Consider the following 56,235-nt stretch of genomic DNA (forward strand, 5'->3'; position numbering starts at 1 on the left):
GTGTACCTGACGCTGTTCTTCCACCCGTCGATGAACGAGGTGGAATACCACGGCAGTTACGTCCCGCTCCAGGGGCAGCTGATGTCGGAGGCGTTCGCCTCCACGCTGGACATCAGCTTCGACGTCCGCGGCGGTCTGCTCATCCGGCAGATCCACCACTGGGCGGCGATCATCTTCCTCGCCGGCATGTTCGTGCACATGATGCGCGTCTTCTTCACCGGCGCGTTCCGCAAGCCGCGCGAGATCAACTGGCTGTTCGGCTTCCTGCTGTTCGTCCTGGGCATGTTCACCGGCTTCACCGGCTACTCGCTCCCGGACGACCTGCTCTCCGGCACCGGTGTCCGCTTCACGCAGGGCGCCATCCTGTCCGTGCCGATCGTGGGCACGTACATCTCGATGTTCCTGTTCGGCGGGGAGTTCCCGGGCACCGACTTCGTCGCCCGGTTCTACTCGATCCACATCCTGCTGCTGCCGGGCATCATGCTCGGGCTCGTGGTCGGCCACCTGATCCTGGTCTTCTACCACAAGCACACCCAGTTCGCGGGTCCCGGCCGGACCAACAAGAACGTCGTCGGCATGCCGCTGCTGCCGGTCTACATGGCCAAGGCCGGAGGCTTCTTCTTCCTGGTCTTCGGTGTCATCTCGGCCCTCGCCGCGATCGCGACGATCAACCCGATCTGGGTCCTCGGCCCGTACCGGCCCGACCAGGTGTCGACCGGTGCCCAGCCCGACTGGTACATGGGCTTCGCCGAAGGCCTGATCCGCGCGATGCCGGGCTGGGAGATCGACTTCTGGGGCCACACCCTGGTCCTGGGCGTGTTCATCCCGCTGGTGCTCTTCGGTGTGTTCCTCGCGATCATCGCCCTCTACCCGTTCATCGAGTCGTGGGTCACCGGGGACAAGCGCGAGCACCACATCCTCGACCGGCCGCGCAACGCCCCGACCCGCACCGGTGTCGGTGTCGCGTGGGTCACCGGCTACATCATCATGCTGATCGGCGGTGGCAACGACATCGTCGCCACGCACTTCCACCTGTCGATCAACGCGGTGACGTGGTTCGTCCGGATCGGGTTCTTCCTCGGACCGGTCCTCGCCTTCATCGTCACCAAGCGCATCTGCCTCGGCCTGCAGCGCCGGGACAAGGAGAAGGTGCTGCACGGCCGCGAGACCGGCATCATCAAGCGCCTGCCGCACGGTGAGTTCATCGAGGTGCACGAGCCGCTCAGCCAGGAGCAGATGTACACGCTCACGGCGCACGAGCAGTACCAGCCGGCCGAGATCGGCCCGACGGTCGACGAGAACGGCGTCGAGCGCAAGGTGAAGGGTTCCGAGAAGCTGCGCGCCAAGCTCAGCGACGCCTACTTCGGCGAGGGTGCCCAGATCCCGAAGCCCACCGCCGAGGAACACCGGGAGATCACGAGCGGCCACGGCCACCACTGATCACTGCTTCGCCACGCCACAGAAGGGCCCCGTCCGAACGCCGGACGGGGCCCTTCTGCGGCCCCCGGGCTGGATAGGGTGGACCTCGTTGAGACTCTCGTCCCGTAGTGCGGGACGCCTGACCCTGGAGCGGCTTATGAGCGCTGTGACCCCCGCTGGAGGCGACACCGCGGCGGGCCGCTCCTGGCCCCGGCTGCTGAACGGCCTGCTGGACGGCAGGCACCTGAGCGCGGACGACACCGCCTGGGCGATGGACCGGATCATGAGCGGCGAGGCGACCGATGCGCAGATCGCCGGGTTCGTCGTGGCGCTGCGCGCCAAGGGCGAGACCGTCGAGGAGATCAACGGCCTGGTCCGCACGATGTACGCGCACGCCAACGTGATCGAGGTGCCCGGGGCGACGGTCGACATCGTCGGCACCGGCGGTGACGGCGCGAAGACGGTCAACATCTCCACGATGTCCTCGATCGTCGTCGCCGGCACCGGCGCGAAGGTCGTCAAGCACGGCAACCGGGCCGCGTCCTCGGCCTCCGGCGCCTCCGACGTGCTGGAGAAGCTCGGGGTCAATCTGGAGCTGCCGCTGAACCGCGTCGCGGAGGTCGCCGACGAGGCCGGGATCACCTTCTGCTTCGCGGTGAAGTTCCACCCGGCGTTGCGGCACGCGGGTGCCGCCCGCGGCCAGTTGGGCATCCGCACGGTGTTCAACGCCCTCGGCCCCCTCACCAACCCGGCCCGGGTCCGTGCCCAGGCGGTCGGTGTGGCGGACCCGCGCATGGCGCCGATCGTCGCGGGGGTCTTCGCCGAGCGCGGCAACTCGTCCCTGGTCTTCCGGGGCGACGACGGCCTCGACGAGCTCACGACCACGGCCACGTCCCGGGTGTGGACCGTCCGGGACGGCAAGGTCACCGAGGAGGCCTTCGACCCGCGTGACGTGGGCCTCGAACTCGTCCCGGTGGAGGCGCTGCGCGGCGCCGACGCCTCCTACAACGCCGAGGTCGCCCGCCGCCTGCTGGACGGCGAGACCGGCCCGGTCCGCGAGGCGGTCCTGCTGAACTCGGCGGCGGCACTGGTGGCCCTGGAGCCCACCGGCGCGCCGCTGGCCGAGCAGATCCGCGCCGGGATGGCGAAGGCGGCCGAGTCGATCGACTCGGGGGCGGCCAAGCGCACGCTGGAGCGCTGGGTGGCCGCCAGCAACCGGTAGGCGACCACGGTCGGCGTCCCGCGATCCGGACTCGGGTTGCGGGACGCCGATCTCTTCGCGTACGTTCCTGATCAGGTCATGAGTGACAGTCATGAGGCCCCGGCCGACTGTCCGGCAACCCTCCGTCCGTGGCGGGGTGCCCCGGGTGAGGACCGGGTCGTAGGCAGCGAGGTCTACGGCAAGCGCGTGACGAGGAGTCTTCCGTGAACCGGCGAATGCGATAGGGCCGCAGAGCCCCGCCTCCGCATCCCCCTTTTCCTTTCCCCCGCTTGAGCCGTACGCGCTCGCGGGCGGATGTCACCTGCCTTCACGGGAGTTCCGCCATGTCCGTCTCCACCCTTGCCTCCGTCCCGTCCGTTTGTGCCCCGCTGCCCGTTCTGGGGCGGGATGTCACCGTGCCGCTCGTGACCGGGGGCGAGGTCGCCTACGCCGCCCTCGACTACGCCGCCAGCGCCCCGGCCCTCCAGCGGGTCTGGGACGACGTCGCCGCCTACGCGCCCTACTACGGCAGCGTCCACCGCGGTGCCGGATACCTCTCCCAGCTCTCCACCGACCTGTTCGAGAACGCCCGCCGGACCGTCGCCGAGTTCCTCGGCTGCCGTGAGGACGACCAGGTCGTGTTCACCCGGTCGACCACCGACTCCCTCAACCTCCTCGCCGCCGCCCTCCCCGCCGACTGCCAGGTGTTCGTCTTCGAGACCGAGCACCACGCCTCCCTGCTGCCCTGGCGCAACGCCCACGTCACCTGCCTCGACGCCCCGCGCAGCCCCCGCGAGGCCGTCGAGACCCTGGAGCGCGCCCTCGCCGGCCGCGACCCCTACGGGCCGGCCCTGGTGTGTGTCACCGGCGCCTCGAACGTCACCGGCGAGCTGTGGCCCGTACGGGAGCTCGCGGCGGCCGCGCACGCCCACGGCGCGCGGATCGTCCTGGACGCCGCCCAGCTGGCCCCGCACCACCCGGTGTCCGTCGCGGACCTCGACGTCGACTGGGTCGCCTTCTCCGGGCACAAGCTGTACGCGCCCTTCGGCTCGGGCGTCCTGGCCGGGCGGTCCGACTGGCTGCGCGCGGCCGAGCCGTACCTGGCGGGCGGCGGCGCCAGCCGCAAGGTCAGCCGGCGCCAGGACGGGGGAGTGGACGTGGAGTGGCACGACAGCGCCGCCCGCCACGAGGCCGGGTCGCCCAACGTCATCGGCGCCTACGCCGTCGCCTCGGCCTGCAAGGCGCTGACCGAGGCCGGTTTCGACACCCTCGTCGCCCGTGAGCAGCACCTGGTCCGCGTCGTGCGGGAAGGACTCGCCGACGTCCCGCAGGTGCGGTTCCTCTCCCTCTTCGGGGACGACGCGCCGCGCGTCGGCGTGCTCTCCTTCGTCGTCGAGGGCTGGAACAGCTCGCACTTCGCCGCCGCCCTGTCCGCCGAGTACGGCATCGGCGTACGGGACGGGCTGTTCTGCGCCCACCCGCTGGTGCGCACGCTGCTCGGCAGCGCCCCGCAGGCGCAGGGTGAGTGCGGCTCACCGGAGGCCGCGCCCGGGGAGAAGTCGCTCAACGCCATCCGGGTCAGCTTCGGCGCGGGCACGCCGGACGAGCACGTCGAGCGGTTCGTACGGGCGGTGCGGGAACTCGTGACGGACGGGGCGAAGTGGAACTACCGCACCGAGGACGGGCGCTGCGTGCCGGACACCTCCGCCTGAACCGGCAGCCGGGTGCCCAGGACGATCATCCGCAGGGCGCGTTCGGTGGCGTCCGTGAGGAGTTCGCTCGCGCGCAGCAGTGCCTCGGCCAGCTCCATCGGGGCGGGGAGGATGCCGTGACAGGCGTCCACGCCCGGTACGTCGCCCGCACCTTCGCCGAGCGTGCCGGCCAGGGCCAGGACGGGCCGGCCGTGGAGCTTGGCGCGGCGGGCCACCTCGGCGGGTACCTTGCCGCGCGGCGTCTGGTGGTCCAGGGCGCCCTCGGCGGTGACGACCAGGTCGGCACGGGCCAGCCGGGCGTCCAGGTCGAGGTGGTCCAGCAGCACGTCGAAGCGGGGGAGCAGCCGGGCGCCCAGGGCGGCCAGACCCGCCCCCAGGCCGCCGGAGGCGCCCGTGCCGGGTCCGGAGCGCAGGTCGCTGTCCGGTACGGCGGCATCGCGGGTGAGGACGAACGCCCAGTTCTCCAGGGCCGCCGACAGCTCCTCCACCTGTGCGGGCGTCGCGCCCTTCTGCGGGCCGAAGACCCGGGCCACGCCCCGCTCGCCGCAGAGCACGTTGTACGGGTTGCAGGCGACGAGCAGCTCCACCTCCGTGAGCCGGGGGTCCAGGCCGGTGGGGTCGATGCGGTGCAGGCGCGTCAGTTCCCGGCCACCGTGGGGGAGTTCGCGCCCCTCGGTGTCCAGCAGGCGCGCCCCGAGCGCTTGGAGGGCGCCCGCGCCGCCGTCCGAGGTGCCCGAGTCGCCGCAGCCGACGAGGATCCGCCGGACGCCCGTGTCCAGGGCGGCGCGGATCAGCTCGCCGACGCCGTACGTGGTCGTGGCGCCCGGGTCGCGCAGGCCGCGCGGGACGAGCGAGAGGCCCGCGACCGCCGCCATCTCCACGACCGCGGTGTCCCCGCCGCCGAGGAGGGCGAAGTGCGCGGCGATGGTCTCCCCGACCGGGCCGGTCGCCGCGGTGGTGACGATCCGGCCCCCGGTCGCGGCGGCCAGGGCGAGAGCCGTGCCCTCGCCGCCGTCCACCAGGGGCACGAGGTCGAGGTCGGCGCCGGGCAGGACCCGGCGTACGCCGGCCGCGATGGCGTCGGCGGCGGCCTCGGCGGACAGGGACTCCTTGAAGCCGCTGGGGGCTACGACGACACGGTTCAGCACGGAAGGCTCCTCAACGGGTGACGGACACGCCGAGCAGCGGCCACACCGCGACGGCGAAGAACAGGACGAGCGCGGCGGTCAGCGGCGCCAGGACGGCGGACAGCCGCAGCAGGTCGCGCGGTGTGTAGGTCGGGGTGCCGGGGAGCTGCGCGAAGAGCGTGACCGGCTTGGCCGAGGCGGGCAGGGTGTGGCAGAAGCCCGCGGCGGCGGTCGAGGCGAGGGCGGCGGCGACCGGGTTGACCCCGACGCCGACGGAGGCGGCCACGACCAGCGGCACCAGCACCGACGAGCGGGCCGAGCGGGACTGAAGGACCAGGTGGGCCGCGGTGCTGACGGTGATCACGATCGCCAGGAACACCAGCGGGGACGCGCCGGCCGGGAGCCCGGAGACCAGCCACTTCGCCGCTCCCGAGTCGGCGAGCGCGACCCCCATCGCCATCGTCGCGGCCATGAACAGCAGCAGCGACCAGGGGACGGTCTTCAGCGCGTCCTTCAGGCGCACGGTGCCCAGGGCGGGCGAGGCGGCGACGACCGCGCCGATCAGCGCGACCAGGGCGGGCGGCACGCGGTGCAGCGGCTCGCTGCACCACAGGGCGATCACGGTCGCCAGCAGCAGGACGCAGCGCTTCTCGGCCTGGCCCCAGGGGCCGGTGACCGGCTGTTCGCTGTGCCGCTGGATCTGCTCGGGGGTGATGTGGACGGGGCCGGTGCGGTCCGCGCGCCGGGTCGTCGTCAGCAGGACCAGCTCCGCGGCCAGATGGGAGGAGGCCACGGCCAGCGGCAGGCCCAGCAGCAGCCACTGCGTGAAGCCGATGTGCTGTCCGGTCGTCTCCCAGAGCACCGACACCGTGATCAGATGGGCTCCCGCGCCGATCAGCGTCGCCACCGCCGACAGCAGAATCACCGTCGGGAACAGCAGCGCCAGCATCACGACCAGTCGCTTCCGGTCGGTCAGGACCTTGGTGAGGGCGAGGAACACCGGCAGCGCGAGCGCGGCCCGGCCGGAGGTGGCGGGCACCGCGAACGCCGTGACGACCAGGGCGGCGGTCGTCAGATGCACCAGCTGCCGGACGGTGCGCGCCCCGCTCACCAGGAACACCGCCGCCCGCCCCGCGAGCCCGGTCCGGCTCACCGCGGCCGCCAGCACGAACGCGCAGATCAGCAGCCACACCGTGTCGTCACCGAGCGTGCCGAACAGGGTGTCGCTGCTGATCACCCCGGTCACCGTGAGCGCGAGCCCGGCGCCGAGCGCGATGTACGTGTCGTCGATCGACGTCCCGATCCAGGCGCAGGTCGCGAACACGAACACGACGAGCGTGAGCCGCGCGTCGCCGCCGAGCCCCGGGAAGTTCGTGGGGACGGCCAGCAGCGCGCAGAGGGAAAGCGCCACGCACAGCGCGGTGAGAACTCGGGGATTCCATGTCACGTCGTCGAGCATCGGCAAGGGCGGTGAGCCGCCCATGAGCCCTACATGAAGGAGTTCTCACACGCACTCAGGGGCGTGGGGCTGTGCCGATCTGCGGCTCCGCCGCGTGGGCGCGCCAAGCCACGGACGACCCGCACCCGGCAACGACGCTCAAGTGGCACTCACGGCAACCGATACCCCATCCCCCGCACCGTCTCCACCCGCTCCGCCCCCAGCTTCTTCCGCAGCGTCCGCACGTACACGTCCACGATGTTGGATCCCGGATCGAAGTCGTATCCCCACACATGGGACAGGATCTGCTCCCGGGAGAGCACCTGCCCCGGATGCCGCAGGAACAGCTCCAGCAGCACGAACTCACGTGCCGTCAGATCGACCGTCCGCTCCCCGGACCGCGCACGCCTGGTGCGGAGATCGAGGCTCAGCGAGCCCGACCTGAGCACCGTCACCTCCGGCGCCCGCGCCGCAGTCCGCAGCCGCAGCCGCACCCGGGCGAGCAGCTCCTCGAACCGGAACGGCTTGGTCATCCAGTCGTCGGCGCCGCCCTCCAGGCCCGCCACCGTGTCCCGTACGGAGTCCCGAGCGGTCAGCACGATCACCGGTACCGACACCCGCGCCTCGCGCAGCTCCCGCAGGATCGTGAAGCCGTCCCGGCCGGGCAGCCCGATGTCCAGGACGACGAGGTCGAAACCGCCGGTCAGGGCATACTCGTAGCCCGTGTCGCCGTCGGTGACGACGGTCGTGGTGAAGCCGTTGGAGCGCAGGCCCTTCTCCACGAAGGAGGCGATGCGCTCCTCGTCCTCGACGATGAGGATGCGGTTCACGTGGGGTCCCCTTCCGGATCCCGGGGTGTGTGCAGGACGAGGGCGAAGGTGGCGCCGCCCCCGGGTGTGCCGTACAGCCGCACCCGGCCCCGGTGCCCCTCGGCGATGGCCTTGACGATGGACAGCCCGAGTCCGGCACCGGAGCCCCGGGCACCCCGGCGGGCCGTGCCGCGCCGGAAGCGTTCGAAGATCACCTCGGCGTCCTGCGGCTGCACACCGGGCCCCGAATCGGCCACGTACAGCTCCAGGTCCGGGCCGTCGGTCCGCGAGCCGATGCGGATGGTCTGCCCCGGCATCGTGTGCTGCACGGCGTTCTGCGCGAGCTGCACCATGGCCTGGGTGATCCGCTGCGGATCCAGTTCGGCCTCCAGGTCGGCGACCCCGTCGAGCCGCCAGTCGCGGTCGCCCAGGGTGCGGGCCTTGACGTAGACGTCGGCGGTGAGTTCGGCGACCTGGATCGGCTCGGGGGAGACGAAGTCGGGGCGTTCGGCCTTGGCGAGCAGGAGCAGGTCCTCGACGATGCGGCTCATCCGGTCCAACTCGTCGGTGACCAGCCGGACGGTCTCCTCGCGTTCGGCCGGGTCGTCGCCCATGACCTCCAGGTGCCCGCGCACGATGGTGATGGGGGTGCGCAGCTCGTGGCCGGCGTCGTCGACGAACTCGCGCTGGGCGGCGAAGGCCCGCTCCAGCCGGTCGAGCATGCCGTTGAACGTCTCGGCGAGCGCCGCTATGTCGTCGTGGCCGTGCACCGGGATCCGGCGGGTGAGGTCCTGTTCGGTCAGCTGCGCCGCCGCGGCGCGCACCACCCGCACCGGTCTGAGGATCCGCCCGGCGACCGCCCAGGCGATGCCGACGGTCAGCAGCAGGGCCACTGAGGAGATGACGAGCAGCGTGCGGAACACGCTGTTGACCCGGGCCTGCTCCCGTTCCGGGTGGAACGCCACGACGAACGCGGCGTCCGGCGCCCGGCCCGGCTGGGCCACGGTGACCTTCGCCCACCGGATCTCGCCCTGCGGCCGGTCGAGCACGCCGGAGGAGTCGGGCGAGCCGAAGACGCGGGCCCGGGCGGCGGGGTCCTCGTGCAGGGGCAGGGCGACGGGCAGGTCGTGCGGCTGGCGGATCTGCCGGGGGCCGGCGCCCGCCCGGCCGACCAGGCCGATCAGCTCCTCGTCCGCGTCGGGGTACTGCCGCTCCAGGAACACCGTCAGCAGCCGGTCCGCGTCGGTGAACGGGCGGCCGGTGCGCGGATCCCCGCCGCGCTCCTCGAAGTTCGCGAACTCGCCGGTCTCCTGGGTGAGCAGGCGGTTGATGCGGTGGTCGACGTCCCGCAACAGGAAGGAGCGGGTGGTCATGGCCACCGCGGCGAGTGCGAGCGCCATCACGAGCAGCAGCCACAGCAGGATCCGGACCCGGGCCGAGACCCGCCGGCGGCCGGTGTCAGCCGTCGGAGCCGGGGCCGTCGTCGTCGCCCGGTCCGTCGTCTCCGGTGCGCCGGCCGTGGTCGTCGTCGTCATCGTCACCCGCTGAGCTGTCGGTCACCGGAGGCCGCGAGACGACCTCGTCACCCGGCGTGGCGCCGGGCGGTGTGGCCTTCGGGGAGGGCCGGAGGGTGGAGGTGGGCGTGGGCGAGCCGTGGTCCAGCTCGACCTGCTGGGCGGGCACCCTGGGAGACTCGGGGCGGTCCGCGAGCGCGTAGCTGGTCGCGGCGATGCCCAGCGGGATCAGCACGACGGCGGACAGGGCCGCCATCCGGCGAGAGAAGACCATGGCCCGATCCTGCGGACGGAACCGGGGGAGCGGGATGAAGCCCGGATGAAGAACTCCTCATCCGGGACCCGGCGGGCAGGACGCGGTCGCTAGTTGTCCAGCCCGATCGAGAAGGCCGCCTCCAGGTCGTGCTGGGAGTAGGTGCGGAACGCGACGTGCGTGTCGGTCCCCTCCACCCCGGGGATCTTGCTGATCCGGCCCGGGATGACCTCCGCGAGGTCCTCGTGCTCCTTGACCCGGACCATCGCGATCAGGTCGTAGGTGCCCGTGACCGAGAAGACCTCGCTGACGCTGTCCAGCGCCGCGATCGACTCGGCGATCTCGGGGATCCGGTCCACGCTGGTCTTGATGAGGACGATCGCGGTGATCACGGCTGGTTCTCTCCCTCGGGGGCCGGAGCAGGGGCGGCCTTCACTCTAGTAGGGCTGGTGGGACGGCCGTAGCGGACCGAGGCATAGCCGAAGCCCAGCCCGAATCCGATCAGGTGGGCGAGGTAGGCCACCCCCGGCCCGTCCGAGGCCCGCCCCGCCGCCAGCCATTGCAGCGCCGCCCAGAACGGCAGCACCACCCACGCCGGGAAACGCACCGGCAGGAAGAAGAGGAACGGCAGGAGACTGGTCACCCGGGCCCGGGGGAACAGGTACAGGAACGCACCGAGGACCGCGGAGATCGCCCCCGAGGCTCCGACCAGGGACTGCTCGGAGTCCGCGTTGGCGACGGCGTAGCCCAGCAGGGCCAGGTAGCCGCAGCCGACGTAGAACAGGGTGAACTGCACTCGCCCCATCCGCTCCTCGGTCATCGCCCCGAAGACGTAGAGGAAGAGCATGTTGCCGAGCAGGTGCACCCAGCTGCCGTGGACGAAGAGCGCGGTGGCGGGGGTGAGGACCGACCCCGCGGACCCTTCGAACAGGTCTGCGGGAATCACGCCCCAGCGCCGGAAGTAGGCCCGCTGCACGGCGAGCAGTTCGTCACCCGTGCCGTAGGCCGGATTAAGGCCCGAGGCGGGCCCGGCCAGGAAGGCCAGGCAGCACAGGGCGATGAGTGAGTACGTCACCGGCGCCGAGGACCCCCTGGCCGCTCTGCCGGCCCGGACGAGCGACGCACTCCACTTGCGGATCATGAATACAGAGCATGACGTAACCGGACGCAACCACCCAGACCGCCTCGCCGCCGTGGACGCGCGGGCGGCGGGTACCCGCCAGGCCGTAGGGTTACGAGCCACACGCACCGGGGATGCCGGTCGCGTCGCGGACACTAGAAGGAAAGAGAACAGGTCACGATGACGGTTCCCCTGCCGACCGCCGAGACGCGGTGGCGCTGCACCCTCTGCGGCAACCTCACGAGGTTCGACGTGACCCGCTCGGCGAAGGTTGTCGAGTACGTCCACCTCGACCTGGCCGGAGAGCCGAAGGTCGAGGAGCGCGAGGTGCTCAGTGAGACCATCGAGTCGGTGCGCTGCCGTTGGTGCAACGCGGTGGACCAGGTGGAACTCGTGGACAGGCCGGGCGCCGGCTCCTGACGATGGGGGTCCCCCCGCTCGAGCGAAGTCGAGAGTGGGGAGGGCCCCGCAAGAATTGGAGTGTGTGACGGATGGTGGAGACCACGGGCGGGGGGCCGGACGACGGCGCCGCCGAGGTGCTCGACCGTCCGCTGCCCGACGGCGTGCGCCGCAGGGTCGTGCAGATCGTCTCCGACGGCTTCGGCGCGCTGACGGTCGGGGAGCTGCCCGCGCAGCTGAGGCAGTACGCCCGCTTCGCACCGAATCGCCGGGCGAAGTTCGCCGGCAACGCGATGGCGGCCGCGCTGGAGACCGATCCGCTGTTCCGGCAGCGCATCGGGGAGAAGCTCAGAGAGGCCCAGCCGGAACTGACCGGCGCCCTGGACTCCGGCTCCCCGCCCCCGGCCGCGGACCCGCTCGACGTGGCGGCCGCGGCCTACGTACTGCGGCCCCCCGGCTGGGTGAAGCAGGTGACGGCCGCCGGCGAAGAGGCCCAGCGTGCCGACGCCGAGCGCGCCGACGAGGAGGGCCGGGCCGAGCTGGAGCGGCTGCGCGCCGAACTGGACCGCGCCCGCGACCATACCCGGGCCGAGACCGAGCGACTGCGCACGGAGCTGGAATCGGCCAAGAAGGAAACCGAGTCGCTGCACCGCAAGCTGCGCGCCGCCCTCAGTGACGTCAAGCGCGGTGAGGCCGCCCTGCGCAAGGCGCAGGGCGAGATCGAGGCCGTCCGCGCGGAGGGGCACGCCCAGGTGTCCGCCGCCGAGAGCGAGACCCGGCGGCTCAAGTCCCGGCTGGGTGAGACCGAGGCCGCCCTGGAGGCCGCGCGCCGGGCCGCCCGCGAGGGCCGCAGTGTCGAGGACATGCGGGTCCGGCTGCTGCTGGACACCCTGCTGGACGCCACCCAGGGGCTCCGCCGCGAACTGGCCCTGCCCCCGGTGTCGGTGCGCCCGGCCGAGACCGTCGACGCCGTCGAGCCGGGCCGGATGTCCCCGAAGGACATCGCCGCCCGCGCCCTGTCCGAGCACGACCCGCAGGTCCTGGACCAGCTGCTGGAGCTGCCACAGGCCCATCTCGTCGTCGACGGCTACAACGTCACCAAGACCGGCTATCCGCAGATGCCACTGGAGAAGCAGCGTCTGCGGCTGCTCGGGCAGCTCTCCCAGCTGGCCGCGCAGAGCGGCGCCGAGGTGACCTGCGTCTTCGACGGCGCCGAGCTCGCCGCGCCGGTGCTGCTCGCGCCGCCGCGCGGGGTCCGGGTGCTCTTCTCGAAGCCGGGCGTCACCGCCGACGAGCTGATCCGCCAGCTGGTGCGTGCCGAGCCCCCGGGCCGCCCGGTCATCGTGGCCTCCACCGACCGCGAGGTCGCCGACGGTGTCGCCCGCGCCGGCGCCCGCCCGGTGGCCTCGGCGATGCTCCTCAAGCGCCTTTCGCGGTCCTAGGGGACCGTACGCCCCCCTGCGTAACGTCCGGGCGTGATGCCCGAATTGATGGGACCTGTGTGCCACGGTGCGTCAAGTGGGTCTCACCACCCGTGAGTCCAGGGGAAAAGTTGGCCTACCGTGACGCAATTTTTCAGCTGAGGATTTGAACTGATCACAGGAAGGTCACTAGGGTCGGGCCGAACCTCCGCTCGGGTGATCACTCATCGGGAGAGACGGCGGAGGGGCTGAGAAGGAGCTTTTCACCCGTGGCGTCCCACCGTCGTCCCAAGCAGCCGAGCCGCGCACGTGTGACCGTGCTGACCACCGCCGCCGCCGCTGCCGTCGCCTTCAGCTCGCAGGCCGCCAACGCCGCCCCCAGCGAGAAGCCGAGCAAGGACGAGGTCAAGGCCAAGGTCGACAAGCTCTACGAAGAGGCGGAGCAGGCCACCGAGAAGTACAACGGGGCCAAGGAGAAGCAGGAGAAGCTCCAGAAGGAGATCTCCACCATCCAGGACAACGTGGCCCGTGGTCAGGAGGAGCTCAACGAGCTCCGCGACAGCCTGGGCCTCGCCGCCGCGTCGCAGTACCGCACCGGCTCCATCGACCCCTCCGTCCAGCTGTTCCTCTCCGCGAACCCGGAGGACTACCTGGACAAGGCCTCCACCCTTGACCAGTTGAGCAGCCAGCAGGTCGAGGCGCTGAAGAAGGTCCAGGAGAAGCAGCGCGAACTCGCCCAGGAGCGCGCCGAGGCCTCCGAGAAGCTCAAGGACCTCGCCTCCACCCGGACCGAACTCGGCAAGAAGAAGAAGGAAGTCCAGGGCAAGCTCTCCTCCGCGCAGAAGCTGCTCAACAGCCTCACCGCGGCCCAGAAGGCCGAACTGGCCGCCGAGCAGAACCGCGCCAGCCGGACCGCCGAGCGCGACGCCCTCACCGCCGACGTCCCGCCCGGCTCCGGCCGTGCCGCCGCCGCCTTCGCCTTCGCCCAGAGCCAGCTCGGCAAGCCCTACGTCTACGGCGCCACCGGCATGAGCTCCTACGACTGCTCCGGCCTCACCTCCCGGGCGTACGCCGCGGCCGGCGTCCAGATCCCGCGCACCTCCGAGGCCCAGACCGGGGCCGGCACCAAGATCTACTCGGTCAGCCAGCTCAAGGTCGGCGACCTGGTCTTCTTCTTCAACGACCTGCACCACGTGGGCCTTTACGCCGGCAACGGGCAGATCATCCACGCTCCGCGCACCGGTACGGTCGTCCGCTACGAGTCGATGAACACCATCGGTGGCCCGTTCATGTTCGGCGTCCGGGTCTGATCCCGGCCACGTCGCCGCCACCCCGGAGACTTCCGGCGCCCTCAAGATCAGGACACGTGTCCGCCGTTCGGGCGAATCGCACCAGCCCGAGTGAGCCCACGCCCCGCCATTGACCTGCGTCAGCGGCGGGGCGCCGTGCTGGATACCCACGGATGGTCGTTGGCGGCCCCCGGTCGCGGGGCTACTGTCTGCCGCGTTCCAAGTCCGCCAGCGGAAGGAGAGCGGCTTCCCGTGGGGTCTCATCGCCGCCTTGCACCGTCCGGGTTCGACCGGGGCGCCGGTGCCGCGGTCGGCTTCCTGTCCGTCGCGGCCGCCGCCGTGGTCGCGGTACCGGCCGCCGCCACACCGTACGACGACACCCGGGCCTCGGTGGACCGGCTCTACGAGCAGGCCGAGAAGGCGACCGAGGCGTACAACGCGGCCGACGAGCGCGCCGACGAACTGCGCGACGAGGTCGGCATCGCGCGGGACCGCATCGCCCGCGGCCAGCAGCGCGTGAACACCCTGCGGGACTCCCTCGGTTCGCTGGCCGGCGCCCAGTACCGCGAGGGCGGCATCGACCCGTCCCTCGCCCTGCTGTTCTCCGACGATCCGGACGACTACCTCGACCACGCGTCCCGGCTCGACCGCCTCACCGCCCACCAGGCCGGTGAGCTGAAGCAGCTCCGGCACGCCATGCGCGAACTCGCCCAGGACCGCGAGGAGGCCGCCGGGAAGCTCCACGAACTGGACCGGAGCCGCAAGGCCGTCGCCGCGCACAAGAAGACCGTCGAGCGCAAACTCGCCACGGCCCGGCGGCTGCTCAACTCCCTGCCCGCATCCGAGCGCGACGCCTACGGCCGGGCCTCCCGCTCCGGCCGCGGCGACCTGCCCGGCCTCGACGGCGCCACCGCAGCCTCGGGACGAGGGTCGGCCGCCGTCGCCGCCGCCCGCAGCGCGCTCGGCAAGCCCTATGTCTGGGGCGCCAACGGCCCTTCCGGGTTCGACTGTTCAGGTCTGATGCAGTGGTCGTACGCGCAGGCCGGGGTCTCCCTGCCGCGTACCTCGCAGGCCCAGCGGTACGCCGGCCGGCAGGTCCCGCTGTCCGAGGCCCGCCCCGGTGACCTGGTTGTCTACCGGGGCGACGCCAGCCACGTCGGGATGTACATGGGGGGCGGCCAGGTCATCCACGCGCCCTACCCCGGCGCGCCCGTGCGCTACGACCCGGTCGGGATGATGCCCGTCTCGTCGGTCACCAGAGTCTGACCGGGGCGGCCCGGCGCCCGTACGATCGGGAACGTGGCTGGTCGAAGGTCGGGGTCCGTGCTCGTGGCGCTCGTCGTGCTGCTCGTCGCCCTGACCGGGTGCGGCGGGCGGCCCGCCACCGACCGTGCCACGGCCGACGTCCAGCGGCTTCTGGACCGGCGGGCCGCGGCCGTCCTCGACCGCGACGCGCGGGCCTACGAACGCACGGGCGCGGGGACGGATTTCGCCAGACTGCGCGCGGTACCCGTGGCCTCCTGGTCGTACCGGGTGACCGGACTGCGCCGCACCGGCGACACGGCCACCGCCGATGCCGAACTGCGCTACCGCGTCGCCGGGTACGACCGGGCACCGGTGACCGCCGGGCGCACCCTGCGGCTGAGCCGGGACACGGACGGGAAGTGGTCCGTCGACACCGACCGGCCCGCGAAGAAGTCCGCGCAGCAGCTCTGGGACCAGGGGGCGGTGCACCTCGTCCGCGGCCGGTACAGCCTCGTGCTGGGCGTCGGTCAGTCCGGGCGGGCGCTGCGGGACTTCGCGGACCTGGCCGACCGTGCCGTGCCCGCCGTCTCGGACGCCTGGGGGACGCAGTGGAGCCGGCGGGTCGTCGTGCTCGTACCGGGATCGCTGGAGGGCATGGCGGGGCTGCTCGGCTCGCCCGCGTCCTCCTACCGCGGGATCGCGGCGGTCACCACCGGCGAGACGGGTGTGCGGGACCGGGCGTCGGCGGACCGGATCATCGTCAACCCGGACGCGTTCGCGCTCCTCGGCGGTCTCGGCGAACAGGTCGTCCTCACCCACGAGACCACCCATGTCGCCACCCGCGCCCGCACCACGGCCGCCACGCCCCTGTGGCTGTCCGAGGGGTACGCCGACTGGGTCGGCTACCGCGCCACCGGCCGCACCCCTGCCGAGGCCGCGCCCGAACTGTCCCGGGCGGTCGGTGCAGGGCGGGTCCCCACCGCGCTCCCGGACGACGAGGACTTCGGCTTCACCGGCGACGCGAGCCGCCTGGCCCGCTCCTACGAGAGCGGCTGGACGGCGTGCCGGCTGATCGCCGACCACTGGGGCGAGGCCCGGCTGCGCGACTTCTACCGGGCCGTCGGGGAGCACCGGGAGCGCCCCGGGGCGGTGGAGGACGCGATGCGGAAGGTTCTGGGGGCGACGCCGGAGGCCTTCACGGAGCAGTGGCGGGCCTCTCTGCGGGAGCAGCTGGGCTGACCGGGAGCCGGGCCGTCCGCGGTCTCACTCCGGCCGGTCGAGCAGCTCGACGGCCTCTTGCAGCCAGGCCCGTTCGGCCTCGCCCGTCGCCCGGGCCACGCGCAGCATGCCCTGGCGGAACAGGTCGTCCGACTCCTCGGCGCGGACCGGTTTGCCGGAGTCGTAGAAGAAGCTCGACGGCGTCTGGAGGAAGTCCAGCCGGCGGCGCAGCACCGCGGCCTGCTCCTGCCGGTCGGGCAGGTGGCGCAGGAACGCGAGGACCGTGTTGAAGCGGACGTGGTCGGTGATCTCCGTCTGCTTCGGATCGCGCAGGCGCGCCAGCAGTTCCTCCCGGCCCTCGGCGGTGAGGGCGAGGATCCGGCGCGGGGCCGCGCTCGCACCCGGCTCGGTGTGCTGGTCGAGCAGGCCCTTCGCGGTCAGCCGGGTGATCGCCGGGTAGAGCGCGCCGTCGCTGACCGGCCGGACATGCCCGGTCAGCGCTGTGATGCGGTCCTTCAGCTCATAGCCGTGCAGGGGCTCCTCGGCCAGGAAGCCCAGGATCGACAGCTCCAGCATGGTCCTCCTTGCGGGCGGGTCAGAGCGCATGCTACCTCTTACCGAGCTACCTCGAATCGATATAGCTCGGATCGAGGTGTGCCGCAGCGCGGCTCACCAGGACTCAGGGGGACCCTCACCGTGAACGCCCACCGCGAACAGCTCGTGCTGCTCGCCCGGCCCGTCTACTTCTCGCTGCTCGCCTCCGTCGCCGCCGGAATCATCACCACCGTCTGGGTCGCCCGGCTGGGCGGACCGGCCGTGGCGGCCGTCGCCGTGGCGACCACCACGGAGAACGTGCTGCTCGGCATCGCCCTGGTCTTCGGCTCCGGCACGACCGTGCTGGTCGCCCACGCCCGGGGCGCCCGCGATCCCGCCGCCGTACGGGCCGCGGTGCGCGGCGGCTGGGCGCTGTGGGCGCTGGTGACGCCGGTGGTGGTGGTCTGCGGTCTGCTGGGGCGCGAACCACTCGCCCGGCTGGTGCTGGGCGGGGCCGACGGCGCCGCCCTCCCGCTCGCCGTCGCCTACTTCACGCTCTCCATGCCGGGCCTGGCCGTCTTCTTCGCCCAGCAGCTCGTCGACGGCATCCTCAAGGGCGCCGGCGACACCCGCACCCCGATGCGCCTCGCCCTGCTGGCAGGCGGCCTGATCCTGGTTCTCGACCCGCTCTTCATCCACCTCTACGGCGTCCGGGGCGCCGCCGCCGCCACGGTGCTGTCCCGGTGCGCGGCGCTCGGAGCCGGACTCGTCGCGCTGCGGCGCACCCCCCTGCTGCGCTCGGCCCGCCGCGCCGAACCGGGCGAGCCCCTGGAGGCGTCCCTGCGGCGCACGCTGAGGACCGGCCTGCCCATGTCCGCGGACTTCACCGTGCGGCAGACCGGCGCCCTGGCCCTGGTCGCGATCGTGGCGCGGCTCGGGGTGCCGGCGGTGGCGGCGTACGCGATCGCCTACAAGGTCATGTACGTGGCGACCATGGCCTTCTACGCCGTCCGGCAGGCCGCCTCCATCCACACCGCGCACTCGCGGGGCGCCGGTCAGGACGCCCGGCGCGCGATCGGGCGGCAGGCCGTGCTCCTCTCCGGCGCCCTCGGGCTCGCCGCGGCCGTGCTCCTGGCCGTCACCGCCCCCTGGGTCATGGCCGCCTTCGGCGCCGGGCCCCGGGTCGCGGACGAGGGCGTGCTGTTCCTGCGCTGCGTCGGGCCGTACCTGGTCATGCTGGGCTGCCTCATCGCGCTCGGCGGGGTCTTCGAGGGCAGCGGGCGGGCCCCGGTCCTGCTGCGGGTGACCGTGCTCGGGACGGCCGTCCAGCTGGGGCTCGCGTACGCCCTCACGGGGTCCGGGCTGCCCGGGGTGTGCCTCGCGATGGCGCTCGCGGCGGCCGTGCAGTGCGCGGCGGCGGGGCTGCTGTTCCGGCGGGACCCGGCTCAGGAGGAGACGGGGGTCTCGTCGGTCCGGACGGGCTGAGCGGGCACGGGAGCGGGGAGGGTGCGCGGCACCGCCGCACGCCACAGGGCGCGGGCCCCGAGCAGCGCGGCGGCCACCAGAAGGCCGTTGCGCAGGAACAGCAGGGTGAGGCCGAGGCCGTCACTGGCGACGACATTGGCGAAGTAGAACGGGAACTCCAGCACCGTCACGAAGCACGCCACCAGCACCAGGACGACCGGCAGCCGCATCCGGCTTCCGGGGAAGTACAGGCACACCGCCGCCAGCCCCACCAGCCACACCATGTACTGCGGGCTGATCACCCGGCTGGTGGTGGTGAACATCAGCACCGCCACGAAGGCCGCGTCGGCGAGCGTGTGCTCCTCGAAGCGCTTGGCCAGCAGCCGCCACAGCACCAGCCAGCCGAAGGCCGCCCCGGTCAGGAACAGCGCGCCCGTGCTCACCTCGCTCACATACGGCCCGAGGAACTCGATCGAGCCGTAGTTCAGCTTCACCTCGCCCTGCCAGCCGAAGTGCCGCGCGACATGGAAGACCAGTGCGCCCAGCGACTCCACCTCGGTGCCCCGGTCGCGCTGGAAGGTCAGGAACGCGAACGCACCCGGCATGGCCAGCGCGAACGCACCCGTCACCACGATGCCCGTCACCAGAGCCGACACCCAGGCGCTGCGGCGGCGGGCGGCCAGCAGCAGCATCGCCGGCCAGACCTTCAGCAGGGCGCCGAACGCGGCCAGGGCCCCCAGCGCCTTCGGGTGCCGGGCGCCCGCGAGGAGGGCGGCCATGGCCACCGCCGTGACCATCACGTCATAGCGGGCGTAGACCGTCGGGCCGAGCAGCGGTACGCCGATCACCCACACCCAGGCCCCGCGCAGCGAGCGACCCGGGCGGCGTCCGGCGCAGGTCATCAGGACCAGCACGGCCAGGTCGGTGACGCAGACCAGCACGAAGAACGCGGTCCCGTAGTCCAGGAAGGGCAGCAGGCCGGGGGAGAGGATCGCCAGCGCGGCGGCGGGCGGGTACTGCCAGGTGACGTCGCGCAGCGGGAACGTTCCGGTGCTGAGCACCTCGTACCAGCCCCGGTAGATGACGTGCACGTCGCTCGTGACGTCCGGGCCCGGGAAGACGTACACCTTCAGGACGAACAGCAGCAGTACCAGCCTCGTGAGAGACCAGACCACCGGCAGCCATGCCAGGGACCGCCTCGTGCCCGTCGTCTTCACGTGATCCCTGCCCGTTCGCGCGCCGTGTTGATGGGGCCATGATGGGCCCGTCAGCTGTGAGCGTGCCACACCTGCCGGCGCGTACGGCGGCGAGGGGCGTTGGGTAGGGTCGGCGGCGTGCGCAAGACCCTGATCGTGACCAACGACTTCCCGCCGCGGCCCGGGGGCATCCAGGCGTTCCTGCACAACATGGCGCTGCGGCTGGACCCGCAGCGCCTGGTCGTCTACGCCTCGACCTGGAAGCGGACCCGGGAGGGTGTCGAGGCGACCCGCGCGTTCGACGCCGAGCAGCCCTTCACCGTCGTACGGGACCGCACGACCATGCTGCTGCCCACGCCGGGTGTCACCCGGCGGGCCGCCGGTCTGCTGCGGGAACACGGCTGCACCTCGGTGTGGTTCGGGGCGGCGGCCCCGCTCGGTCTGATGGCACCGGCCCTGCGCGCGGCGGGCGCCGAGCGGCTGGTCGCCACCACGCACGGCCATGAGGCCGGCTGGGCGCAGCTGCCCGCCGCCCGCCGGCTGCTGCGACGGATCGGGGACTCCACCGACACGATCACCTACCTCGGCGAGTACACCCGCTCACGCATCGCCCCCGCCCTGACGCCCGGCGCGGCCGCGCGGATGGCGCAGCTGCCGCCCGGGGTCGACGAGAAGACCTTCCACCCCGGCTCGGGCGGCGAGGAGGTGCGGGCCCGGCTGGGCCTGACGGACCGCCCGGTCGTGGTCTGCGTCTCCCGGCTGGTGCGCCGCAAGGGCCAGGACACGCTGATCCGGGCCCTGCCGCGCATCCTGGCGGCCGAGCCGGACACCGTCCTGCTGATCGTCGGCGGCGGCCCCTACGAGCAGGATCTGCGGCGGCTCGCGCACGAGACCGGCGTCGCCTCCGCCGTGCGCTTCACCGGCGCCGTGCCCTGGTCCGAGCTGCCCGCCCACTACGGCGCCGGCGACGTCTTCGCCATGCCCTGCCGCACCCGCCGGGGCGGCCTGGACGTCGAGGGCCTCGGCATCGTCTACCTGGAGGCCTCCGCGACGGGCCTCCCGGTCGTGGCCGGCGACTCCGGCGGCGCCCCGGACGCGGTCCTGGACGGCGAGACGGGCTGGGTCGTGAAGGGCGGCTCCCCCCAGGAGACGGCCGACCGCATCACGATTCTCCTCGGCGACGCGGAGCTGCGCCGCAGGATGGGGGAGCGGGGCAGGGACTGGGTCGAGGAGAAGTGGCGCTGGGATCTGCTCGCGGAGAACCTCAAGAACTTGCTCTAGGGCCGTAGGGGCGCGGGGAACTGCGCGACCAACCACAACGAACCCGCACCCGCCGACGGCGAACACGTGCCAGCCCACTAGGCGGAACCCGAAAATCCGCCGATGCTGCGCGCATGACAGTAAAACTGATGCAGCGTCAGCTGACAAGACGTCACATCCTCGGCATGGCAGCCCTCCAGACTGCCGCCGCCCTCGGCTTCACCCGCATCGGCCTCCAAAGCGCCCGAGCCGCCCAGCCCGACGAGGCCGACACCGCCCCCGCGATCGTCATCGGCTCCGGCTACGGCGGCGCCGTGGCCGCTCTCCGTCTCGGCCAGGCCGGAATCCGCACGATCGTCCTGGAGATGGGCCGCCTCTGGAACACCAACGGCCCCGACGGCAAGGTCTTCTGCACCACCAGTGCACCCGACCACCGCTCCATGTGGTTCCGGGACCGCACCGAGGCCCCCCTCGGCACCTTCCTCTGGCTGGACGTCGTCAACCGGGACATCGGCCGCTACCCGGGCGTCCTGGACCGCGTGCACTTCGACCACATGTCCGTGTACGTCGGCCGGGGTGTCGGCGGCGGCTCCCTGGTCAACGGCAGTATGGCGGTCACCCCGCCCCGGCCGTACTTCGCCGAACAGTTCCCGGCCGTCGACGCCGACGAGATGTACGGCACGTACTTCCCGCGCGCCCGGGCCGCCCTGGGCGTGAACACCGTCGACCCGGCCTGGTTCGAGTCGACGGAGTGGTACCGCTTCACCCGCGTCTCCCGCAAGCACGCCGAGAAGACCGGCCTGCGGACCACCTTCGTGCCCAGCGTCTACGACTTCGGACACATGCAGCGCGAGGCGGCCGGCACCGCCCCGAAGTCGGCGCTCGGCGGCGAGGTCATCTACGGCAACAACCACGGCAAGCGCAGCCTGGACAAGACGTACCTCGCCGGCGCCCTCGGCACCGGCAAGGTCACCGTCCACACCCTGGAGAAGGTGCGCGCGATCAGCCGCGCGCCGGACGGCACCTACGTCCTGACCGCCGACCGCATCGACGAGACCGGCCGCGTCGTCGGGACCAAGGAGTACGGCTGCACGTACCTCTTCCTCGGCGGCGGCAGCCTCGGCACCACCGAACTGCTGCTGCGCGCCCGGGAGACGGGCACCCTGCCCGCGCTCGACGCCAGTGTCGGGGCCGGCTGGGGCACCAACGGCAACGTGATGCTCGGCCGGGCCAACCACCTGTGGGACACGGTCGGCGCGAACCAGTCGACCATGCCGGTCATGGGCATCGACGACTGGGCGAACACCGCCAACCCGGTGTTCGCCGAGATCGCCCCGCTGCCGACGGGCCTGGAGCACTGGGTGAGCCTCTACCTGGCGATCACCAGGAACCGGGAACGGGCGTCCTTCTCCTACGACACCGGCTCGGACCGGCTCCGGCTCGGCTGGACGGCCGCCCACTCGGCGGTCTCCGTCGCCATGGCCAAGAAGCTCTTCGACCGCATCAACGCGGCCAACGCGACGATCTACCGGTACGACCTGTTCGGTTCCGGCAGCAAGGTCTTCGCCGACGACTTCACCTACCACCCGCTGGGCGGCTGCGTGCTGGGCCGGGCGACGGACGCCTACGGGCGGGTCAAGGGATACTCCCGGCTGTACGTCACCGACGGCTCGCTCGTGCCGGGGTCGCTCGGGGTCAATCCCTTCGTGACCATCACCGCCCTCGCCGAACGCACGATGGCGCGGGTCCTCGCCGAGGACACCGCGCCATAGCCGACCCGGCCGAGGGTCACTTCGCGTAGATCGCCTCGACCTCGTGCGCGTAGTCCTTCGCCACCACGTTCCGCTTCAGCTTCAGCGAGGGCGTCAGGTGGCCCGAATCCTCCGTGAACTGGGAGGACAGAATGCGGAACTTCCGCACCGATTCCGCCTTCGACACCGCGGCGTTGCCGTCGTCGATCGCCGCCTGGATCGCGGCCAGCAGGTCCGGGTCATCGCTTAGCGACGCCGCGGTGGAACCCGCCGGCTTGCCGTGGTCGGAGCACCAGCGGCCCAGGAACTCCTCGTCGATGGTGACCAGCGCGCCCACGAACGGCCGCCCGTCGCCCACGACCATGCACTCGGCGACCAGCGCGTGCGCCCGGATGCGGTCCTCGATCACGGCCGGGGCGACGTTCTTGCCGCCCGCGGTGACGATGATCTCCTTCTTGCGGCCGGTGATCCTGAGGTAGCCGTCCTCGTCGAGGGTGCCGATGTCACCGGTGTGGAACCAGCCGTCGGCCAGCGCCTCTGCGGTCGCGCCGGGGTTGTTCCAGTACTCCTTGAACAGGTGCTCGCCGTGCAGCAGCACCTCGCCGTCGTCGGCGATCCGCACCACCGAGCCGGGCAGCGGCTGGCCGACCGTGCCGATCTTCTGCCGGTCCCAGGGGTTGAACGCGGTGGCCGCGCAGGACTCGGTCAGGCCGTAGCCCTCCAGGACCGTGAAGCCGATGCCGCGGAAGAAGTGCCCGAGGCGCTCGCCGAGCGGGGCGCCGCCGGAGATGGCGTACTCGCCCCGGCCGCCGAGGACCGCCCGGAGTTTGCTGTAGACGAGCTTGTCGAACGTCTTGTGCTTGATCTTCAGGCCGAACGACGGGCCCGAAGGGGTGTCCAGCGCCTTGCTGTAGGCGATCGCGGTGTCGGCGGCCTTGTCGAAGATCTTGCCCTTGCCGTCGGCCTGGGCCTTGGCGCGCGCCGAGTTGTACACCTTCTCGAAGACGCGCGGCACACCGAGGATCAGCGTGGGGCGGAACGCGGCCAGCTCGTCGGTGAGGTCCTTGATGTCCGGGACCGTGCCCAGCTTGATCGGCGCCATCATGGGCGCGATCTGCACCAGCCGGCCGAAGACGTGCGCGAGCGGCAGGAAGAGCAGCACCGAGCACTCGCCGGTGCGGAACAGCGGACGCAGCCGCTCCACGATGTTGCCGCACTCGGCGAAGAAGCTGCGGTGGGTGAGCACACAGCCCTTGGGTCGGCCGGTGGTGCCGGAGGTGTAGACGATCGTCGCCGGATCGTCGGCCTTGGCGAACGAGCCGCGCTCCTCCACCGTCTCGTCGGTGACGTCCTGGCCGAGCCGGCCCAGCTCGTCGACGCCGCCGCCGTCGATCTGCCACACGTGCTTGAGCGCCGGCAGCCCGCCACGCACCGACTCGACCGCGGCCGCGTGGGCCTGCGACTCCACCACGCAGGCGGTCGCACCCGAGTCGCCCAGGATCCACTGCACCTGCTCCGGCGAACTGGTCTCGTACACCGGCACCGTCACCGCGCCCGCGCTCCAGATCGCGAAGTCCAGCAGCGTCCACTCGTACCGGGTGCGGGACATCAGGCCCACCCGGTCGCCCGGCTGGACCCCGGCGGCGATCAGTCCCTTGGCCGCCGTGTGCACCTCGGCGAGGAAGGTCGTGGCGGTGACGTCCTGCCAGCTGCCGCCGACCTTGCGGGCGATGACGGCGACGTCCGGGTGCTGCGCGGCGTTTCTGCGGACGATGTCGGTCAGGTTTCCGTCCGCAGGGACCTCGTACAAAGCCGGAAGGCTGAACTCGCGCAAGACTGCTGCTCCTCATAGGGCGCCGGCGCCACGACGGTGTGTGCTGCGACGGTGCGGTCCAAGGCTCGGGGAGGTGCTCGCGCATTCACTTGTTGAAATGCAGAGCACGACTGGACTGCCCGGACGTTACCCGCCGGTATGGCTTCTTCGACAGGGGGGCCCGTCGAGATGTTCGCTGCGTCACACAGTTGGGTATTCCTTCGCGCACAGTAGTCCACGGGCTAACTGACTGGCCAGTAACCGCAGGTAGGGCCGCCACTGTTCACAAGGGCAGCGCTCGACCTACGCTTGATCGTCATGGCACCCACACCAGCCGGAAGCCGGCGGACGCGCATCCACGTGGTCAGTGACGTGCACGGCAACGCCCGCGGCCTGGCGAGGGCCGGCGAGGGCGCCGACGCCCTGATCTGCCTGGGCGATCTCGTCCTCTTCCTCGACTACGCGGACCACTCGCGCGGCATCTTCCCCGACCTGTTCGGCGTGGAGAACGCCGACCGCATCGTCGCGCTGCGCACCGCCCGCCGCTTCGAGGAGGCCCGGGTCTTCGGGGCCGGGCTGTGGGCCGGCCTCCAGGGGGACCGCGCCACGGTGATCGAGAAGGCGGTGCGCAAGCAGTACGCCGAGCTGTTCGCCGCGTTCCCCTCTCCTACGTACGCCACCTACGGCAACGTCGACATGCCGCCCCTGTGGCGGGAGTACGCGGGCCCGGGCACGACCGTCCTCGACGGCGAGCGCGTCGAGATCGGCGGCCGGGTCTTCGGCTTCGTCGGCGGCGGCCTGCGCACGCCGATGCGGACGCCGTACGAGGTCAGCGACGAGGAGTACGCGGCGAAGATCGAGGCGGTCGGCGAGGTCGACGTGCTCTGCACGCACATCCCGCCCGAGGTCCCCGAACTGGTCTACGACACCGTCGCCCGCCGCTTCGAGCGCGGCAGCCGCGCCCTGCTCGACGCCATCCGCCGCACCCGGCCCCGCTACTCCCTCTTCGGGCACGTCCACCAGCCGCTGGTGCAGAGGATGCGGATCGGGGCGACCGAGTGCGTGAACGTGGGGCACTTCGCGTCCACCGGGACCCCGTGGGTGCTGGAGTGGTGAGGGCGGCCCAGGTCGGGTGAGATCCGCGGGTCCCGTGCGCGGTAGCCTTCACGCTGCACACACGTGCGCAGGACGACGTCTTACCGGCCCGCATCTGGAGGAGCCACGGCGATGGCGGAACACACCAGCTCGAGCATCACCATCGAGGCCGCCCCGGCCGACGTCATGGCGGTCATCTCCGACTTCGCCCGCTACCCGGACTGGACCGGCGAGGTGAAGGAGGCGGAGGTCCTCAAGACCGACGCCCAGGGCCGCGCCGAGCAGGTCCGCCTCGTCATGGACGCGGGCGCGATCAAGGACGACCAGGTCCTCGGGTACACCTGGACCGGCGAGAACGAGGTGTCCTGGACGCTGGTGAAGTCCCAGATGCTGCGCTCCCTCGACGGCTCGTACATCCTCAAGCCGTCCGGCGCGGGCGGCACGGAGGTCACGTACCTCCTGACGGTGGACGTCAAGATCCCCATGCTCGGCATGATCAAGCGCAAGGCGGAGAAGGTCATCATCGACCGGGCGCTGGCCGGGCTGAAGAAGAGGGTCGAAGCGGGCAAGTAGCCCTGGCAGCGCAGCCGGCGGCGGCAGCACCGGGCGCTCCGGCGACTCCCGGTACCGTTCAGCCCCATGCGCACCATCCTGATCACCGGCCCCGGCGGCAGCGGTCGTACCACCCTCGCGGCCGCTACCGCCCTGGCCGCGGCGGCCGAGGGCACCCGCACCCTCGTCCTCGGCACCGACCGCACGGACACCCTCGGTGCCGCCCTGGGGGTGCCGACCGGCCCGGCCCCGGTCCAGGCCGCCCCTCGGCTCACCGCTTGGCGCCCCGACGCCGCCCAGGACTTCCGTGAGGACCTCACCGCGCTCCAGGACCGCGCCTCCACCGCCCTGGACCTCCTCGGCGCCTCCCGCCTCGACCCCGAGGAACTCACCCCCCTGCCCGGCGCCGAGGAACTCGCCCTGCTGCGCGCCCTGCGCGACGCCGCGCTGTCGGAGGAGTACGACACCCTCGTCGTCGATCTCCCCCCGGCCCCGCAGGCCCTCGCTCTCCTCGCCCTGCCCGAGGAACTCCGCCGCTACCTGCGCCGCCTGCTCCCGGCCGAACGGCAGGCCGCCCGTGCCCTGCGCCCCGTCCTCGGCCGCCTCGCCGGCGTCCCCATGCCCGCCGAGTGGCTCTACGAGACGGCCGGCCGCTGGGACCTGGAACTGGCCGCCGCCGAAGCGGTCGTCGCCGACCGCGACACCGTCGTACGCCTGGTCGCCGAGCCCGGTCCGGCCGGTGCCGAAGCGCTGCGCACCGCCGGCCTCGGCCTCGCCCTGCGCGGTCTGCGCACCGACCTCGTGATCGCCAACCGCGTCCTGCCCGAGGCCTCCCCGGACACCTGGCTCGCCGGACCCGTCGCCCAGCAGCGCAAGACGCTGGAGGAGTGGCGGGAGTCGTACGACGTCCAGGCCGTGGCCCACCTCGGACACGACCCGCGCGGCACCGACGACCTCACCGCGCTCGCCGTGCCCGGCGGCCGGCCGGCGCCCCCCGCGGGCGACTGGCCCGTGACCGACCGGCTCGGCGAGGACGGCGTCCTCGTCTGGCGGATCCCGCTGCCCGGCGCCATACGCGAGGAACTGGATCTCGTCCGACGCGGCGACGAACTCGTCGTCACGGCCGGGCGGTTCCGCCGGATCGTCCCGCTGCCCTCCGCGCTGCGCCGCTGCACCGTCGACGGGGCCGCCCTGCGTGAGGGAGAGCTGCGGATCCGCTTCGTACCCGACCCCGGACTGTGGCCGCAGAGCCGGTGACAGGGCGGGCGACGGGCCGGGAGGAACGGCCGGCCCCGGCCCGTGAACGAGGTACGCCCGTTCGGGTAACGTCGTAGGGACGAACCGTAGTCAGGAGTCCGTCATGAGCGAAGAGCCCTCCCCGTCCGGCGCCGCCCGCGAAGAGGCCGCGGACGAGGTGCGGGCGAGCGACGCCGACGCCTGGGCGACCGCGTGCGCCGAGGACCTCCAGGCGGAGAAGGCCCGCCGCCGCACCCAGCACGGCACGCCCCCGGGCTCCGCGGCCGACGAGCTGAAGAAGCTCGTCGACGCCGTCGCGGAGAAGCTGTCCGACGTCCGGTCACCGCTGCTCGGCGCGGTCGCGGGGCCCGCCGCCCAGCAGGTCGTCCGGCAGGTCGTGCAGCAGGCCAAGGACGCCGTGGAACCCGTCATCGAGCGCAATCCGGACGTCTTCGACCACCTGGCGGCGGCCGGGAACGAACTGCTCGCCGCCTACCGCTCCGCCGTCCAGGCCCAGGAGCGCCGCTGGACCGGCCGCGACGATCAGGGCGACCCCCGTGACCAGGACGCACGCCGGGACGGCGGCGACGACGCCGGCCCCGGGGAGCGCATCGACCTGGACTGAGTCCCCGGCCCCGGCCGAGCGGCACTTCCGGTGCGGCCGCCCGGGGTGCCCACCGTGCGGACGACCGCCGACCCGACGGCAGGGCCTCGGGTACCGTTATCCGTAGCGGGGCTCGACCGAAACTGAGGGATTCATGGGACTCACCATCGGCGTCGACATCGGCGGCACGAAGATCGCGGCCGGCGTGGTCGATGAGGAAGGCAACATCCTCTCGACCCACAAGGTGCCGACCCCGGGCACGGCTGAGGGCATCGTGGACGCCATCGCCTCGGCGGTGGACGGCGCACGCGTCGGTCACGACATCGTCGGCGTGGGCATCGGCGCAGCCGGCTACGTGAACCGGCAGCGCTCCGAGGTCTACTTCGCGCCCAACATCCACTGGCGCAACGAGCCGCTCAAGGAGAAGGTCGAGGCCCGCGTGGGCCTCCCGGTGGTCGTGGAGAACGACGCCAACGCGGCGGCGTGGGGCGAGTACAAGTTCGGTGCAGGCAAGGGCCACCGCAACGTCATCTGCATCACGCTGGGCACCGGCCTCGGCGGCGGCATCATCATCGGCAACAAGCTGCGCCGCGGACACTTCGGCGTGGCCGCCGAGTTCGGCCACATCCGCATGGTGCCGGACGGCCTGCTGTGCGGCTGCGGTTCACAGGGCTGCTGGGAGCAGTACGCCTCGGGCCGGGCCCTGGTGAGGTACGCCAAGCAGCGCGCCAACGCCACCCCCGAGAACGCCGAGACGCTGCTCGGCCTCGGCAACGGCACGCCCGACGGCATCGAGGGCAAGCACATCTCCATGGCCGCCCGCCAGGGCGACCGGGTCGCCGTCGACTCCTACCGCGAACTGGCCCGCTGGGTCGGAGCGGGCCTCGCCGACCTGGCCTCCCTCTTCGACCCCTCCGCGTTCATCGTCGGCGGCGGCCTCTCCGACGAGGGCGAGCTGGTCCTGGGCCCGATCCGCAAGTCCTACAAGCGGTGGCTGGTCGGCGGCAACTGGCGCCCGGTGGCCGAGGTCCGCGCGGCGGAACTGGGCAACAAGGCCGGCCTGGTGGGCGCGGCGGACCTGGCCCGGGAGCCCGACCCGATCATGTGACGCCCTCAGGTCCATGCCCCAAGGGGCGCGGGGCTGTATCGATGTGCGGCTCCGCCGCGTGGGCGCGACAAGCCACGAACGACCGGCACTCGCGCACAACCCCGCCCCCCGCCCCTTCGGGCGTAAATTGATCACATGTCGCTGCTCCCCAACTCGCGTACCGAACCAGACGGTTCCGCAGTCATCAGGGTCCTCAGCTACAACATCCGCTCCATGCGTGACGACACCGACGCCCTGGCCCGCGTCATCAGGGCCTGCGAGCCCGACCTCGTCCTCATCCAGGAAGCCCCCCGCTTCTTCCGCTGGCGCAAGAAACTCGCCCGCCTTGCCCTCGCCTCCGACCTCGTGATCGTCACCGGCGGCGCCACCACCACAGGCCCGGCCATCCTCAGCTCGCTCCGCGCGAGCGTCGAACGCACGGAGGACATCCTCCTGCCCCCCACGCCCGGCCTGCACCGCCGCGGCTTCGCCACCGCGGTCGTCCGCATCGCCGGTGCCCGCCTCGGCGTGCTCAGCTGCCACCTGTCGCTCCAGAAGGACGAGCGCTACGAGCAGTCCGGCATGCTGCTGGACCGGCTCGCCGGCATGGGCGTGGAGCACCTGATCGCCGGCGGCGACCTCAACGAACGCCCGGAGGGCCCGGCCTTCCGCCGCCTGGCCGCCGGCCTGACCGACTGCCGGGCCGCGGCCCCCTGGGGCGGCGAGCACACCTGGACGCCCACCGATCCCTATCAGCGCATCGACGCGATCTTCACGACGAAGGGCATCGAGGTGCTGGGCTGCGGCGTGCCGTCCGCCCTGCCGGGGGTGTCCGACGCAGACCTGAGGGCGGCCACGGACCACCTCCCGGTCCTGGCCGCCCTCAGGATCCCGGCTTCCTAGACGACCGCACCCCGCCCGGGGTCGTCGTCGTCCTCGTCGTCCGTACGCATGCGCATCACCAGGGTCGCGAACCCGCCGAGGAAGCCGCCGATCCCCAGCGTGGCCAGCCACCACGTCATGTCCCAGCCGAGCAGCACGGCCAGCAGGAGCAGCACCGGCCCGCCGAGCACACCGAGCCAGGCGAACTTGGAGGTCGGATCGGCGGCGGGCAGCGGGGGCGGCTCCGGGGGCACGAAGTGGCCCTCGTCGTCCTCGTCGAAGTCGTCCTCGGTGGGCTCGGGCGTGGTGTAGTCGCGCGGGCCGACACCGGGCGCGAACGAGACCGAGCCGCCCAGGGGCTGCACGGCCTTGTCCCCGGGCTCCTCGGCCTCCCGCGGCTCGGCCGGCTTGACGGTGTCCCCGGACTTCACCGCCGTGTCGCCCCGGTCGCCGTCGATCACGGCGTCGTTGGTCCCGGCCGCCGGCAGGGCCAGGTCCTCGATGGACTTGAACGGCTTGGCGCCCGGCGGGTCCGGCGGCTCCTCGCCGTACCCGGCGACGATCGCCGCCCAGGCGGCCTCCTCGTCGATGGGGACGCCCTTCTCCTCCGGCTCCCGGCCCTCACGGTCGGAGTCGTGCTCAGCCACCTGCGGTCGTCCCTTCCTTGCCGAGCCCGGGCTCCTTGCCGAGGGCGGACGCGATGCGGCCGATGAACGCGAGGCTCTCCTCGTGGATCCGGTCCGCGTCATGGTCCAACGTGGCGACGTGGTAACTCTGTTCCAGGATGACCTCTTTCACGTCCGTCGAGGAGATGCGGCTGAGGATCCGGGCCGAGTCGGCGGGCGGCACCACGTGGTCCTGCGGGCTGCGCATCAGCAGCACCGGCTGCGTGACCTGCGGCAGTTCGCGGTCGGTGGCCTGGAAGAACTGCCGCAGCGAGTGCGCCGCGTGCAGCGGCACCCGGTCGTAGCCGAGCTCCGCGCAGTCCGGCTTGGCGATGTCGCTGGCGATGCCCTTCGTCGCGGGGACGAGGTGGCGCACCACCGGGAGGGCGTGGGCGGCCAGGCCGTGCACCTTGTTGGCGGGGTTGACGACCATGACACCGCGGACGGCGTCGCCGTGCTTGGCGGCCAGCCGCAGGGCGAGCGCGCCGCCCATGGACAGACCGGCCACGAAGACCGTCTCGCGGCGCTCGCACAGCAGACGCAGCGCGCGGTCCACCTCCGCGTACCAGTCCTGCCAGCCGGTGATCCGCAGGTCCTCCCAGCGCGTGCCGTGTCCGGGCAGCAGCGGCAGGGAGACGGTCAGGCCGTGCTCGGCGAGGTGCTCCGCCCAGGGGCGCAGCGACTGCGGTGATCCGGTGAAGCCGTGGCAGAGGAGGACGGCGACCTCTCCGCCCTCGTGGTGGAACGGCTCGGCTCCGGCAAGGACCGGCACCTTCGGCCTCCTGGTCGTGAGAAGGGACTGGCACGATCACGGAATGTCACGGAACGTCATGGAAAGGAGTCGCACGTCGTTCGCGGGACCTTCACCGTACGCGACCGCACTGACACCGACCAGGGCCGTCGGAGCCTTTGGCAGCGCTCCGGGTTAAGGTCTGACCGACACATACAGGAGGCACTCGGTTGTTGTACGGCGCGATGAAGGTCACCGTCGGGGGTCCGCTGAAGCTCGCCTTCAGACCCTGGGTGGAGGGCCTGGAGAACGTACCCGCCGAGGGCGCTGCGATCCTGGCGAGCAATCACCTGTCGTTCTCCGACTCCTTCTTCCTGCCAGCCGTCCTCGACCGCAAGGTCACCTTCATCGCGAAGGCCGAGTACTTCACGACGCCCGGCGTGAAGGGCCGGCTGACGGCTGCCTTCTTCAAGGGGGTCGGGCAGCTTCCGGTGGACCGTTCCGGTGCGCGCGGCGCGGGCGAGGCCGCCATCAAGAGCGGCATCGAGGTGCTGGAGCGCGGCGAGCTGTTCGGGATCTACCCGGAGGGCACGCGCTCGCCGGACGGGCGGCTCTACCGGGGCAAGCCGGGCGGTCTCGCGCGCGTGGCGCTCGCCACGGGCGCGCCGGTCATCCCCGTCGCCATGATCGACACGGAGAAGATCCAGCCGCCCGGGAAGGTCGTGCCGAAACTGATGCGGCCCGGCATCCGGATCGGCAAGCCCCTGGACTTCAGCCGCTACCAGGGCATGGAGCACGACCGGTTCGTGCTCCGCGCGGTGACCGACGAGGTCATGTACGAGATCATGAACCTCTCCGGCCAGGAGTACGTCGACATGTACGCCACGGCCATGAAGCGACAGCTCGCGGAAGCGGCGAAGGCGGAGAAGGAAGCCGAGAAGGCGGCCAGGGCCGCTCTCGCACGGGCCGAGAAGGAACAGGCCGAGAAGGAGAAGCGGGAGAAGGAAAGGCAGCAGCAGGAGCAGCAGGAGCGGCGGACCGGACCCTAGCCGGGGCTTCGGTCGGGGGGCGGGGGAGATGGCCAAGCGCGAGCGAGTCATGAGGATGTCGGTCGAGCAGCCCCTGTGGCGTGCCCTCACCGGGTACCGGGTGCTCACGATGCTGTACGCGGTCGGCCTGTTCGCCACCGCCTACGACGAGTTCACCCGACCCTGGGTCGCCGTCGCCTACTTCGCCGTGCTGTGCGCCTGGACCCTGGCCACACTGCCCCGCGTGGCGAACGCCGCCCGCTGCACCAAGCGGTTCCTCGCCGCCGACCTCACCATCGCCGTCACCGGCATCCTGCTCACGCCCGTCGCCGACGCCCACGAGCGGGTCCAGGCGGGCGGCCCGACGCTGCCGTCGATATGGACCGCCGGTGCCGTCCTCGCCTTCGCCGTCAAGGGCGGCTGGCGCTGGGCCGGGCTCGCCTCCGGCCTCGTGGCCGTGGCCAACCTCATCGAGCGCGGCAGCCCGGCCCGCGACACCGTTCACAACGTCATCCTGGTCTGCATCGCTTCCATCGCCATCGGCTACGTCGTCGAGGTCGCCCGCGCCTCCGAGCGCACCCTCGCCCGCGCCCTGGAGATCGAGGCCGCCACGCGCGAGCGGGAGCGTCTCGCCCGGGACATCCACGACAGCGTGCTCCAGGTGCTGGCGATGGTGCAGCGCCGCGGGGCCGTGCTCGGGGGAGAGGCGGCCGAGCTGGGCCGGATGGCCGGTGAGCAGGAGGTCGCGCTGCGCACCCTGGTCTCCGGCGGCCTCGTGCCCGTCTCCCGGGTCTCGGAGGACGCCGCCGAGGGCGCGCTCGTCCGGGCCGTCGACGAGGAGCCGGAGCCGAGCGGCCCCGTCGACCTGCGCACCCTGCTCGCGCCGTACGCCGGGGCCAGGGTCAGCCTCGCCGAGCCCGGCGCGCCCGTGCCGCTGGCGCCGGCCGCCGCCCGGGAGGTCGCCGCGGCCGTCGGGGCCGCCCTGGACAACGTCCGCCGGCATGCCGGTCAGGACGCGCGCGCGTGGATCCTCGCCGAGGACGAGCCGGACGAGGTGATCGTCACCGTCCGGGACGACGGCCCCGGCATCCCGGAGGGGCGGCTCGTCCAGGCCGAGGGCGAGGGGCGGCTCGGCGTCGCCCTGTCCATCCGCGGCAGGCTGCGCGACCTGGGCGGCAGCGCGGAGCTGATCTCGGTGCCCGGCCAGGGCACGGAGGTCGAGTTGAAGGTACCGAAGGACGTGACGGACCCACGGGGGAAGGCGGAGCAGCGATGACGGACACCAGCGGGGACCGGCAGGACCCGATCAAGGTCATGGTCGTCGACGACCACCCCATGTGGCGCGACGCCGTCGCCCGCGACCTGGCCGAGTCGGGCTTCGAGGTGGTCGCCACGGCGGGCGACGGCGACCAGGCGGTACGCCGCGCCAAGGCCGCCGCGCCCGACGTCCTCGTGCTCGACCTGAACCTGCCCGGCAAGCCCGGCGTCCAGGTCTGCAAGGAGGTCGTCGGCGAGAATCCGGCACTGCGCGTCCTCGTGCTGTCCGCGAGCGGTGAGCACGCCGACGTGCTGGAGGCCGTGAAGTCCGGCGCGACGGGCTATCTGCTGAAGTCGGCCTCCACCGCCGAGCTCCAGGACGCGGTCCGCCGCACGGCCGTCGGCGACCCGGTCTTCACCCCCGGCCTCGCCGGGCTGGTCCTCGGCGAGTACCGCCGCCTGGCCTCCGAGCCCGCCCCCGCCGCCGACACCGGCGAACCCAAGGCGCCCCGGCTCACCGACCGCGAGACGGAGGTGCTGCGGCTGGTCGCCAAGGGCCTGAGCTACAAGCAGATCGCCGAACGCCTGGTCATCTCCCACCGCACGGTGCAGAACCACGTCCAGAACACCCTCGGCAAGCTCCAGTTGCACAACCGCGTCGAACTCGTCAGGTACGCGATAGAGCGCGGCCTCGACGACGAGTGAGGCGCCCGTCACACTGACCCTTCGTCAGGTACCTGCGGCGAAGGGACTGTTCCATGCGCGTCGGAGTACTGACCGGAGGCGGCGACTGCCCCGGCCTCAACGCCGTCATCCGGGCCATCGTCCGCAAGGGCGTGCAGGAGTACGGCTATGACTTCACCGGCTTCCGGGACGGCTGGCGAGGACCTCTGGAGAACGCCACCGTCCGTCTCGACATCCCGGCCGTGCGCGGCATCCTGCCCCGCGGCGGCACGATTCTCGGCTCCTCGCGGACGAACCCGCTGAAGGTGGCGGACGGTGTCCGCCGGATCAAGCAGACCCTCGCCGAGCTGGAGGTCGATGCGCTGATCACCATCGGCGGCGAGGACACCCTCGGCGTGGCCGCCCGCCTCTCCGGCGAGCACGGTGTGCCCTGCGTGGGCGTGCCGAAGACGATCGACAACGACCTGTCCGCCACCGACTACACCTTCGGCTTCGACACCGCCGTCGGCATCGCGACCGAGGCCATCGACCGGCTGCACACCACCGCCGAGTCCCACATGCGCGTCCTGGTCGTCGAGGTGATGGGCCGCCACGCCGGCTGGATCGCGCTGCACTCGGGCCTCGCCGGCGGCGCCAACGTCATCCTCATCCCCGAGCAGCGTTTCGACGTCGAGCAGGTGTGTGCCTGGGTGACCTCCCGTTTCCGGGCGTCGTACGCGCCGATCGTCGTCGTCGCCGAGGGGGCCGTGCCCAAGGACGGCGACATGGTCCTCAAGGACCAGTCGCTGGACTCCTTCGGGCACGTCCGGCTGTCCGGGGTCGGCGAGTGGCTCGCCAAGGAGATCGAGAAGCGCACGGGCAACGAGGCCCGCACCACGGTCCTCGGCCACGTCCAGCGCGGCGGCACCCCCAGCGCCTTCGACCGCTGGCTCGCCACCCGCTTCGGGCTGCACGCCATCGACTGCGTCCGCGACCGCGACTTCGGCCGGATGGTCGCCCTGCGGGGGACCGACATCGTCCGCGTCCCCATCGCGGACGCCACCGCCCGCCTGAAGACGGTGGATCCGGCGCTGTACGAGGAGATCGGGGTGTTCTTCGGCTGAGCGGCCGGCTGACCGGCCGGCGTCCGGTGCCGGCCGGGGCCGAGCGGGCCCCGGCCGGATCCGGGTCAGACCGAGGGCGCGCCCGTGCCCCGCACCTGCGCCACCAGCCCGCGCACCACCGCCGCGCCGTTCAGCGTCAGCACCGACTCGGGGTGGAACTGCACGCCCGCGAACCCGCGGGCGCGCAGCGCGTGCACCTCCCCGTTGGCGGCGCGCGCGACCTCGACACCGTGCGCCGCCAGTTCGGCCGCCGCCTCGTCGTCGCAGCGCGCCACGAAGCTGTTGTAGAAGCCGACGGTCTCCCGCCGCCCGAACAGTTCGATCTCCGTCTGCGCGCCCTGGTACGGCACTTCCTTGCGTACGATGTCCAGCCCCAGCTCGGCAGCGATCAACTCGTGCCCGAGGCACACCCCCAGCACGCCCTGCCGTTCGCCGCGGATCACCTCGGCGGTGAGGCCGCGCAGGAAGCGCATCTTGGGATCGGTGAGGTCGGACGGGTCGCCCGGCCCGGGCCCGAGCACGACGGGTCCCGCGTGCGCGAGCACCGCCTCCCGCAGCCCCGGCTCGTCGTACCGCCGCACGCTCACCTCCAGGCCGGCGGCGCGCAGCACGTGCGCGAGCATCGCCGTGAAGGTGTCCTCGCCGTCGACGACCAGGGCGTGTCCGGTCAGTTCCGCGGAGCGCTCCTGCATCCGCAGCCAGAAGGGCGCGAGCGAGGAGCGGCGTCCGTCGAGCGCGGCCCGCACCCGGGGGTCGTCGGCCAGCCGCGGCCGCGCGGACTCCTCGCGGGGCCGTCCCGGCCGTACGCCCAGGGCCGCCAGGACACCCGCAGCCTTCGCATGGGTCTCCGCGACCTCGCTCTCCGGGTCCGACCCGCGCACGAGCGTGGCGCCGACCGGAACACGCAGCCGCCCGCCGGAGGAGATGTCGGCGGTGCGGATCAGGATCGGGGAGTCGAGGGTCTGGGCGCCGCCGGGGTCCCGGCCGATCAGGGCCAGCGCGCCCGCGTAGTACCCCCGCCCCCCGGCCTCGTGCCGTTCGATGACCCGGCAGGCGTTCTGCACGGGCGAGCCGGTGACGGTCGCCGCGAACATCGTCTCCCTCAGCACGTCCCGCACGTCCAGCGAGGACTTCCCGCGCAGCTCGTACTCGGTGTGCGCGAGGTGCGCCATCTCCTTCAGCCGGGGCCCGATCACGACCCCGCCCATGTCGCCGACGGTGCACATCATCTTGAGCTCCTCGTCGACGACCATCGACAGCTCCTCGATCTCCTTGCCGTCGGCGAGGAAGCCCAGCAGGTGCTCGGGCGTGGGCCCCTCGGCGGGGTAGCGGTAGGTGCCGCTGATCGGGTTCATGACGACCGTGCCGCCGGACATCCGCACGTGCACCTCGGGGCTGGCGCCGACCAGCGTGCGATCGCCGGTGTGCACCACGAACGTCCAGTACGCCCCGCGCTCGCCCTCCAGCAGCCGGCGGAACAGGGCCAGCGCGTCGGCCCGCCCGAACCCGGGGATCTCTCCCTCGAACGTCCGCCGGATCACGAAGTTCGCGCCCTCGCCCCGGCCGATCTCCTCGCGCAGCACGCGCCCGACGATCTCGCCGTACTCCTCGTCGGCGACATCGAACCCGCCGCCCTCGACCCGCACGTCGTGCGCCGGAAGCTGCTCCAGGGCTTCGGCCAGCGGGACGTCGTACGACTCCTCGGGCGTGAGGGCCAGCAGGGGCGTGCCGTCGTCGCGGACGTCGAAACCGCGCTCGCGGATCTGCCGGAAGGGCACCAGCGCGAGGCTCCGGTCGGGGAGGTCGGCGAGGCGCTCGTGCGGGGTGACCGGGCCGATCAGGACCTCGACCCGTTCCTGGTCGTGGCCCGGGGTGCGGCGGCGCAGCAGGGCGAACGGACGGGGGTCGTCCGGCAAGCCGAGCAGGTTCATGGTCCGTGCTCCATCTCGGTGAGAGAGGAACGGACCCCGGGAAACGCCGAAGGCCGCCCCTCGGGCGGCCTTCGCGAAGTCGTGTGTACGCGCAGTCAGCGGGCCGCCGGATGAGCGGTCCACCACCAGGTCTGGGTCGAGTGCGCGAACATGCGACGCACCCTACCCCATGTCCGAGGAGTGTTCGGGGTGTCTCAATTGTTGGTCATGGGCCAGGACGCCCGACACGACCCCGTAGTGTTGAGGTCGTGACCGTGAACGCTAAGACCAGCGCCTCCGCTGGCAACACCTGGCGAGACCTGCCCGCGGCGCAGCAGCCCGAGTACCCCGACACCGAGGCTCTGCGCGCAGTCGTTGCGGACCTCGAGTCGTATCCGCCGCTCGTCTTCGCGGGCGAGTGCGACCAGCTGCGCGCCCGGATGGCGGCCGTCGCCAAGGGAGAGGCGTTCCTCCTCCAGGGCGGCGACTGCGCCGAGGCCTTCGACGCGGTGTCCGCCGACCACATCCGCAACAAGCTGAAGACGCTGCTCCAGATGGGCGCCGTGCTCACGTACGCCGCGTCCGTGCCGGTCGTCAAGGTCGGCCGCATCGCCGGCCAGTACTCCAAGCCGCGCTCCAAGCCGACCGAGACCCGCGACGGCGTGACGCTGCCGACCTACCGCGGCGACTCCGTCAACGGCTTCGACTTCACCGAGGCCGCGCGCATCCCGGACCCCGAGCGGCTGAAGCGGATGTACCACGCGTCCGCCTCCACGCTGAACCTGGTGCGCGCCTTCACCACCGGCGGCTACGCCGACCTGCGCCAGGTGCACGCCTGGAACCAGGACTTCGTGAAGTCGTCCCCGTCGGGCCAGCGCTACGAGCAGCTGGCGCGCGAGATCGACAACGCGCTGAACTTCATGCACGCCTGCGGGGCCGACCCGGAGGAGTTCAAGACGGTCGAGTTCTACGCCTCGCACGAGGCGCTGCTGCTCGACTACGAGTCCGCGCTGACCAGGGTCGACTCGCGCACGGGGCAGCTGTACGACGTCTCCGGGCACATGGTGTGGATCGGTGAGCGCACCCGCCAGCTGGACCACGCGCACATCGAGTTCGCCTCGAAGATCCGCAACCCCATCGGCATCAAGCTGGGTCCGACGACCACCGCCGAGGACGCGTTGCAGTACATCGAGCGCCTCGACCCCGAGCGTGAGCCGGGCCGGCTGACCTTCATCGTCCGCATGGGCGCCGACAAGGTCCGCGACAAGCTCCCCGAGCTGGTCGAGAAGGTCACCGCCTCGGGCGCGACCGTGGCCTGGGTGACCGACCCGATGCACGGCAACACCTTCGAGGCGGCCTCCGGGCACAAGACCCGCCGCTTCGACGACGTGCTCGACGAGGTCAAGGGCTTCTTCGAGGTGCACAAGGCCCTCGGCACCCACCCGGGCGGCATCCACGTGGAGCTCACCGGTGACGACGTCACCGAGTGCGTGGGCGGCGGCGACGAGATCTTCGTCGACGACCTGCACCAGCGCTACGAGACGGCCTGCGACCCGCGGCTCAACCGCAGCCAGTCGCTCGACCTGGCGTTCCTCGTGGCCGAGATGTACCGGGACCAGTGATGTACAGGGGCCAGTGACGGGTCCGCCTCTTACCGGGGCAAGGACTGGGGCGCGGATCACACGATCCGCGCCCCTCTCCACTTTTGCGCCCCGGACCCGACGGGTAAGGTTAGGTTAGCCTCACCGATCAACGGGGACGGCACATCGAGAACGACCCGTCGGAGGTGAACCGCGTGTACGTCTGCAGTTGCTTCGGGATCACCGAGCAGCAGGTCAAGCAGCACGCGGACGGCGGCGCCTGCACCCCCCGCCAGATAGCCTCCGCCTGCAAGGCGGGCACGGACTGCGGGTCCTGTGTACGCCGCATCCAGGCCATCCTGGGCAGGGGATCCTGCCCCCGCCGCGATCTGGCCGACCGGGGCGAGCCGGTGCTCACGGAGCTGGAAGACGCCGCCTGACGGCAGGCCTCAGCTCGGCTGCTCGATCTGCTGCGCGATGTACAGCGCCTCACCGAGCTTCTCGATCAGCTCCAGCTGCGTGTCCAGGTAGTCGATGTGGTGCTCCTCGTCCTCCAGGATCGTCTCGAAGAGGTTCGCGGACGTGATGTCGCCCTTGCTGCGCATCACCTCGATGCCGCGCCTGAGCCGGTCGATCGCCTCGACCTCGACCTGCCGGTCCGCCTGGAACATCTCGGTGACCGTCTGGCCGACCCGTACATGGAAGAGCCGCTGGTAGTTGGGCAGGCCGTCCAGCATGAGAATGCGTTCGGTGATCTTGTCCGCGTGCTTCATCTCGTCGATGGACTCTTCACGCGTGTACTTGGCGAGCTTGGTCCAGCCCTTGTTGTCCTGGATCCGGTAATGCAGCCAGTACTGGTTGATCGCCGTCAGCTCGCCGGTCAGCTGCTCGTTGAGGAATTCGAGGACCTCGGGGTCGCCCTGCATCGCAGAGGCTCCTTCCATGCGGGGGAACTGGCAGGTTGCGCCGCATGATTCCACTGGTGAAGAAGATCGTCCAGTAAGTCTGCACTTAGTAAGTAAGGGCATGCTTAGTTTGAGTTTGTCCCTTTTCGGAGTGGGCCCGGTCAGGGGCATCACCCGGGGTCTGTCAGGATGGAGTCATGGGTCAGCCGCTGGAACACGAATCGGGAGAAGGGCGCGATCCAGCAGGAGCGGCGCAGCCGGACCTGCCCCCGGGACAGCGGCTGCAACGCGGCTGGCCGGTCACGCACTACGGGCCCGTCCCCAAGTTCCGGCCCGAGCGCTGGGAGTTCCGGGTCTTCGGCGCCACCGCGGGCGGCGGCAAGCACTGCTGGACCCATGAGGAGTTCACGGCCCTGCCCCACACCACCGTGGTGGCCGATCTGCACTGCGTGACGAAGTTCAGCATGCTGGGCGCCGAGTGGGGCGGCATCCCCGCGCGCACGCTCCTGGACCTCGCCCCGCCCGCCGACGACGTCACCCATGTGATGGTGTGGGCCGAGTACGGATTCAGCTCCAACCTGAGACTGTCCGACTTCGCCGACGAGCACGTGCTCTTCGCCACCCACAAGGACGGCGAACTGCTCACCGCCGAGCACGGCTTCCCGCTGCGCCTGATCGTGCCCCACCTCTACGCCTGGAAGGGCCCCAAGTGGGTGCGCGGCGTGGAGTACATGACCGCCGACCGGCGGGGATTCTGGGAGGAACGCGGCTACCACAACATCGGCGACCCCTGGCAGGAGCAGCGCTACTCGTACCAGGAACTGCCGGGGGACGGCCCCGACCTCTGAGGCGTCAGCCGTCGCGCAGCTTCTTCAGCCGCTCCACGTCCGCCGCGTGCCCCTGCTTGCCGCCCGGCGTCTCGATGATCAGCGGTACGCCCGCAGTCGCGGGGTGCGTCATCAGGGCCCGGAACGGGTCCTCGCCGATGTGGCCGACGCCGATGTTCTCGTGCCGGTCCTTGTGGGCGCCCACCACGTCCTTGGAGTCGTTGGCGTGGATCAGCTTCAGCCGGCCCTCGCCCACGGTGTCCACGAGCAGGTCCAGCGTTTGGTGCATGCCGCTCGGGCCGGTCAGGTCGTGCCCCGCGGCATAGATGTGGCAGGTGTCCAGGCACACGCCGAGCATCGGATGGGCGTCCAGCGCCTCGAAGTACGGGCCGAAGTCCCACGTCCGCGAGCACAGCGAGGCGCCCTGTCCTGCCGTCGACTCCAGCAGCAGGAACGGGTCGTCGTCGTGGGTCAGCTCGTCCAGCAGCGGCAGCAGGTGCTCCCGCACCTGCTTCAGGGCCACCGACCGCTCCCGGCCGCCGGTCGCGCTGCCGGTGTGCACGACCACGCCGAGCGCCCCGATCTCCCGGCCGCGCCGCAGCGAGTGCCGCAGCGACTCCACCGACCGCTCCACGGTCGCCTCGGTGTGCGAGCCGAAGTTGATCAGGTAGGGGGCGTGCACATAGGCCGGGACCGACCCGTCCGCGCACGCCGCGCGGAACGCCTCGTCCTGTTTCGGGTTGCCGGTGGGCGTGGCCCAGCCGCGCGGGTTGGCGACGAAGACCTGGACGGCCTCCGCCCCCAGATCACGGGCGTACGACAAGCCTACGGTGTGGAGCCCGCCCGCCACCGGGACGTGGCCGCCCACGGGGTTGCGGGAGGGGCCGGACAGCTGACTGTTCACCCGTTCAGGGTGTCATGCGTCCGGCCCCGTCCCGTCCACGGGCTCCCGCCCGCCGTCGTCATCTGATCGTGATGGTGATCGTCGAACCCTTGGGCGCGGTCCGACCGCCCTCGACGGACTGGCTCTTGACCTCGTCTCCGAACAGGCCGAGCAGACCGCGGTCCTCGTCGACCTGGAATCCGGCGCCCTCCAGCGCCCGCGTGGCGTCGTCGACGCTGTCGCCGACCACGTCCGGGACCTCGATCATCTCCGGGCCCTTCGACAGCGTCAGCGTCACGGTGTCGCCCTCGGCCGCCGTGCCGCCGGACGCCGGCGTCTGCCGGACGACCTGGCCCTTGTCGTACTCGGAGGAGTTGACCCGCTCGGTGGCGATCTTCACCTTGAGGCCGGCCTCGGCCAGCTCGGACCTGGCGTCGGCCTCGTCCGAGCCGGTGACGTCGGGGATGTCGATGGGGCTGCCCTTGCTGACGACCAGCGCGACGGCCGTGCCCGAGCGCACCTTCGTGCCGTCGGCCGGCCGCGCGGAGACCACCGAGCCACGCGGTACGTCCTCACTGAACTCCCGCGTGACCATGCCCGGCTCCAGCCCGCCCTCCTTCAGCCGGGCCCGCGCCCGGTCCAGCTTCTGGCCCGCCAGAGCGGGCACCCGCACGGTCTCGGGACCGTCGGAGACGGTGACGCTCACCGAGGCGTTGCCGCGGATGCGCTCCCCGGCCTCCGGGTCGCTGCTGATGATCCGGCCGCGCTCCACGGTGTCGCTGTAGGCGTGCTCGACCTTGCCGAGTTCGAGACCGGCGTCCCGCAGCCGGTCCTCGGCCTGCTCCTGCGTCTTCGCCAGCAGCGGCGGGACCTCGGTGAACTGGCCGGAGTTGATGTACCAGACGCCCGCGCCGATGCCCAGCACGAGCAGCACGGCGACGACGATCGCCGCCGGTCCGCGCCGGGATCCCGGGCGGCGCCGGGACGGCGGGGGCGGCGGCGGGGACGCGAAGCGGCTGGTGCGGTCGAGGCCGGCTCCGGAGGCCTCGTCGTCCTCGTTCACCGGCAGCGGGCGCGGTGTGGTCAGGGCGCGCGGGATCACGGTCGTCCGGTCGTCGCCGTTGTCGTGGTCCACCGCGAGCGCCTGCGGCGGCACGGCGTCCAGCTGCTCCTCGCTCAGCCGGCCGCGTCCGTCGCGGACCTGCGCGAGCAGCGCCACCGCGTCGTGCGGACGGATCTGCGGGGTGCGGGCCGTCGCCGAGGCCACCAGCTCGTCGAGCTCGTACGCCATACCGGGCACGGCGGCCGAGGGCGGGGGCACGTCCTCGTGGAGGTGCTTGTAGAGGATCACGGCGGGGGAGTCCCCGTCGTGCGGCTTGTCGCCCGTCAGCATCTCGTACAGCATCACACCGCACGCGTACACGTCGACGCGGGGATCGGCGGTGCCGTCCTCTATCTGCTCCGGCGCGAGGTACGAGACCGTGCCGAGGACGGTGCCGGTGGTGTTCGTCACCGTGTCCACGGCCCGGACGAGCCCGAAGTCGGCGACCTTCACCCGGCCGTCGTCCCCTATGAGGACGTTCTCGGGCTTCATGTCGCGGTGCACGAAACCGGCGCGGTGGGCGGCGCCCAGCGCGGCCAGCACCGGCTCCAGGATGTCCAGGGCGGCGCGCGGTTGCAGGGCCCCGCGCTCGCGCAGCACGTCGCGCAGGGTGCAGCCCGCCACGTACTCCATCGCCAGGTACACGTACGAGCCGTCGGTGCCCTGGTCGAAGACCTGCACCACGTTCGGATGGGCCAGCCGGGCCACCGACTTCGCCTCGCGGATGAACCGCTCGACGAACGAGGCGTCGACCGCGAGCGCGGGGTGCATCACCTTGACCGCGAGGATCCGGTCGAGCCGGGTGTCCACGGCCCGGTAGACCGTGGCCATCCCGCCGACCGCGATCCGCGCGTCGATGCGATACCGGCCGTCGAGCACCTGCCCGACCAAGGGGTCCTGAAGGGTCGTGTCCACGCAGGCGAGTGTACGAGCCGGCACCGACAGCTCTCCCGCCCCGCCCGGTTCCGGGGCGCGACTGCAGCCGACCTGTGACGTGTGGACAAGCCCCTACTGGAAAGCGGGCCGTTCCGGGTCCAGGGCGGCCATTCCCTCCGCCGGTGACGACGCCTGCGCGAAATGCCGCCGGGGGATCCGCCCGGCCCGGTACGCCAGCCGCCCCGCCTCCACCGCGTGCCGCATGGCGTCGGCCATCAGCACGGGCTCCTGCGCCCGCGTCACCGCCGAGGCGAGCATCACACCCGCGCACCCCAGCTCCATCGCCAGCGCCGCGTCCGAGGCCGTACCGGCACCGGCGTCCAGGATCACCGGCACGTGCGCGTGCTCCACGATCAGCTGGAAGTTGTGCGGGTTGCGGATCCCGAGACCGGAGCCGATCGGCGAGCCCAGCGGCATGATCGCCGCGCAGCCCGCGTCCTGAAGCTTCCGCGCCAGCACGGGGTCGTCGTTGGTGTACGGCAGCACCGTGAACCCGTCGTCGACCAGCGTCTCGGCCGCCTCCAGCGTCTCGATCGGGTCCGGCAGCAGCGTGCGCTCGTCGGCGATGACCTCCAGTTTGACCAGGTCGGTGCCGAGGGCCTCGCGCGCGAGGCGGGCCGTGAGGACGGCCTCGCCGGCCGTGAAGCAGCCGGCCGTGTTGGGCAGCACCCGGATGCCGAGCCTGTCCAGGACGGAGAGCACCGAACCGTGCACCGAGGCGTTCACCCGGCGCATCGCGACGGTCGTCAGCTCCGTCCCCGAGGCGACGAGCGACCGCTCCAGCACCTCCAGGCTGGGCGCTCCGCCCGTGCCCATGATCAGACGGGACGTGAACGACGTACCACCGAGGACGAACGGATCGTCGGCCATGGTCAGCCTCCTTGGACGGCCGTGAGGACTTCCACCCGGTCTCCCTCGGAGAGGGGCGTGGCGGGCCACTGCGTGCGCGGGACGACGGTTTCGTTGAGGGCGGCGGCCACGCCCGACGGCGAGGCGGTGAGCGACCTCACGACGGTGTCGAGAGCGGTGCCGGGCCGGACGTCCCGGGACTCGCCGTTGACGGAGATGTTCATGCGGGCTGCTCCGTGAGTGCGGTGGCGGTGCTGAAGCGCTTCGGGCTGAAGGGCCGGGCCTCATCCGGGAGTTCACCCGTGGCCAGGGCGTGCGCCAGGGCGTCGCCGGTCACCGGCGTGAGCAGGACGCCGTTGCGGTAGTGCCCGGTGGCCAGCAGCAGACCCTCCAGACCCGTCGGGCCGAGCAGGGGCGCGTTGTCGGGGGAGCCGGGTCGCAGCCCGGCCCGGGTCTCCGTGAGCGGCAGCTCGGTGATGCCCGGGACCAGCTCGTGCGCGTCGCGCAGCAGCTCGTACACGCCGCCCGCGGTCACGGTGGTGTCCCAGCCCAGCTCCTCGCTCGTGGCCCCGACGACGAGTTCGCCGCTCTCGCGCGGCACCAGGTAGACGTGGCTGCCGCGCACCACCGCGCGCACGGTCCGGCTCAGGAACGGCCCGTGCCGCAGCGGCATGGTCAGCCGCAGGACCTGCCCCTTCACCGGCCGCACGGGAGGCAGCACGTCGTCCGGGACCCCGGCGAGCCGCCCGCTGAGGCTCCCTCCCGCCAGCACCACCTGCCCGGCGGCCGCTTCGGTCCCGTCGGCCAGGACGGCACCCGCGGCCCGGTCCCGTACGACGGTCAGCCGCTCCGCCCACGTCCGGTGGAGGACCACGCCCGCCCGCTCACAGGCGGCGACCAGGGCGCCGGCCAGCCGCCGCGGGTCGATCTGGTGGTCGCCGTCGACCCGCAGCCCGCCGCGCACGCCCGGCGCGAGCATCGGCTCCAGACGCCGGCACTCGCGCCCGGACAGCCACTGCGATTCCAGGCCCGACTGCTGTTGCAGGGCGTGCAGTTCGCGCAGGTGGGCCCGGTCGTCGGCGTCCAGGGCGACGGCGAGCGTGCCGCAGCGGCGGTAGCCGAGGTCCCGGCCGGTCAGCTCGGTGAGCTCGGCGGCGAAGTCCGGGTAGCGCCGGGCGGAGGCGAGGTTCAGGCCGAGCAGGGTCTGCTCGCCGTAGTGCAGTTCCGTGACGGCGGCCAGCATGCCGGCCGCGACCTGTGCGGCCCCGCCGCCCGGCTCGGGGTCGACGACGGCCGTGGCGAACCCGCGCTGCGCGGCCCGCCAGGCCGTGACCAGGCCGATGATCCCGCCCCCGATGACCAGGACGTCGGACGATGTGGACGTAGGCGACATGGGCGTCCAGCCCCTCCCTTCGCCGGCATGACCCGGATCAGGTTCGTACGGTCGGAGGCCGCCAGCCTCCCTCTCAGCCCGGTGCGTCCGGGCTCCCGCGAGTGCTTTACCTTGGCCACCCTAGCCCGATGCCCTGTCCCGCAGTAAGGGAGCCTCACCCATGGCCCGGTCCCTCGACGGTCTCGTCCTCGCCCCGGTCGCCGACCAGGCACCGGGCCAGGTGGGCACCCGCACCCGGTTCACGTACCACGAGCGGGAGGGCGAGATCTGGGCCGAGTACGCGGGCGGCGACGTCGTACGCGGCCGTCTCGTGGGTACCCGGGAAGGGGACCGGCTGGACTTCCGGTACGTCCAGCTCAAGCGGGACGGGACCACGTCCTCGGGGCACTGCGTGTCGGCGGTCGTGGAGCTGTCCGACGGGCGGGTGCGGCTGGAGGAGACCTGGGAGTGGGAGTCCGGGCAGGGTCACGGCACGAGCGTTGTGGAGCAGGTCACGGCGCATGAGCACTGACTGACAATGTGTCAGGTGTCTATGGTGATCAGGTGAGCGAGCAGACGCAGGAACCAGGTTCGTCCGCGCCGCGGCGCGTCGTCGTGGCGGGTGCGGGGATGGCCGGGGTGCAGACCGCCGTCGCCCTGCGCGAGCGGGGCTTCACCGGTGACGTGATCCTGCTCGGCGCCGAGCCCCACCAGCCCTACGACCGGCCCCCGTTGTCCAAGGCCGTCCTGCTCGGCAGGGCCGAGGGTTCCGCCTTCGACGTCGACTTCGAAGCCCTCGGCGTCGAAGTGCGGCTCGGCTGCGAGGTGCTGGGCCTGCGCCCCGCCGACCATGAACTCGACACCGAGGACGGGCCCGTGCCCTACGACGTCCTGGTCGTCGCGACCGGCGCCGAACCGGTCCGGCTGCCCGGCGCCGAGGGCGTGCCCGGCGTGCATCTGCTGCGCACCCTGGACGACGCCGAACGGCTGCGGCCGGTGCTGGCCCGCAAGCACGACATCGTGGTCGTCGGAGCGGGCTGGATCGGCGCCGAGTTCGCCACGGCCGCCCGCGAGGCGGGCTGCGCCGTGACCGTCGTCGAGGCCGCGGAACGGCCGCTCGCCGGAGCGCTGCCCGCCGAGGTCGCCGCCCCGATGACCGGCTGGTACGCCGACGCCGGGGTGACCCTGCGGACGCACGCGCGCGTGGAGCGCGTCGAGCCGGGCGCGGTCCTCCTGGACGACGGCTCGCGGCTGCCCGCGGGCGCGGTCGTCGTCGGCATCGGCGCCCGCCCCGCGACGGCCTGGCTGGCCGGCTCCGGCATCGAGTTCGGCGCGCACGGCGAGATCGTGGCCGACGAGCATCTGCGCACGTCCGTGCCGGACGTGTACGCCGTCGGCGACTGCGCCTCCTTCCCCTCGGGGCGCTACGGCGAGCGCCTGCTGGTCCACCACTGGGACAACGCCCTCCAGGGGCCGCGCACGGTCGCCGTGAACATCGCCGGCCGGGCCACGGGGGAGACGCGGGCGGTGTACGACCCGGTGCCGTACTTCTGGTCCGAGCAGTTCGGGCGGTTCGTCCAGTACGCCGGGCACCACGCGGCCGCGGACACCGTCCTGTGGCGGGGCGACGCCGCCGGACCGGCCTGGACGGTGTGCTGGCTGCGCGGTGAGCGGCTGGTGGCGCTGCTGGCGGTGGGCCGGCCCCGGGACCTCGCGCAGGGCCGCCGCCTGATCGAGTCGGGCACCGCGATGAATCCGGTGCTGCTGACGGATCCGGCCAGGCCCATGAAGGCGGCGACGGCCTGAGCCCACGGCCCTCGTGGAGCCGTCCGGGCGGCCCTGCCGGGCCAGGCAGGGCCGCCGCGTGGACCGGGCCGACTTCCGACTGTCAGTGGCAGATGGCAGGCTGGTTTCCGTGACCGAGATTGACGCAAAGATCGATGCTCTCGTCCCCGCCTGGCTCACCCTCCCCGACATCGCCGAACAGTTCGGCGTCGAGGTGACGCGTGTGCGGCAGCTGGTCAAGGAGGGCCAGCTCATCGCCGTACGCCGCGGTGAGAACCGCGCGCTGCACGTCCCCGCCGCCTTCATCGACGGGGACAAGGTCGTCAAGGGCCTGTCCGGGACCTTGACGCTCCTGCGGGACGACGGCTTCACGGACGAAGAGATGCTGGAGTGGCTCTTCACCCCGGACCCCAGCCTGCCCGGCACCCCCGCACAGGCGCTCAGCGAGAATCGCGGCACGGAGGTGAAGCGCCGCGCCCAGGCGCTCGCGGTCTGACCCGGCTCGACCGGACAACCGTCCGGTGCCGCGCGAGCGGGGCCGGACCTGAACAGCCGCCCGAAGAGGGGCCGTGACCCGAGGGGCCACGGCCCGGGGTGGTTCGCGCCCGGCCGGGCCGGTCGGTGTTCCCCGCAGGGGCCGCGCGCGGCCACCGGGACGCGGCGGGACCCGCGGGCAGGCGTAGGGTGCCCGAGGCGTGCGCAGCGGGACAGGGCGCGCTCCCGAGCCGCACGCCGCCGGTACCCGCGCGGGCCCTCCCGTCCGCCGCCGGTAGCCGCGCGGGCGTTCCCGCCCGCCGCCGACGCACGGACGGGCCCACCGGCCCGCACCGCCACGACACACCCAGGGGGACACGCATGACCGGCACCGCCGCCGCCACCGCCCGCGCCCGGCTCGCCGACGCCCGGGTCTACCTCTGCACCGACGCGCGCAAGCGGCAGGGCGATCTGGGGGCGTTCCTCGACGCCGTGCTGACCGGCGGGGTCGACATCGTGCAGTTGCGGGACAAGGGCATGGAGGCCGCTGAGGAGCTGGAGCACCTGGCCGTCTTCGCCGACGCCTGTGCCCGGCACGGCAAGCTGCTCGCGGTCAACGACCGGGCGGACGTCGCGCACGCCGCCGGCTCCGACGTGCTGCACCTCGGCCAAGGCGACCTCCCGGTCCCCGCGGCCCGCGCGCTCCTCGGCGACGATGTCGTGATCGGCCGCTCCACCCACGCCGAGTCCGAGGCCGCCGCGGCAGCCGTCCAGCCGGGCGTGGACTACTTCTGCACCGGCCCGTGCTGGCCGACCCCCACCAAGCCCGGCCGTCACGCGCCCGGCCTGGACCTCGTCCGGTACACCGCCGCCCTCGGCACCGACCGTCCCTGGTTCGCCATCGGCGGCATCGACCTCGGCAACCTCGACCAGGTCCTGGAAGCGGGCGCCCGGCGTGTCGTCGTCGTTCGGGCGATCACCGAGGCCGACGACCCGGGGGCCGCAGCGGCCGGGTTCGCGAAGCGGCTGCGGGAGGTCCAGGGCGTGTCCGATTGACAGGCCGGGGCGAGACAGTTGTCCAAGGGATGGACAACAAGTGGACAATCCGGGCAAAACGCGGCTCACGGTTGGGGGACCGACCTCCCCTGGCTAACCTGCCCGTATGGCCCTCGGCACCGCATCCATCAGGTCGGACCACGCCCGCACCGTCCGCGACATGCTCGCGGACGGCAAGACGACGTACTCGTTCGAGTTCTACGCCCCCAAGACCCCGAAGGGCGAGCGGAACCTGTGGAACGCGCTGCGCCGGGTCGAGGCGGTGGCGCCCGACTTCGTCTCCGTGACCTACGGCGCGGGCGGTTCCACCCGCGCGGGCACGGTCAAGGCGACCGAGGCGATCGCCTCCGACACCACCCTCACCCCGATCGCCCACCTCACGGCGGTCGACCACTCGGTGGCCGACCTGCGCAACATCATCGGCCAGTACGCCGACGCCGGGATCCGCAACATGCTCGCCCTGCGCGGCGACCCGCCCGGCGACCCCATGGGCGACTGGGTGCCGCACCCCCGCGGCCTCGCCTACGCCGCCGAACTCGTCGAGCTGATCAAGGCGTCCGGAGACTTCTGCGTGGGTGTCGCCGCCTTCCCGGCCATGCACCCGCGCTCCCTCGACTGGGACACCGACGTCCGCCACTTCGTCGACAAGTGCCGGGCGGGCGCGGACTACGCCATCACGCAGATGTTCTTCCAGCCGGAGGACTACCTCCGGCTGCGCGACCGGGTTTCGGCCGCCGGCTGCGACACCCCGATCATCCCCGAGGTCATGCCGATCGCCAGCGTGAAGACGCTGGAGCGGATCGGCTCGCTCACCAACGCCGCGTTCCCGGCCGCCCTGAAAGAGCGGATCCTCACAGCACAAGACGATCCGGCCGCTGTACGCTCCATTGGTATCGAATTCGCCACGGAGTTCTGTGCGCAGCTGCTCGCCGAGGGGGTGCCCGGCTTGCACTTCATCACGCTCAACAACTCCACCGCGACACTGGAAATCTACGAGAACCTTGGCCTGCACCATTCATCGCAGGCCTAGACCGTTCGCACCGGTATACGACACACTGCGTAGCGGCCACTGGGAGAGGGGCGTACATGGGCTGGACGGTCCTCTACATCGCGTTCGGCATCGTCGCGCTGTGGCTGCTGGGTGAGGTGCTGCTGCAGTACAAGGCGCGGCTGCGCTGGCGGCTTCTGGCCTTCGTCGGGTTCCTCGGTGTCGTCGTCGGCGTCCTGATCCCGTCGGTCGTCGTGATCGGCCTCGGCGCTGCCGCCTTCGCGGTCGGCCAGACCTACGTCACCCTGTCGTTCCGCAGCGGCTTCGCGGCCGGCTGGGCGGTGAACGCGCCCGCCCTGGGCGGCAGCAAGCGCCGCCGCGGTGAGCGCGGCCGCCAGGAACCGACGCTGGAGGTCTCCGGCCTGGAGGCCGAGGGCGGCTACGACGACGAGGCGGGCGCCTACCGCCGCGACACCGCCGCCTACGGCCAGGACGACGACTACGACCGTGACGACGTCTTCACCCCCGCCCGCCCCGCCCACCAGCCGACGGCCGCCGAGACCACGGCCGTCTACGAGCCGCAGCCCATGCCGGAGGACACCGGCTCCTACGGCACCTACGACAGCGGGTACCAGGCCACGGGGCAGCAGGGCCACGACCAGTACGCCGCCCAGGCCGCCGACCAGTCCTACGCCCACGACTACTCCGGTTACGGTCAGCAGCAGGGTTACGACGCCACCGGCCAGCAGCAGTACGCCGCCTACTCCGACCCGTACATCGGCTCGTCGAACTACGGCCAGGGCACGTACGACGGCACCTACGGCGACCAGCAGTACTACGGTCAGCAGCAGGGCTACGACGCCAGTGGCCGGCAGCAGTACGCCGGCACCTACGGCGGCGAGACCCCGCCCGGCGGGGTGTGGGTCCCGCAGCAGCGCAACACCGACGAGTACGGGCAGGAGCTGCCGCCGGAGCAGCCGTACCCGTACCAGGGCGGCGGGCAGCAGCCGCAGGGCAACGGCTTCGACGAGCAGTACCGTTTCTGAGGCTCAGATCCCGCCGGGGCGTCTTGTGAGGCCCCGGTGCCGCCGGGCGTCGCGTTTCACTGCGAGCCGCGGAACTCCGGCCCCTCCACGATCAGTCCCGCGACCAGCGCGCCCGACATGCCCGCGTGCGGCAGTCCGCCGCCGGGGTGGGCCCAGCCGCCCACGGTGAACAGGCCGGGCAACCGCGTGCCGTTGGACGGGTGCAGCAGCCGCCCGCCGGCCGCCGCCAGCGCCGGCACCGGTACCGCCCCGCCCTCCGCACCCGTTTCGTCCGCGGTGTCGTCCGGGGTGCGCGCCTCGTGCCAGAGGAGGCGGTCCCGCAGACCGGGTACGGCGCGTCCGGCGGCGGTGATCATGTGGTCCACGAGGTCGCCGTGAGGCCGGCCGGGCCGCGCGGGCACCGCCGTCGTGACGGTGACCGCCTCGTGGTCCGCCGGGGCCGGGCGGGGGTCGTCGGGCCGTAGCACCGTGACCGTCGGACGGCCCTGTCCGGCGCCCGTGCCGAACAGGGCCTCCAGCTCGGCCTCGCGGTCCGGGGCGTGCACCACTGTGCGGTGTGCCGTGCCCGCGGGGCGGGGGCCGCGCAGCGCGAGAAGAAGGGTCAGCCGGCCGGCCGCCGCGGGCTGCGGCGGGACCTCGCTCTCGCCCCGCAGGACGGTGCCGGGAGTCAGCCGGGCCAGGATGCCGGATGCGACACCGGCGACCACGAAGTCCGCCTCCGCGACCGACCCCTCGGCGAGTTCCACCCCGGACGCCCGGCCGTCCTTCTCCAGTACCCCGGTGACCTCGGCGCCGAAATGGAACTCGACCCTGCGGGCCCGGCACCGCTCGTACACCGCCCGCGCCAGCTCGCGCAGGCCGCCGCGCACGTACCAGGTGCCGAAGGCGTGCTCCATGTACGGCAGGACGGCCGCACTCGCGGGAGCGGCCCGGGGATCCAGGCCGTACCCGAGGGCGTGGCTCTCCAGGAGTGCCGCGAGCCGGGGGTCGCGCAGCTCCCAGGCGCCGACCTCGGCCAGGGTGCGGGCCCGGCGGGTGCGCAGCAGCCGCTTGTGCGGCACCGACGGGTAGGGCTCGCGCTCGGCCAGCACCTGCCAGTTCGGCCAGAGCGGCTCCTCCAGCAGCGGCCGGCGGGTCCGGTCCCAGGCCTCACGGGCCCGGACCAGGAAGTCGCCCCAGCGCTTCCCGGCGCCCGCGCCGAGCCCTTCGTCCAGAGCGGCGACGACGCCCGCGCGCGAGGCGTTCGGCAGCGACACCTCGGTGCCGTCCGCGAACATGTGCCGGGACGACGGGTCGACCTGGACGAGCTCGACGCAGGACTCCAGCGGCTCCTTGCCGGTCTTCACGAACAGATCGCGGTAGACGGCGGGCAGCGGCAGCAGGGCGGGGCCGGTGTCGAAGGAGAAGCCGTCGCGCTCGAAGCGGCGCAGCGCTCCGCCGTAGGTGTCCGTCCGCTCGTACACCGCCACCCGGTGGCCCGCGACGGCCAGCCGGGCGGCAGCCGTCAGCGCGCCCATCCCGGCGCCGATCACCGCAATCCGTGCCATGCGGCGACTTTATCGGCCCCCACCGACAGCCTCCGCCGACAGCCCCCGCGGACGGCCCCGCCGACAGCCCCCGTCGGCCGCCTCCGAGTACGGGCGCGGAGGCGATCGTGACCAGGCGGCGACACAGCGTTGTGGGGCCCCGGGCGCAGGTCTGAGTATCCGTACCTAGCCGGGGAGTTGAGTACGCGCGCGGATGGGGGACGACCTGCGCGGACGGGAGAGTGGAGACACGGAGAGGGGCACGGCTCCGGCACCGGCGACACGGGGCGCCGGAACGGAGCCGGCCCACGATCCGCTCCTTCCGCCGGCGGTGTCGGCGGGAGCGAGGCACGGGGGAGAACCGGGGGACGACCGCAACGGGGGTCCTGCGGGGGGAACGTACGGGGGAGCAGGAGAACGGGGGAGCAGGGAAGGCGCCGGTTCGAGGTGGCCCGCGGGGGACGCGGCCACAGCGGACCGGCGCTTTCGCGCGGTGGCCGCAGCGCGGTCAGCGGCAGCCGCTCACCCGCCCCTGGAGCAGCCGCGAGAGGGCCGCGTGGACGTCGTCCAGGGAACGCTCCGGCTGGAACGACTTCCAGTCGAGCGCGGCGACCAGGACCATGCCGACCAGTGCCGCCGCCGTCAGCGGCACGTCGATCTCCTCGCTGAACTCGCCGTTGCCGACACCCTCGCGCAGGACGTCTTCCACGACCGCGACGGCCTGCTGCCGGACCACCATCAGCGTGGACTGCCAGGCCCGGTTGGTACGCCACAGCTCGGCCACGTACAGCTGGGTGAAGGCCGGGTAGCGGTCGATGAAGACCAGCCCGGCGCGGATCATCGCGTCCAGGGCGTCGACCTTGCTGCCGCCCTCCCGCGCGGTCCGCTCGGCCGCGTCCCGCAGGGAGGCGGTCAGCAGACCCACTCCGTGCCGCAGCAGTTCCTCGAAGAGGACGGACTTGCTCGCGAAGTTGTAGTAGACCGTGCCTTTCGCGACCCCGGCACGCTCGGCGATCTCGTCCACGGTCGTGGCGGAGAAACCCTGCTCGGCGATGAGCGTGACGGCCGCCTCGTAGAGCTTCTGCCGGGTGGCCTCGCGGCGCGTGCTGCCGCCCGACGCGGCACTGCTGCTTTCCATGGCCCTGATTGTCACAGGAACCTTTCCGGGGGATGCGACGGTGGGGAGGGCTGACGTGCCGGTGGGCAGGTCGGTGGGCGCGGCGGCGGGGCTCACAGGCTCAGCTCCGGGTGCAGCCGGTCCAGCGTCCACACCTGGCGCCGCCGGGCCGCCACGGCGGTCAGCGCGAGGGCGCCCGCGGTGAACGCCGTCAGCACCACGCACGCGTGCCACACCGGTTCGAGACCACCGCCCGTGATGAGCCGCCTCAGGGCCTCGACGACGTAGCTCATCGGCAGGAACGGGTGGAGCGCGTTGAAGAACCCGGGGCTGGTCTGCACGGGGTACGTGCCGCCCGCCGAGGTCAGCTGGAGCATCAGCAGCGCGAGGACGAGGATCCGGCCCGCCGCCCCGAAGCGCGCGTTCAGCCACTGCACGATCGCCGCGAAGCACGCCGTCACCAGGAACAGGAAGCCCACCGTCCCGGCCGCCCGGGCCATCTCCAGACCGACGGCCCAGTGCAGCACCGACATCAGCGCCACCGTCTGCAACACCCCGATCGTCGCCACCGGCAGCCAGCCCGCCAACGCGATCCGCCACGCCGGGGCGCCCGCCGCGAGCGCACGCCGGTTCATGGGCGCGATCAGCATGTACGCCACCATCGCACCCACCCACAGGGACAGCGGGATGAAGTACGGCGCGAAGCCGGTGCCGTAGTTGGGAGCCTTGTGCAGGTCCTGGGAGGCGAGCCGGACGGGATCGGCCATGACCTCGGTGCGCCGGTCGCGGTCCTGTTCGTCGTAGTCGGGGATCTTCTCCGCCCCGTCGTGCAGGCCGCCGGCGAGCTTCCCTGAGCCGCCGACGAGCTTGTAGATGCCGCCGTTGAGGTCGTCGGCGCCCGTCTTCAGCTTGCCGACGCCCTTGTCGAGGCCGACGGCACCGGTCTTGGCCGTGCCGATGCCCTTGTGCAGCTTCTTCGCCCCGGCGGCGACCTCGGCCGCCCCGTCGTTCAGCTTGTTGATCTTCTTGACGGCGTCGGCGAGGTCCTCGGAGAGGTGCGGGGCGCGGTTCGCGAGGGCCTGGGACTGCTTCTGGAGGGTGGCGAGGTTCTTGTCGAGCTTGTCCAGGTCGCCGTCATGGTCCGCGACCAGTGTGTTGAGGTCGTCCGCGATGAGCGTGACGTCGGCGGCGGCGTCCTTGGCCTTCTTCAGGTCGGAGCAGGCCGCGTCCGGCAGGACGGGGTCGTCGCAGCGCCGGGCGTAGACGTCGTTCAGCGTGCCGGACGCCGCTCGGGCGCCCTTGGCGGCGGTCGGGGCCGTCTTCACCAGGGTGTCCAGGTGCTTGCGGATCACCCCGGAGGAGTCGGCGACCAGCTGCGCGGTGTCGCCGATGGTCTTCTCGTTGCCCTTCAGGAAGGGGCCGACCTTGCCGGCGGTGCCGTTGACCCGGTCGGCGAGCTTCTGCGTGCCCTCGGCCACCTGCTTCGAGCCGTCCTCCAGGTCGCCCGCGCCGGTGTGGAGCTTCTTCAGGCCCGTGGCGAGCTTGCCGCTGCCGGTCCTGGCCTTCCGCAGGCCGTCGGCGAGGTCCTTGGAACCCTTCTCGGCCTTGCCGATGCCGCCCTTGAGCCGGTCGGCGCCCTGCGCCGCCTTCACGGTCTTGCCGTGGATGTCGGAGAACGACACGAAGATCTTGTCCAGGAACGACCGGGACGTCTTCGTGGACGCCGCCTGCCGGACCTCGCCGAAGACCGTCCGGGAGATCTGCCCGACGATGTAGTTGTTCGCGTCGTTCGTGTGCACCTGGAGGGCGCCGGTCTCCGGGCTGTTCCCGGAGCTGGAGGCGATCCGCTCGCTGAAGTCGGCGGGCAGGGTGAGTGACAGGTAGTAGCTGCCGTCCTCGACGCCCCGGCGGGCCTCGGCGGCGCTCACCTCCTGCCAGTCGAAGGTCTTGCTGTCGTGCAGCCCCTTCGTGATGTCGTCGCCCGCCGTGATCTTCTTCCCGTCGGCGGTCGCCCCCTTGTCGTCGTTCACGAGCGCCACCGGGATCTTGTCCAGACGGCCGTACGGGTCCCAGAACGACCACAGGTACAGCGCGCCGTACAGCAGCGGCAGCACCAGCAGCGCGACCAGAGCGGCGCGCGGCAGCTTCCCCCGCCCGAAGCGGCGCAGCTCAAGCGCGGCCAGTCTCGGCGAGCGCATCGGCCTTCTCCTCTCCCTGGTCGGCCTGGTCGGCCTGGTCGGCCTGGTCGGCCTGCTCGGTTCCCTGATCGGCCGGGCCGTCCTCGAGGGCCGGCTCCTCGGGGTTCTGGGCGGTGGAGACCTTGACGGCGCCCTCGGGGGCCTCGCTGCACACCGCCACGACCGTCGTCCCGGCATCGGCCAGCGACCTGAGCAGTGCCCAGACCTCCTCCCGCTCACCGTCCGCGAGCTTGAGGTCGGTGTCGTCGATGCCCAGCAGCCGGGGCCCGCCGACCAGGGCGAGTGCCACCGACAGCCGCAGCGACTCCAGGCGCTCCAGGTCCCGTACGGCCGTGCGCGGCCCCTTGGGCAGGGCCTCCAGGTCGAGCCCGGCGGCTTCGAGGGCGGCGTCGACGCGCCGCCCGGCCTCGGCCGCGCGCTCGCTGCGGGGCCGCAGCAGACCGCGCAGGGACGCGCCGAACCGCTGCTGGAGCAGCGCCCGCTCCCGCAGGTGCTCGCCGACGGTCAGGGCCGGATCGAGGTCGGTGACCCCCGGGACGTGCGCCAGCGCGCTGCTGCCCCGCACCGCCGCCATC

54 protein-coding genes and 2 riboswitches (1 of these 56 only partly in view) are annotated in these 56,235 nt (G+C 72.3%); of the genes, 30 read left to right on the forward strand and 24 right to left on the reverse strand.

The window, feature by feature from the left end:
• The 3 genes from qcrB to GTY56_RS18840 all read left to right on the forward strand — a co-directional run.
• Positions 1-1,440, forward strand: a 1,440-nt coding sequence (gene qcrB, locus GTY56_RS18830; RefSeq protein ID WP_161366515.1) for a cytochrome bc1 complex cytochrome b subunit, incomplete at its 5' end; no start/stop codon positions are given.
• A gap of 136 nt (positions 1,441-1,576) precedes the next feature.
• Positions 1,577-2,641 carry an anthranilate phosphoribosyltransferase gene (gene trpD, locus GTY56_RS18835; RefSeq protein ID WP_161366516.1) on the forward strand — a complete coding sequence of 355 codons (1,065 nt, stop codon included), beginning with the start codon at positions 1,577-1,579 and terminating at the stop codon, positions 2,639-2,641.
• A 74-nt stretch (positions 2,642-2,715) separates the two neighbouring features.
• A riboswitch (SAM riboswitch) is annotated at positions 2,716-2,832 on the forward strand.
• Positions 2,833-2,964: 132 nt separating this feature from the next.
• Complete coding sequence (locus GTY56_RS18840) at positions 2,965-4,332, forward strand: aminotransferase class V-fold PLP-dependent enzyme (protein WP_161366517.1); 1,368 nt, start codon at positions 2,965-2,967, stop codon at positions 4,330-4,332.
• Here GTY56_RS18840 and GTY56_RS18845 read toward each other — a convergent pair.
• From GTY56_RS18845 to GTY56_RS18875, 7 genes are all read right to left on the reverse strand, one after another.
• On the reverse strand, positions 4,287-5,480 hold the full coding sequence (locus GTY56_RS18845; RefSeq protein WP_161366518.1) for a glycerate kinase: 1,194 nt from the start codon (positions 5,478-5,480) through the stop codon (positions 4,287-4,289). The genes GTY56_RS18840 and GTY56_RS18845 overlap by 46 nt on opposite strands.
• 10 nt (positions 5,481-5,490) lie before the next feature.
• Positions 5,491-6,906 (reverse strand): SLC13 family permease, encoded by a 1,416-nt coding sequence (locus GTY56_RS18850; protein ID WP_346345516.1) that lies wholly within the window; start codon positions 6,904-6,906, stop codon positions 5,491-5,493.
• Between the two features lie 161 nt (positions 6,907-7,067).
• Complete coding sequence (locus tag GTY56_RS18855; protein WP_161366519.1) at positions 7,068-7,727, reverse strand: winged helix-turn-helix domain-containing protein; 660 nt, start codon at positions 7,725-7,727, stop codon at positions 7,068-7,070.
• Positions 7,724-9,241, reverse strand: a complete 1,518-nt coding sequence (locus GTY56_RS18860; protein ID WP_161366520.1) for an ATP-binding protein — start codon at positions 9,239-9,241, stop codon at positions 7,724-7,726. Before GTY56_RS18860 ends, GTY56_RS18855 begins: the two co-directional genes overlap by 4 nt.
• Entirely contained in the window at positions 9,165-9,494 is a 330-nt protein-coding gene (locus tag GTY56_RS18865; RefSeq protein WP_161366521.1) for a small secreted hydrophilic protein, read from the reverse strand. Before GTY56_RS18865 ends, GTY56_RS18860 begins: the two co-directional genes overlap by 77 nt.
• Before the next feature lie 89 nt (positions 9,495-9,583).
• Entirely contained in the window at positions 9,584-9,865 is a 282-nt protein-coding gene (locus GTY56_RS18870; protein WP_030848030.1) for an Lrp/AsnC family transcriptional regulator, read from the reverse strand.
• Positions 9,862-10,614 carry a rhomboid family intramembrane serine protease gene (locus tag GTY56_RS18875; RefSeq protein ID WP_161366522.1) on the reverse strand — a complete coding sequence of 251 codons (753 nt, stop codon included), beginning with the start codon at positions 10,612-10,614 and terminating at the stop codon, positions 9,862-9,864. The genes GTY56_RS18870 and GTY56_RS18875 overlap by 4 nt, the downstream gene beginning before the upstream one ends.
• A gap of 159 nt (positions 10,615-10,773) precedes the next feature.
• On the opposite strand from GTY56_RS18875, the gene GTY56_RS18880 reads away from it, so the two are divergent.
• The 5 genes from GTY56_RS18880 (at position 10,774) to GTY56_RS18900 (ending at position 16,186) form a co-directional block, all read left to right on the forward strand.
• A complete protein-coding gene (locus tag GTY56_RS18880; protein ID WP_033312729.1) occupies positions 10,774-11,013 on the forward strand; it encodes a hypothetical protein in 240 nt (79 codons plus the stop codon).
• A gap of 71 nt (positions 11,014-11,084) precedes the next feature.
• Entirely contained in the window at positions 11,085-12,434 is a 1,350-nt protein-coding gene (locus GTY56_RS18885; RefSeq protein ID WP_161366523.1) for an NYN domain-containing protein, read from the forward strand.
• Between the two features lie 248 nt (positions 12,435-12,682).
• Complete coding sequence (locus tag GTY56_RS18890; protein ID WP_033312727.1) at positions 12,683-13,723, forward strand: C40 family peptidase; 1,041 nt, start codon at positions 12,683-12,685, stop codon at positions 13,721-13,723.
• Between the two features lie 231 nt (positions 13,724-13,954).
• Positions 13,955-14,968, forward strand: a complete 1,014-nt coding sequence (locus GTY56_RS18895; protein WP_161366524.1) for an NlpC/P60 family protein — start codon at positions 13,955-13,957, stop codon at positions 14,966-14,968.
• A 33-nt stretch (positions 14,969-15,001) separates the two neighbouring features.
• Positions 15,002-16,186 (forward strand): hypothetical protein, encoded by a 1,185-nt coding sequence (locus GTY56_RS18900; protein ID WP_161366525.1) that lies wholly within the window; start codon positions 15,002-15,004, stop codon positions 16,184-16,186.
• Between the two features lie 24 nt (positions 16,187-16,210).
• Here the strand turns inward: GTY56_RS18900 and GTY56_RS18905 are convergent, their stop codons facing one another.
• Positions 16,211-16,741: a PadR family transcriptional regulator gene (locus GTY56_RS18905; RefSeq protein ID WP_161366526.1), complete on the reverse strand. Its 531-nt coding sequence runs from the start codon at positions 16,739-16,741 to the stop codon at positions 16,211-16,213.
• Between the two features lie 120 nt (positions 16,742-16,861).
• On the opposite strand from GTY56_RS18905, the gene GTY56_RS18910 reads away from it, so the two are divergent.
• The gene (locus tag GTY56_RS18910; RefSeq protein WP_161366527.1) at positions 16,862-18,184 is read left to right on the forward strand and encodes an MATE family efflux transporter; all 1,323 of its coding nucleotides are present in this window, start codon (positions 16,862-16,864) and stop codon (positions 18,182-18,184) included.
• Here the strand turns inward: GTY56_RS18910 and GTY56_RS18915 are convergent.
• Complete coding sequence (locus tag GTY56_RS18915; RefSeq protein ID WP_161366528.1) at positions 18,145-19,380, reverse strand: glycosyltransferase 87 family protein; 1,236 nt, start codon at positions 19,378-19,380, stop codon at positions 18,145-18,147. The two genes, GTY56_RS18910 and GTY56_RS18915, sit on opposite strands and share 40 nt — an antisense overlap.
• A 117-nt stretch (positions 19,381-19,497) precedes the next feature.
• Here GTY56_RS18915 and GTY56_RS18920 point away from each other — a divergent pair, with 117 nt between their 5' ends.
• Entirely contained in the window at positions 19,498-20,640 is a 1,143-nt protein-coding gene (locus tag GTY56_RS18920) for a glycosyltransferase (RefSeq protein WP_161366529.1), read from the forward strand.
• Between the two features lie 128 nt (positions 20,641-20,768).
• A complete protein-coding gene (locus GTY56_RS18925; protein WP_524540118.1) occupies positions 20,769-22,391 on the forward strand; it encodes a GMC oxidoreductase in 1,623 nt (540 codons plus the stop codon).
• Positions 22,392-22,407: 16 nt separating this feature from the next.
• Here GTY56_RS18925 and GTY56_RS18930 read toward each other — a convergent pair whose 3' ends face one another.
• The gene (locus GTY56_RS18930; protein ID WP_161366530.1) at positions 22,408-24,204 is read right to left on the reverse strand and encodes an AMP-dependent synthetase/ligase; all 1,797 of its coding nucleotides are present in this window, start codon (positions 24,202-24,204) and stop codon (positions 22,408-22,410) included.
• Positions 24,205-24,501: 297 nt separating this feature from the next.
• Between GTY56_RS18930 and GTY56_RS18935 the strand changes: the two genes are divergently transcribed.
• The 6 genes from GTY56_RS18935 to GTY56_RS18960 all read left to right on the forward strand — a co-directional run bounded on the left by GTY56_RS18935 (position 24,502) and on the right by GTY56_RS18960 (position 29,660).
• Positions 24,502-25,299: a metallophosphoesterase family protein gene (locus GTY56_RS18935; protein ID WP_161366531.1), complete on the forward strand. Its 798-nt coding sequence runs from the start codon at positions 24,502-24,504 to the stop codon at positions 25,297-25,299.
• Positions 25,300-25,410: 111 nt separating this feature from the next.
• A complete protein-coding gene (locus GTY56_RS18940) occupies positions 25,411-25,851 on the forward strand; it encodes an SRPBCC family protein (RefSeq protein ID WP_161366532.1) in 441 nt (146 codons plus the stop codon).
• Between the two features lie 66 nt (positions 25,852-25,917).
• A complete protein-coding gene (locus GTY56_RS18945) occupies positions 25,918-27,087 on the forward strand; it encodes an ArsA family ATPase (RefSeq protein ID WP_161366533.1) in 1,170 nt (389 codons plus the stop codon).
• Between the two features lie 103 nt (positions 27,088-27,190).
• Complete coding sequence (locus GTY56_RS18950; RefSeq protein ID WP_161366534.1) at positions 27,191-27,691, forward strand: DUF5304 domain-containing protein; 501 nt, start codon at positions 27,191-27,193, stop codon at positions 27,689-27,691.
• Positions 27,692-27,824: 133 nt separating this feature from the next.
• On the forward strand, positions 27,825-28,778 hold the full coding sequence (locus tag GTY56_RS18955; protein WP_031107652.1) for an ROK family glucokinase: 954 nt from the start codon (positions 27,825-27,827) through the stop codon (positions 28,776-28,778).
• A gap of 135 nt (positions 28,779-28,913) precedes the next feature.
• Positions 28,914-29,660, forward strand: a complete 747-nt coding sequence (locus tag GTY56_RS18960; protein ID WP_161366535.1) for an endonuclease/exonuclease/phosphatase family protein — start codon at positions 28,914-28,916, stop codon at positions 29,658-29,660.
• Here GTY56_RS18960 and GTY56_RS18965 read toward each other — a convergent pair.
• Entirely contained in the window at positions 29,657-30,286 is a 630-nt protein-coding gene (locus GTY56_RS18965; RefSeq protein ID WP_161366536.1) for a hypothetical protein, read from the reverse strand. The two genes, GTY56_RS18960 and GTY56_RS18965, sit on opposite strands and share 4 nt — an antisense overlap.
• The gene (locus GTY56_RS18970; protein WP_161366537.1) at positions 30,279-31,076 is read right to left on the reverse strand and encodes an alpha/beta fold hydrolase; all 798 of its coding nucleotides are present in this window, start codon (positions 31,074-31,076) and stop codon (positions 30,279-30,281) included. The genes GTY56_RS18965 and GTY56_RS18970 overlap by 8 nt, the downstream gene beginning before the upstream one ends.
• Positions 31,077-31,279: 203 nt before the next feature.
• Here GTY56_RS18970 and GTY56_RS18975 point away from each other — a divergent pair, with 203 nt between their 5' ends.
• The 4 genes from GTY56_RS18975 to GTY56_RS18990 are packed head-to-tail and all read left to right on the forward strand — an operon-like array spanning position 31,280 to position 35,106.
• Positions 31,280-32,083, forward strand: a complete 804-nt coding sequence (locus GTY56_RS18975) for a lysophospholipid acyltransferase family protein (protein WP_161366568.1) — start codon at positions 31,280-31,282, stop codon at positions 32,081-32,083.
• 28 nt (positions 32,084-32,111) lie between these two features.
• Positions 32,112-33,338, forward strand: coding sequence for a MacS family sensor histidine kinase (gene macS / locus GTY56_RS18980; protein ID WP_161366538.1), 1,227 nt, complete (start codon positions 32,112-32,114; stop codon positions 33,336-33,338).
• Positions 33,335-34,024: a response regulator gene (locus tag GTY56_RS18985; protein ID WP_161366539.1), complete on the forward strand. Its 690-nt coding sequence runs from the start codon at positions 33,335-33,337 to the stop codon at positions 34,022-34,024. Before macS ends, GTY56_RS18985 begins: the two co-directional genes overlap by 4 nt.
• A gap of 53 nt (positions 34,025-34,077) precedes the next feature.
• Entirely contained in the window at positions 34,078-35,106 is a 1,029-nt protein-coding gene (locus GTY56_RS18990; protein ID WP_161366540.1) for a 6-phosphofructokinase, read from the forward strand.
• Positions 35,107-35,171: 65 nt separating this feature from the next.
• Here GTY56_RS18990 and GTY56_RS18995 read toward each other — a convergent pair whose 3' ends face one another.
• Positions 35,172-37,037 (reverse strand): anthranilate synthase family protein, encoded by a 1,866-nt coding sequence (locus tag GTY56_RS18995; protein WP_161366541.1) that lies wholly within the window; start codon positions 37,035-37,037, stop codon positions 35,172-35,174.
• A gap of 95 nt (positions 37,038-37,132) precedes the next feature.
• Entirely contained in the window at positions 37,133-37,189 is a 57-nt protein-coding gene (locus GTY56_RS41590) for a trp operon leader peptide (protein WP_078625594.1), read from the reverse strand.
• Between the two features lie 96 nt (positions 37,190-37,285).
• Here GTY56_RS41590 and GTY56_RS19005 point away from each other — a divergent pair, with 96 nt between their 5' ends.
• On the forward strand, positions 37,286-38,638 hold the full coding sequence (locus tag GTY56_RS19005; protein ID WP_107458466.1) for a class II 3-deoxy-7-phosphoheptulonate synthase: 1,353 nt from the start codon (positions 37,286-37,288) through the stop codon (positions 38,636-38,638).
• A gap of 164 nt (positions 38,639-38,802) precedes the next feature.
• Positions 38,803-39,036: a (2Fe-2S)-binding protein gene (locus GTY56_RS19010; protein WP_107458467.1), complete on the forward strand. Its 234-nt coding sequence runs from the start codon at positions 38,803-38,805 to the stop codon at positions 39,034-39,036.
• 9 nt (positions 39,037-39,045) lie between these two features.
• Here GTY56_RS19010 and bfr read toward each other — a convergent pair whose 3' ends face one another.
• The gene (bfr, locus tag GTY56_RS19015; protein ID WP_161366542.1) at positions 39,046-39,522 is read right to left on the reverse strand and encodes a bacterioferritin; all 477 of its coding nucleotides are present in this window, start codon (positions 39,520-39,522) and stop codon (positions 39,046-39,048) included.
• A 176-nt stretch (positions 39,523-39,698) separates the two neighbouring features.
• Here bfr and GTY56_RS19020 point away from each other — a divergent pair, with 176 nt between their 5' ends.
• Positions 39,699-40,349 (forward strand): sulfite oxidase-like oxidoreductase, encoded by a 651-nt coding sequence (locus GTY56_RS19020; RefSeq protein WP_161366543.1) that lies wholly within the window; start codon positions 39,699-39,701, stop codon positions 40,347-40,349.
• A gap of 4 nt (positions 40,350-40,353) precedes the next feature.
• Here GTY56_RS19020 and GTY56_RS19025 read toward each other — a convergent pair whose 3' ends face one another.
• The 5 genes from GTY56_RS19025 to thiO all read right to left on the reverse strand — a co-directional run bounded on the left by GTY56_RS19025 (position 40,354) and on the right by thiO (position 45,491).
• The gene (locus GTY56_RS19025; RefSeq protein ID WP_161366544.1) at positions 40,354-41,232 is read right to left on the reverse strand and encodes a deoxyribonuclease IV; all 879 of its coding nucleotides are present in this window, start codon (positions 41,230-41,232) and stop codon (positions 40,354-40,356) included.
• Between the two features lie 58 nt (positions 41,233-41,290).
• Positions 41,291-43,228 (reverse strand): Stk1 family PASTA domain-containing Ser/Thr kinase, encoded by a 1,938-nt coding sequence (gene pknB, locus GTY56_RS19030; RefSeq protein WP_161366545.1) that lies wholly within the window; start codon positions 43,226-43,228, stop codon positions 41,291-41,293.
• Positions 43,229-43,321: 93 nt separating this feature from the next.
• Positions 43,322-44,119 (reverse strand): thiazole synthase, encoded by a 798-nt coding sequence (locus GTY56_RS19035; RefSeq protein ID WP_161366546.1) that lies wholly within the window; start codon positions 44,117-44,119, stop codon positions 43,322-43,324.
• 2 nt (positions 44,120-44,121) lie between these two features.
• Positions 44,122-44,322 (reverse strand): sulfur carrier protein ThiS, encoded by a 201-nt coding sequence (gene thiS, locus GTY56_RS19040; protein WP_161366547.1) that lies wholly within the window; start codon positions 44,320-44,322, stop codon positions 44,122-44,124.
• A complete protein-coding gene (gene thiO, locus GTY56_RS19045; protein ID WP_161366548.1) occupies positions 44,319-45,491 on the reverse strand; it encodes a glycine oxidase ThiO in 1,173 nt (390 codons plus the stop codon). The genes thiS and thiO overlap by 4 nt, the downstream gene beginning before the upstream one ends.
• Positions 45,489-45,600: riboswitch (TPP riboswitch) on the reverse strand. It overlaps the preceding gene by 3 nt.
• Positions 45,601-45,651: 51 nt before the next feature.
• On the opposite strand from thiO, the gene GTY56_RS19050 reads away from it, so the two are divergent.
• The 6 genes from GTY56_RS19050 (at position 45,652) to GTY56_RS19075 (ending at position 50,819) form a co-directional block, all read left to right on the forward strand.
• Positions 45,652-46,002 carry an avidin-fold protein gene (locus tag GTY56_RS19050; RefSeq protein WP_161366549.1) on the forward strand — a complete coding sequence of 117 codons (351 nt, stop codon included), beginning with the start codon at positions 45,652-45,654 and terminating at the stop codon, positions 46,000-46,002.
• A 32-nt stretch (positions 46,003-46,034) separates the two neighbouring features.
• On the forward strand, positions 46,035-47,276 hold the full coding sequence (locus tag GTY56_RS19055) for an FAD-dependent oxidoreductase (RefSeq protein ID WP_161366550.1): 1,242 nt from the start codon (positions 46,035-46,037) through the stop codon (positions 47,274-47,276).
• A 109-nt stretch (positions 47,277-47,385) separates the two neighbouring features.
• Positions 47,386-47,751 carry an Rv2175c family DNA-binding protein gene (locus GTY56_RS19060; protein ID WP_039932287.1) on the forward strand — a complete coding sequence of 122 codons (366 nt, stop codon included), beginning with the start codon at positions 47,386-47,388 and terminating at the stop codon, positions 47,749-47,751.
• A 359-nt stretch (positions 47,752-48,110) separates the two neighbouring features.
• Positions 48,111-48,785 carry a thiamine phosphate synthase gene (gene thiE / locus GTY56_RS19065; protein WP_161366551.1) on the forward strand — a complete coding sequence of 225 codons (675 nt, stop codon included), beginning with the start codon at positions 48,111-48,113 and terminating at the stop codon, positions 48,783-48,785.
• Between the two features lie 106 nt (positions 48,786-48,891).
• Complete coding sequence (gene metF / locus GTY56_RS19070; RefSeq protein WP_161366552.1) at positions 48,892-49,815, forward strand: methylenetetrahydrofolate reductase [NAD(P)H]; 924 nt, start codon at positions 48,892-48,894, stop codon at positions 49,813-49,815.
• A 56-nt stretch (positions 49,816-49,871) separates the two neighbouring features.
• Entirely contained in the window at positions 49,872-50,819 is a 948-nt protein-coding gene (locus tag GTY56_RS19075) for an SCO2102 family sporulation regulator (protein ID WP_161366553.1), read from the forward strand.
• 56 nt (positions 50,820-50,875) lie between these two features.
• On the opposite strand, the gene GTY56_RS19080 is transcribed toward GTY56_RS19075, so the two are convergent.
• From GTY56_RS19080 to GTY56_RS19095, 4 genes are all read right to left on the reverse strand, one after another.
• Positions 50,876-52,366: a phytoene desaturase family protein gene (locus GTY56_RS19080; RefSeq protein WP_161366554.1), complete on the reverse strand. Its 1,491-nt coding sequence runs from the start codon at positions 52,364-52,366 to the stop codon at positions 50,876-50,878.
• 487 nt (positions 52,367-52,853) lie between these two features.
• Positions 52,854-53,483 (reverse strand): TetR/AcrR family transcriptional regulator, encoded by a 630-nt coding sequence (locus tag GTY56_RS19085; RefSeq protein ID WP_161366555.1) that lies wholly within the window; start codon positions 53,481-53,483, stop codon positions 52,854-52,856.
• A gap of 92 nt (positions 53,484-53,575) precedes the next feature.
• Positions 53,576-55,660 (reverse strand): YhgE/Pip domain-containing protein, encoded by a 2,085-nt coding sequence (locus tag GTY56_RS19090; protein ID WP_161366556.1) that lies wholly within the window; start codon positions 55,658-55,660, stop codon positions 53,576-53,578.
• Positions 55,632-56,235: the 3' portion of an ATP-binding cassette domain-containing protein gene (locus GTY56_RS19095; protein WP_346345517.1), read on the reverse strand. The gene runs 227 nt beyond the window's last position; 604 of the gene's 831 nt are visible here — the last part of the coding sequence; its start codon lies off the right edge, out of view; its stop codon occupies positions 55,632-55,634. The genes GTY56_RS19090 and GTY56_RS19095 overlap by 29 nt, the downstream gene beginning before the upstream one ends.

The sequence above is a fragment of the Streptomyces sp. SID5643 genome (assembly GCF_009872555.1).
Taxonomy (GTDB): Bacteria; Actinomycetota; Actinomycetes; order Streptomycetales; family Streptomycetaceae; genus Streptomyces; species Streptomyces iakyrus.

Excerpts from the sequence above, each read along its gene's own strand:
- GTY56_RS18875 (WP_161366522.1), bottom strand. The coding sequence starts at position 10,614 with ATGATCCGCAAGTGGAGTGCGTCGCTCGTCCGGGCCGGCAGAGCGGCC.
- GTY56_RS19050 (WP_161366549.1), top strand. The coding sequence starts at position 45,652 with ATGGCCCGGTCCCTCGACGGTCTCGTCCTCGCCCCGGTCGCCGACCAG.
- GTY56_RS19035 (WP_161366546.1), bottom strand. The coding sequence starts at position 44,119 with ATGGCCGACGATCCGTTCGTCCTCGGTGGTACGTCGTTCACGTCCCGT.
- GTY56_RS18925 (WP_524540118.1), top strand. The coding sequence starts at position 20,769 with ATGCAGCGTCAGCTGACAAGACGTCACATCCTCGGCATGGCAGCCCTC.
- bfr (WP_161366542.1), bottom strand. The coding sequence starts at position 39,522 with ATGCAGGGCGACCCCGAGGTCCTCGAATTCCTCAACGAGCAGCTGACC.
- GTY56_RS18880 (WP_033312729.1), top strand. The coding sequence starts at position 10,774 with ATGACGGTTCCCCTGCCGACCGCCGAGACGCGGTGGCGCTGCACCCTC.
- GTY56_RS18960 (WP_161366535.1), top strand. The coding sequence starts at position 28,914 with ATGTCGCTGCTCCCCAACTCGCGTACCGAACCAGACGGTTCCGCAGTC.
- GTY56_RS18860 (WP_161366520.1), bottom strand. The coding sequence starts at position 9,241 with ATGACGACGACGACCACGGCCGGCGCACCGGAGACGACGGACCGGGCG.
- GTY56_RS19085 (WP_161366555.1), bottom strand. The coding sequence starts at position 53,483 with ATGGAAAGCAGCAGTGCCGCGTCGGGCGGCAGCACGCGCCGCGAGGCC.
- GTY56_RS18935 (WP_161366531.1), top strand. The coding sequence starts at position 24,502 with ATGGCACCCACACCAGCCGGAAGCCGGCGGACGCGCATCCACGTGGTC.
- thiE (WP_161366551.1), top strand. The coding sequence starts at position 48,111 with ATGACCGGCACCGCCGCCGCCACCGCCCGCGCCCGGCTCGCCGACGCC.
- GTY56_RS19090 (WP_161366556.1), bottom strand. The coding sequence starts at position 55,660 with ATGCGCTCGCCGAGACTGGCCGCGCTTGAGCTGCGCCGCTTCGGGCGG.
- GTY56_RS18945 (WP_161366533.1), top strand. The coding sequence starts at position 25,918 with ATGCGCACCATCCTGATCACCGGCCCCGGCGGCAGCGGTCGTACCACC.
- GTY56_RS18885 (WP_161366523.1), top strand. The coding sequence starts at position 11,085 with ATGGTGGAGACCACGGGCGGGGGGCCGGACGACGGCGCCGCCGAGGTG.
- GTY56_RS19075 (WP_161366553.1), top strand. The coding sequence starts at position 49,872 with ATGGGCTGGACGGTCCTCTACATCGCGTTCGGCATCGTCGCGCTGTGG.
- GTY56_RS18990 (WP_161366540.1), top strand. The coding sequence starts at position 34,078 with ATGCGCGTCGGAGTACTGACCGGAGGCGGCGACTGCCCCGGCCTCAAC.
- GTY56_RS18905 (WP_161366526.1), bottom strand. The coding sequence starts at position 16,741 with ATGCTGGAGCTGTCGATCCTGGGCTTCCTGGCCGAGGAGCCCCTGCAC.
- GTY56_RS18840 (WP_161366517.1), top strand. The coding sequence starts at position 2,965 with ATGTCCGTCTCCACCCTTGCCTCCGTCCCGTCCGTTTGTGCCCCGCTG.
- GTY56_RS18975 (WP_161366568.1), top strand. The coding sequence starts at position 31,280 with ATGAAGGTCACCGTCGGGGGTCCGCTGAAGCTCGCCTTCAGACCCTGG.
- GTY56_RS18940 (WP_161366532.1), top strand. The coding sequence starts at position 25,411 with ATGGCGGAACACACCAGCTCGAGCATCACCATCGAGGCCGCCCCGGCC.
- trpD (WP_161366516.1), top strand. The coding sequence starts at position 1,577 with ATGAGCGCTGTGACCCCCGCTGGAGGCGACACCGCGGCGGGCCGCTCC.
- macS (WP_161366538.1), top strand. The coding sequence starts at position 32,112 with ATGGCCAAGCGCGAGCGAGTCATGAGGATGTCGGTCGAGCAGCCCCTG.
- thiO (WP_161366548.1), bottom strand. The coding sequence starts at position 45,491 with ATGTCGCCTACGTCCACATCGTCCGACGTCCTGGTCATCGGGGGCGGG.
- metF (WP_161366552.1), top strand. The coding sequence starts at position 48,892 with ATGGCCCTCGGCACCGCATCCATCAGGTCGGACCACGCCCGCACCGTC.
- GTY56_RS18995 (WP_161366541.1), bottom strand. The coding sequence starts at position 37,037 with ATGAACCTGCTCGGCTTGCCGGACGACCCCCGTCCGTTCGCCCTGCTG.
- GTY56_RS18950 (WP_161366534.1), top strand. The coding sequence starts at position 27,191 with ATGAGCGAAGAGCCCTCCCCGTCCGGCGCCGCCCGCGAAGAGGCCGCG.
- GTY56_RS18955 (WP_031107652.1), top strand. The coding sequence starts at position 27,825 with ATGGGACTCACCATCGGCGTCGACATCGGCGGCACGAAGATCGCGGCC.
- GTY56_RS18865 (WP_161366521.1), bottom strand. The coding sequence starts at position 9,494 with ATGGTCTTCTCTCGCCGGATGGCGGCCCTGTCCGCCGTCGTGCTGATC.
- GTY56_RS18985 (WP_161366539.1), top strand. The coding sequence starts at position 33,335 with ATGACGGACACCAGCGGGGACCGGCAGGACCCGATCAAGGTCATGGTC.
- GTY56_RS19020 (WP_161366543.1), top strand. The coding sequence starts at position 39,699 with ATGGGTCAGCCGCTGGAACACGAATCGGGAGAAGGGCGCGATCCAGCA.
- thiS (WP_161366547.1), bottom strand. The coding sequence starts at position 44,322 with ATGAACATCTCCGTCAACGGCGAGTCCCGGGACGTCCGGCCCGGCACC.
- GTY56_RS19080 (WP_161366554.1), bottom strand. The coding sequence starts at position 52,366 with ATGGCACGGATTGCGGTGATCGGCGCCGGGATGGGCGCGCTGACGGCT.